At 33.0% G+C, this 57,671-nt stretch carries 51 protein-coding genes (2 of these 51 only partly in view); 26 read left to right on the top strand and 25 right to left on the bottom strand.

Annotated features, from left to right (window positions below):
• On the bottom strand, positions 1–161 hold the start of the coding sequence (locus Q0975_RS12580) for a carboxypeptidase-like regulatory domain-containing protein (protein ID WP_299437127.1). The gene continues 571 nt to the left of window position 1, outside the view; 161 of the gene's 732 nt are visible here — the first part of the coding sequence; its start codon is at positions 159–161; its stop codon lies beyond the left edge, outside the window.
• A gap of 347 nt (positions 162–508) precedes the next feature.
• Here Q0975_RS12580 and Q0975_RS12575 point away from each other — a divergent pair, with 347 nt between their 5' ends.
• Both Q0975_RS12575 and Q0975_RS12570 read left to right on the top strand, forming a co-directional pair.
• Positions 509–2,368, top strand: a complete 1,860-nt coding sequence (locus Q0975_RS12575; protein ID WP_299437125.1) for a DNA topoisomerase IV subunit B — start codon at positions 509–511, stop codon at positions 2,366–2,368.
• A gap of 28 nt (positions 2,369–2,396) precedes the next feature.
• Complete coding sequence (locus tag Q0975_RS12570; RefSeq protein WP_299437123.1) at positions 2,397–5,084, top strand: DNA gyrase/topoisomerase IV subunit A; 2,688 nt, start codon at positions 2,397–2,399, stop codon at positions 5,082–5,084.
• Positions 5,085–5,221: 137 nt separating this feature from the next.
• On the opposite strand, the gene Q0975_RS12565 is transcribed toward Q0975_RS12570, so the two are convergent.
• From Q0975_RS12565 to Q0975_RS12550, 4 genes are all read right to left on the bottom strand, one after another.
• Positions 5,222–5,800 carry an alkylphosphonate utilization protein gene (locus Q0975_RS12565; protein ID WP_299437121.1) on the bottom strand — a complete coding sequence of 193 codons (579 nt, stop codon included), beginning with the start codon at positions 5,798–5,800 and terminating at the stop codon, positions 5,222–5,224.
• Between the two features lie 68 nt (positions 5,801–5,868).
• Positions 5,869–6,675 carry a TerC family protein gene (locus tag Q0975_RS12560; RefSeq protein ID WP_299437119.1) on the bottom strand — a complete coding sequence of 269 codons (807 nt, stop codon included), beginning with the start codon at positions 6,673–6,675 and terminating at the stop codon, positions 5,869–5,871.
• Entirely contained in the window at positions 6,675–7,052 is a 378-nt protein-coding gene (locus Q0975_RS12555; RefSeq protein WP_299437117.1) for a DNA topoisomerase IV, read from the bottom strand. The genes Q0975_RS12560 and Q0975_RS12555 overlap by 1 nt, the downstream gene beginning before the upstream one ends.
• Positions 7,053–7,131: 79 nt before the next feature.
• Entirely contained in the window at positions 7,132–7,611 is a 480-nt protein-coding gene (locus Q0975_RS12550) for a helix-turn-helix transcriptional regulator (protein WP_299437115.1), read from the bottom strand.
• A gap of 385 nt (positions 7,612–7,996) precedes the next feature.
• On the opposite strand from Q0975_RS12550, the gene Q0975_RS12545 reads away from it, so the two are divergent.
• The 10 genes from Q0975_RS12545 (at position 7,997) to Q0975_RS12500 (ending at position 18,007) form a co-directional block, all read left to right on the top strand.
• Complete coding sequence (locus Q0975_RS12545; RefSeq protein ID WP_299437113.1) at positions 7,997–9,178, top strand: M14 family zinc carboxypeptidase; 1,182 nt, start codon at positions 7,997–7,999, stop codon at positions 9,176–9,178.
• A 74-nt stretch (positions 9,179–9,252) separates the two neighbouring features.
• A complete protein-coding gene (locus tag Q0975_RS12540; protein WP_118456411.1) occupies positions 9,253–9,732 on the top strand; it encodes a winged helix-turn-helix transcriptional regulator in 480 nt (159 codons plus the stop codon).
• Between the two features lie 101 nt (positions 9,733–9,833).
• Positions 9,834–12,416, top strand: coding sequence for a phosphoenolpyruvate carboxylase (locus Q0975_RS12535; RefSeq protein ID WP_299437111.1), 2,583 nt, complete (start codon positions 9,834–9,836; stop codon positions 12,414–12,416).
• Between the two features lie 359 nt (positions 12,417–12,775).
• Positions 12,776–13,726: an alpha/beta hydrolase gene (locus tag Q0975_RS12530; RefSeq protein ID WP_299437109.1), complete on the top strand. Its 951-nt coding sequence runs from the start codon at positions 12,776–12,778 to the stop codon at positions 13,724–13,726.
• Between the two features lie 16 nt (positions 13,727–13,742).
• Positions 13,743–14,246 (top strand): hypothetical protein, encoded by a 504-nt coding sequence (locus Q0975_RS12525; protein ID WP_299437107.1) that lies wholly within the window; start codon positions 13,743–13,745, stop codon positions 14,244–14,246.
• 288 nt (positions 14,247–14,534) lie between these two features.
• Positions 14,535–15,470 carry an AraC family transcriptional regulator gene (locus tag Q0975_RS12520; RefSeq protein WP_299437105.1) on the top strand — a complete coding sequence of 312 codons (936 nt, stop codon included), beginning with the start codon at positions 14,535–14,537 and terminating at the stop codon, positions 15,468–15,470.
• Between the two features lie 102 nt (positions 15,471–15,572).
• Positions 15,573–16,616, top strand: a complete 1,044-nt coding sequence (locus tag Q0975_RS12515) for a S41 family peptidase (RefSeq protein ID WP_299437103.1) — start codon at positions 15,573–15,575, stop codon at positions 16,614–16,616.
• 74 nt (positions 16,617–16,690) lie between these two features.
• Positions 16,691–17,026, top strand: a complete 336-nt coding sequence (locus Q0975_RS12510; RefSeq protein ID WP_299437101.1) for a DUF2834 domain-containing protein — start codon at positions 16,691–16,693, stop codon at positions 17,024–17,026.
• A 93-nt stretch (positions 17,027–17,119) separates the two neighbouring features.
• Positions 17,120–17,632 carry a DinB family protein gene (locus tag Q0975_RS12505; RefSeq protein ID WP_299437099.1) on the top strand — a complete coding sequence of 171 codons (513 nt, stop codon included), beginning with the start codon at positions 17,120–17,122 and terminating at the stop codon, positions 17,630–17,632.
• A gap of 6 nt (positions 17,633–17,638) precedes the next feature.
• On the top strand, positions 17,639–18,007 hold the full coding sequence (locus Q0975_RS12500) for a nuclear transport factor 2 family protein (RefSeq protein ID WP_299437098.1): 369 nt from the start codon (positions 17,639–17,641) through the stop codon (positions 18,005–18,007).
• A gap of 4 nt (positions 18,008–18,011) precedes the next feature.
• Here Q0975_RS12500 and Q0975_RS12495 read toward each other — a convergent pair whose 3' ends face one another.
• The 5 genes from Q0975_RS12495 to Q0975_RS12475 are packed head-to-tail and all read right to left on the bottom strand — an operon-like array spanning position 18,012 to position 21,719.
• The gene (locus Q0975_RS12495; RefSeq protein WP_299437097.1) at positions 18,012–18,791 is read right to left on the bottom strand and encodes a hypothetical protein; all 780 of its coding nucleotides are present in this window, start codon (positions 18,789–18,791) and stop codon (positions 18,012–18,014) included.
• A gap of 33 nt (positions 18,792–18,824) precedes the next feature.
• Positions 18,825–19,454 carry an esterase gene (locus tag Q0975_RS12490; RefSeq protein WP_299437095.1) on the bottom strand — a complete coding sequence of 210 codons (630 nt, stop codon included), beginning with the start codon at positions 19,452–19,454 and terminating at the stop codon, positions 18,825–18,827.
• A 13-nt stretch (positions 19,455–19,467) separates the two neighbouring features.
• Complete coding sequence (locus Q0975_RS12485) at positions 19,468–20,316, bottom strand: alpha/beta hydrolase (RefSeq protein WP_299437093.1); 849 nt, start codon at positions 20,314–20,316, stop codon at positions 19,468–19,470.
• 3 nt (positions 20,317–20,319) lie between these two features.
• Complete coding sequence (locus tag Q0975_RS12480) at positions 20,320–21,159, bottom strand: alpha/beta hydrolase (RefSeq protein ID WP_299437091.1); 840 nt, start codon at positions 21,157–21,159, stop codon at positions 20,320–20,322.
• Positions 21,156–21,719, bottom strand: coding sequence for a TetR/AcrR family transcriptional regulator (locus Q0975_RS12475; RefSeq protein WP_299437090.1), 564 nt, complete (start codon positions 21,717–21,719; stop codon positions 21,156–21,158). Before Q0975_RS12475 ends, Q0975_RS12480 begins: the two co-directional genes overlap by 4 nt.
• Positions 21,720–21,803: 84 nt before the next feature.
• Between Q0975_RS12475 and Q0975_RS12470 the strand changes: the two genes are divergently transcribed.
• The 5 genes from Q0975_RS12470 to Q0975_RS12450 all read left to right on the top strand — a co-directional run bounded on the left by Q0975_RS12470 (position 21,804) and on the right by Q0975_RS12450 (position 26,478).
• On the top strand, positions 21,804–22,229 hold the full coding sequence (locus tag Q0975_RS12470) for a hotdog fold thioesterase (RefSeq protein ID WP_299437088.1): 426 nt from the start codon (positions 21,804–21,806) through the stop codon (positions 22,227–22,229).
• A 1-nt stretch (position 22,230) separates the two neighbouring features.
• A complete protein-coding gene (locus tag Q0975_RS12465; RefSeq protein WP_299437086.1) occupies positions 22,231–23,310 on the top strand; it encodes a chorismate-binding protein in 1,080 nt (359 codons plus the stop codon).
• A gap of 55 nt (positions 23,311–23,365) precedes the next feature.
• Entirely contained in the window at positions 23,366–25,090 is a 1,725-nt protein-coding gene (menD, locus tag Q0975_RS12460; RefSeq protein ID WP_299437084.1) for a 2-succinyl-5-enolpyruvyl-6-hydroxy-3-cyclohexene-1-carboxylic-acid synthase, read from the top strand.
• A 103-nt stretch (positions 25,091–25,193) separates the two neighbouring features.
• Entirely contained in the window at positions 25,194–25,535 is a 342-nt protein-coding gene (locus Q0975_RS12455) for a DUF2853 family protein (protein ID WP_299437082.1), read from the top strand.
• A gap of 109 nt (positions 25,536–25,644) precedes the next feature.
• Positions 25,645–26,478, top strand: a complete 834-nt coding sequence (locus Q0975_RS12450; RefSeq protein ID WP_299437081.1) for a S1-like domain-containing RNA-binding protein — start codon at positions 25,645–25,647, stop codon at positions 26,476–26,478.
• Positions 26,479–26,528: 50 nt separating this feature from the next.
• Here the strand turns inward: Q0975_RS12450 and Q0975_RS12445 are convergent, their stop codons facing one another.
• Positions 26,529–26,975 (bottom strand): hypothetical protein, encoded by a 447-nt coding sequence (locus Q0975_RS12445; protein ID WP_299437080.1) that lies wholly within the window; start codon positions 26,973–26,975, stop codon positions 26,529–26,531.
• 204 nt (positions 26,976–27,179) lie between these two features.
• Here Q0975_RS12445 and Q0975_RS12440 point away from each other — a divergent pair, with 204 nt between their 5' ends.
• From Q0975_RS12440 to Q0975_RS12430, 3 genes are read left to right on the top strand one after another with little or no spacing between them, the layout of a single operon-like run.
• The gene (locus Q0975_RS12440; protein WP_299437079.1) at positions 27,180–28,022 is read left to right on the top strand and encodes a 1,4-dihydroxy-2-naphthoyl-CoA synthase; all 843 of its coding nucleotides are present in this window, start codon (positions 27,180–27,182) and stop codon (positions 28,020–28,022) included.
• Between the two features lie 31 nt (positions 28,023–28,053).
• Positions 28,054–28,866 carry a hypothetical protein gene (locus Q0975_RS12435; RefSeq protein ID WP_299437078.1) on the top strand — a complete coding sequence of 271 codons (813 nt, stop codon included), beginning with the start codon at positions 28,054–28,056 and terminating at the stop codon, positions 28,864–28,866.
• A gap of 30 nt (positions 28,867–28,896) precedes the next feature.
• Positions 28,897–29,511, top strand: coding sequence for a hypothetical protein (locus tag Q0975_RS12430; RefSeq protein ID WP_299437076.1), 615 nt, complete (start codon positions 28,897–28,899; stop codon positions 29,509–29,511).
• Between the two features lie 91 nt (positions 29,512–29,602).
• On the opposite strand, the gene Q0975_RS12425 is transcribed toward Q0975_RS12430, so the two are convergent.
• The gene (locus tag Q0975_RS12425; RefSeq protein WP_299437074.1) at positions 29,603–32,017 is read right to left on the bottom strand and encodes a thiamine pyrophosphate-dependent enzyme; all 2,415 of its coding nucleotides are present in this window, start codon (positions 32,015–32,017) and stop codon (positions 29,603–29,605) included.
• Positions 32,018–32,608: 591 nt separating this feature from the next.
• Between Q0975_RS12425 and Q0975_RS12420 the strand changes: the two genes are divergently transcribed.
• Positions 32,609–33,127 (top strand): hypothetical protein, encoded by a 519-nt coding sequence (locus Q0975_RS12420; RefSeq protein WP_299437072.1) that lies wholly within the window; start codon positions 32,609–32,611, stop codon positions 33,125–33,127.
• 64 nt (positions 33,128–33,191) lie between these two features.
• On the opposite strand, the gene Q0975_RS12415 is transcribed toward Q0975_RS12420, so the two are convergent.
• The 10 genes from Q0975_RS12415 to Q0975_RS12370 form a co-directional block, all read right to left on the bottom strand.
• Positions 33,192–35,975, bottom strand: coding sequence for a metalloprotease (locus Q0975_RS12415; RefSeq protein WP_299437070.1), 2,784 nt, complete (start codon positions 35,973–35,975; stop codon positions 33,192–33,194).
• A gap of 41 nt (positions 35,976–36,016) precedes the next feature.
• Complete coding sequence (locus Q0975_RS12410) at positions 36,017–37,267, bottom strand: T9SS type A sorting domain-containing protein (protein ID WP_299437068.1); 1,251 nt, start codon at positions 37,265–37,267, stop codon at positions 36,017–36,019.
• Between the two features lie 38 nt (positions 37,268–37,305).
• Complete coding sequence (locus Q0975_RS12405) at positions 37,306–37,995, bottom strand: TIGR00730 family Rossman fold protein (RefSeq protein WP_299437066.1); 690 nt, start codon at positions 37,993–37,995, stop codon at positions 37,306–37,308.
• Between the two features lie 73 nt (positions 37,996–38,068).
• On the bottom strand, positions 38,069–40,900 hold the full coding sequence (gene uvrA / locus Q0975_RS12400) for an excinuclease ABC subunit UvrA (protein WP_299437065.1): 2,832 nt from the start codon (positions 40,898–40,900) through the stop codon (positions 38,069–38,071).
• 337 nt (positions 40,901–41,237) lie between these two features.
• Positions 41,238–41,714 (bottom strand): nucleoside deaminase, encoded by a 477-nt coding sequence (locus Q0975_RS12395; protein ID WP_299437063.1) that lies wholly within the window; start codon positions 41,712–41,714, stop codon positions 41,238–41,240.
• Between the two features lie 112 nt (positions 41,715–41,826).
• Positions 41,827–42,777 carry an XdhC/CoxI family protein gene (locus tag Q0975_RS12390; protein WP_299437061.1) on the bottom strand — a complete coding sequence of 317 codons (951 nt, stop codon included), beginning with the start codon at positions 42,775–42,777 and terminating at the stop codon, positions 41,827–41,829.
• Positions 42,778–42,785: 8 nt separating this feature from the next.
• Positions 42,786–43,286: a hypothetical protein gene (locus tag Q0975_RS12385; protein ID WP_299437059.1), complete on the bottom strand. Its 501-nt coding sequence runs from the start codon at positions 43,284–43,286 to the stop codon at positions 42,786–42,788.
• Between the two features lie 5 nt (positions 43,287–43,291).
• Entirely contained in the window at positions 43,292–45,553 is a 2,262-nt protein-coding gene (locus Q0975_RS12380; RefSeq protein WP_299437057.1) for a molybdopterin cofactor-binding domain-containing protein, read from the bottom strand.
• The gene (locus Q0975_RS12375) at positions 45,550–46,956 is read right to left on the bottom strand and encodes an FAD binding domain-containing protein (protein WP_299437055.1); all 1,407 of its coding nucleotides are present in this window, start codon (positions 46,954–46,956) and stop codon (positions 45,550–45,552) included. The genes Q0975_RS12380 and Q0975_RS12375 overlap by 4 nt, the downstream gene beginning before the upstream one ends.
• Before the next feature lie 303 nt (positions 46,957–47,259).
• Complete coding sequence (locus Q0975_RS12370; RefSeq protein ID WP_299437054.1) at positions 47,260–48,489, bottom strand: M12 family metallopeptidase; 1,230 nt, start codon at positions 48,487–48,489, stop codon at positions 47,260–47,262.
• Between the two features lie 586 nt (positions 48,490–49,075).
• On the opposite strand from Q0975_RS12370, the gene Q0975_RS12365 reads away from it, so the two are divergent.
• The 4 genes from Q0975_RS12365 (at position 49,076) to Q0975_RS12350 (ending at position 53,960) form a co-directional block, all read left to right on the top strand.
• Positions 49,076–50,236: a N(5)-(carboxyethyl)ornithine synthase gene (locus tag Q0975_RS12365; protein ID WP_299437053.1), complete on the top strand. Its 1,161-nt coding sequence runs from the start codon at positions 49,076–49,078 to the stop codon at positions 50,234–50,236.
• 322 nt (positions 50,237–50,558) lie between these two features.
• Positions 50,559–51,626: a methyltransferase gene (locus Q0975_RS12360; protein WP_299437052.1), complete on the top strand. Its 1,068-nt coding sequence runs from the start codon at positions 50,559–50,561 to the stop codon at positions 51,624–51,626.
• Between the two features lie 366 nt (positions 51,627–51,992).
• Complete coding sequence (locus tag Q0975_RS12355) at positions 51,993–52,517, top strand: hypothetical protein (RefSeq protein ID WP_299437051.1); 525 nt, start codon at positions 51,993–51,995, stop codon at positions 52,515–52,517.
• Entirely contained in the window at positions 52,518–53,960 is a 1,443-nt protein-coding gene (locus Q0975_RS12350; RefSeq protein ID WP_299437050.1) for a DASS family sodium-coupled anion symporter, read from the top strand.
• Between the two features lie 210 nt (positions 53,961–54,170).
• On the opposite strand, the gene Q0975_RS12345 is transcribed toward Q0975_RS12350, so the two are convergent.
• From Q0975_RS12345 to aroB, 3 genes are all read right to left on the bottom strand, one after another.
• On the bottom strand, positions 54,171–54,887 hold the full coding sequence (locus Q0975_RS12345; RefSeq protein WP_299437048.1) for a hypothetical protein: 717 nt from the start codon (positions 54,885–54,887) through the stop codon (positions 54,171–54,173).
• 81 nt (positions 54,888–54,968) lie between these two features.
• Positions 54,969–55,484 carry a GNAT family N-acetyltransferase gene (locus Q0975_RS12340; RefSeq protein WP_299437046.1) on the bottom strand — a complete coding sequence of 172 codons (516 nt, stop codon included), beginning with the start codon at positions 55,482–55,484 and terminating at the stop codon, positions 54,969–54,971.
• 134 nt (positions 55,485–55,618) lie between these two features.
• Positions 55,619–56,689 (bottom strand): 3-dehydroquinate synthase, encoded by a 1,071-nt coding sequence (gene aroB, locus Q0975_RS12335; RefSeq protein WP_299437044.1) that lies wholly within the window; start codon positions 56,687–56,689, stop codon positions 55,619–55,621.
• Positions 56,690–56,854: 165 nt separating this feature from the next.
• Between aroB and Q0975_RS12330 the strand changes: the two genes are divergently transcribed.
• Positions 56,855–57,671, top strand: the 5' portion of a protein-coding gene (locus tag Q0975_RS12330) for a proline dehydrogenase family protein (protein ID WP_299437042.1). It continues 359 nt past the right edge of the window; only the first 817 of its 1,176 coding nucleotides appear in the window; the start codon lies at positions 56,855–56,857; its stop codon lies beyond the right edge, outside the window.

Genomic DNA, 57,671 nt, shown 5'->3' with positions numbered 1-57,671 from the left:
ACGGTCATATTTGTATTGTCAACAATATTCTGATCATCATCATAGAGTTCGACGGTTCCAATGATATCTGCAGATGGAATCAATACAGTGTTATCATCACTACTACAACTAATTAATAATGATAAGGAAAAAGCAAAAAATAAAATTGATCTTTTTTTCATAATGAATGTGTTTAAGTAAAGAGTTTGTCTAACATTAATCCTAATTTGAGGTAGGGATAATGTGTGATAAGTAAGTTTTTTCATACTGATTATGAGTTGTTTATGAGGTTTTACAAAAGTATTGAATTGTTTTCAAAAAGATATGTAAGGGTTTTCCCGTATTCTTCAGGTATTTTTCTTTTGAGGTTTTAAAAAATGAATAGCTTATACTTTTTAAAAATTCTTCAATTTGCTGTAAGTCAAATAATCAACAAAAACCAAGTTGTAATTGTTAATTACTTTGTAGTGCACCTATTTTAATTCCGTAAGTGAAACCTTATATTAGCAAGCATTCTACCCAAAATTTTATGAGTAAGGAAACTAAATATACCGAAGATAATATACGATCCCTCGATTGGAAAGAGCATATCCGTATGCGTCCTGGAATGTATATAGGTAAACTAGGAGATGGATCTTCTGCGGATGATGGAATTTATATTTTACTAAAAGAAGTACTAGACAATTCTATTGATGAATATGTGATGGGTGCTGGTAAAACTATTGAGATTTCTATACAAGGAGATAAAGTGATTGTTAGAGATTATGGTCGTGGAATTCCACTTGGTAAAGTTGTGGATGTAGTTTCCAAAATGAATACTGGTGGAAAATATGATTCCAGAGCTTTTAAGAAATCTGTAGGATTGAACGGAGTTGGTACAAAAGCGGTAAATGCTTTATCTAAATTTTTTAGAGTAGAATCTACTCGTGATGGAAAATCAGCATCTGCGGAATTCGAAAAAGGAAATCTTACCAATCAAGATAGTTTAGATGAAACTTCACGTAGAAGAGGTACTAAAGTCTCTTTTGTGCCTGATGACACTATTTTTAAACACTATAAGTATCGTACAGAGTATGTAGCTAAGATGCTTAAGAATTATGTGTATCTAAACCCTGGATTGACTATACTTTTTAATGGCGAAAAATATTTTTCAGAAAATGGATTGAAAGACTTACTTTCTGATAATATAAACGAGGGTGATCGATTATATCCAATTATACATCTCTTAGGAGAAGATATTGAAATTGCCATTACACATAGTAAAACACAGTATAGTGAAGAATACCATTCTTTTGTAAATGGTCAGAATACTACACAAGGAGGAACACATCAAGCAGCTTTTCGTGAGGCTATTGTAAAAACAATAAGAGAGTTTTATGGTAAAAACTATGAAGCTAGTGATATTCGTAAATCTATAGTATCTGCTATTAGTATTAAGGTTATGGAACCGGTTTTTGAAAGTCAGACCAAAACCAAATTAGGTTCTACAGATATGGGAGGTAATCTGCCTACCGTTAGAACATATATAAATGATTTTCTAAAGACAAAACTTGATAATTTTTTACACAAGAATTCTGATGTAGCGGAAGGTATACAACGTAAGATATTGCAAGCAGAACGCGAACGTAAGGATCTATCAGGTATAAGAAAACTAGCGCGTGAACGTGCTAAAAAGGCAAGTTTACATAATAAAAAATTAAGAGATTGTCGTGTGCATCTTACAGATAGTAAGAAGGATAGGAATCTGGAGAGTACTTTGTTTATTACAGAGGGGGATTCTGCAAGTGGTTCTATAACAAAATCAAGAGATGTAAATACACAAGCGGTTTTTAGCTTACGTGGTAAACCACTGAATTGCTATAACATGAGTAAGAAGATTGTGTATGAGAATGAAGAGTTTAATCTATTGCAAGCGGCACTTAATATAGAAGAGTCCTTGGAAGATCTTAGATATAATAACATTGTTATTGCTACAGATGCCGATGTAGATGGAATGCACATTAGACTTTTGTTGATTACATTCTTTCTGCAGTTTTTTCCAGAAGTTATTAAAGAAGGACATCTGTATATCTTGCAAACACCATTATTTAGAGTTAGAAATAAAAAAGAAACTATTTATTGCTATTCTGAACAAGAAAGAAGAGATGCTATTGCTAAACTATCTGGAAAACCAGAAATTACCCGATTTAAGGGATTAGGAGAAATTTCTCCAGATGAATTTGTGCATTTTATTGGAGATGATATTCGTTTAGACCCTGTAATGTTGGATAAAGAAAAACCTATTGAAGAATTATTGTCTTTTTATATGGGAAAAAACACACCTAATCGACAAGAGTTTATTATAGAAAATCTTAAAGTAGAGTTAGATACTATAGAAGAAGAATTATAAGGATACAAAAAGTGCCCCGGAAAAAGGTATGGATATAGAAAACGAAAACGAAGAACTACATAATGAGTTAACTCCTGAAGAGCATCAGCCTCAGGAAGTGATTACAAAGGTTACCGGAATGTATAAGGATTGGTTTCTGGATTACGCATCCTATGTAATCCTGGAACGAGCGGTGCCATCAATAGAAGATGGACTGAAGCCAGTTCAGCGTAGAATTCTACATTCTATGAAAGACTTAGATGATGGTAGATATAATAAAGTAGCTAATATTGTAGGGCATACCATGCAGTATCACCCGCACGGTGATGCTAGTATTGCAGATGCGATGGTGCAGATTGGACAAAAAGATCTGTTAATTGATATGCAAGGTAACTGGGGTAATATACTTACTGGTGATAGAGCGGCGGCTTCTAGGTATATAGAAGCAAGGTTGTCTAAGTTTGCATTAGATGTAGTATATAATCCTAAAGTAACAGATTGGCAATTATCATATGATGGAAGAAAAAAAGAGCCGATTAATTTACCTATAAAATTTCCATTATTATTAGCACAAGGAGCAGAAGGAATTGCGGTAGGACTTAGTACTAAAATTCTACCTCATAATTTTTTAGAATTGATTGATGCTTCTATTAAGCATTTGCAAGGTAAACGGTTTACAATTTTACCAGATTTTCCAACTGCAGGAATAGCAGACTTTACTAATTACAATGATGGTAATCGTGGAGGTAAAGTTAGGGTGCGTGCAAAAATCTCTCAATTAGACAAGAATACACTGGTTATAAGCGAGATACCTTTTTCTACTACAACTTCTAGTTTAATAGATTCTATTCTAAAAGCTAATGAAAAAGGTAAGATAAAAGTAAAGAAAATAGAGGATAATACGGCAGCAAAAGTAGAGATACTGGTGCATCTTCCTGGTGGTATTTCTCCGGATAAAACTATTGATGCGTTATATGCTTTTACTAACTGTGAAACATCAATTTCTCCGTTAGGTTGTGTAATTGAAGATAATAGTAGACCTAATTTTATTGGAGTCTCAGAAATGTTAAGGCGCTCTACAGATCACACCGTAGAATTGCTGAAAAAAGAATTAGAGATTCAGTTAAATGAATTGCAGGAACAATGGCACTTTGCATCATTGGAAAGAATTTTTATCGAAAACCGTATTTATCGCGAAATTGAGGAAGAAGAAACCTGGGAAGGAGTGATAAAGGCAATTGATAAAGGACTACAACCACATATAAAACATTTAAAACGAGCTGTTACCGAAGAAGACATTGTTCGTTTGACAGAAATTAGAATTAAAAGAATCTCAAAATTTGATATCGATAAGGCACAACAAAAGATTGAAGCTTTAGAAGAAGATATTGCTCAGGTAAAACATCATTTAGCACATCTTATTGAATATGCTGTATCCTATTTTAAAAGATTGAAAAGTACTTATGGTAAAGGATGGGAGCGAAAGACTGAAATAAGAATTTTTGACGACATAGAAGCCACCAAGGTAGTTATTAGAAACACTAAGCTATATGTAAATCGAGAAGAAGGATTTGTAGGAACATCACTTCGTAAAGATGAATATGTAACAGAATGTTCCGATATAGATGATATTATTTGTTTCACTGGAGATGGCAAGCTCATGATTACTAAAGTTGACGCTAAAACTTTTGTCGGTAAAAATATTATACATATTGCAATATTTAAAAAGAAAGATAAGCGTACGATTTATAATATGATTTATCAAGACGGTCGAGGAGGAGCAGCTTATGTAAAGCGATTTGCAGTAACCGGAGTAACAAGAGATAAGGAATACGATTTAACACAAGGAAAAAAAGGTTCTAAAGTTATTTATTTCACTGCTAATCCTAATGGAGAAGCAGAAGTGATTGCTATTTTCTTACGTCAAGCGGGAAGTGTTAAGAAATTGAAATTTGACCTTGATTTTTCTGACCTACTAATAAAAGGAAGAGGTGTAAAAGGAAATATTGTTACCAAATACAATATCAAGAAGGTAGAACTAAAGGAACAAGGAGTTTCTACTTTAAAGCCTCGTAAAATATGGTTCGATAACACAGTGCAACGACTCAATGTAGATGGAAGAGGAGAGTTACTCGGTGAGTTTAAAGGAGAAGATCGTTTATTGATAATTAATCAAAAAGGTATGGTAAAAGCTATTGTTCCTGAGATTACAGTGCATTTTGATTCTGATATGGTGGTGCTTGAGAAATGGAAGCCTATGAAGCCGATTTCAGCTATTTATTGGGATGGAGAAAAAGAAAAGTATTATGTTAAACGATTTTTAGTTGAAAATGCAGACCGAGAAGATGTGTTTATTTCGGATCATCAGAAATCATTTTTAGAAATTGTTTCTACAGATCACAGACCTGTTGCAGAAATAGTATACAATAAACTAAGAGGGAAAGATCAGAAACCAAATGATGAAATAAGTTTAGAGGATTTTATCTCTGTAAAAGGAATTAAGGCACAAGGAAATCAACTTACTACAGAGAAAGTAAGGCAGATAAATTTATTGGATTCATTACCGTATGATGAGCCTGAAGAGTTGCCTGCAGAAGAAATAGAGGTGATAGAAGAAGAGGCGGTGACTCCAAATTCGAAAAAAGAAGCTTCTGATAGTACTGGGGTGGGTAATAGAATTTCCTTAGATAAAGATACTGAGGAAGAGGATGATGGAGAGCAAACAAAATTGTTTTAAACAACTGATTGTAAGATGTTTAAAAAAGGTTTGTTTAAGCAAAGGTTTTAGTGTTTAGTTTTACTTCTCAATGTATAAAAAACAAAAAATCCTGAGTATTTACTCAGGATTTTTTGTTATATAAAATATAGATTACCCTAAGATTTTTTTACAAACTTCGTTAAAATCACGATATGCTGACCACTCACTTTACCCTCTATATGCTCAGGATTATCATGTACTAAAGAAATATTACGAACTGCTGTGCCTCTTTTAGCAGTGAAATTAGCACCTTTTACATTCAAATCTTTAATGAGTACAACATTATCTCCTGCTTGTAGTGTAGCTCCATTAGAATCCATATGTTTTATTGTAGTGCTTTCATCATCGCCTTCTCCTGTAGCTTTTGCCCAAACTAAGACATCTTCTTCGAGGTATAACATATCCAGAAGATCTTGCGGCCAACCCTCAGGCCTTAATCGAGTAAGCATTCTCCAGGCCATTACTTGCACACCAGGAATCTGACTCCACATACTATCATTAAGACATCGCCAGTGATTAGGATCCGTTGTTGATGGATCTTCAATTTGTCCTTTGCAGGTTTCACATATTAAAATACTAGAATCTAGCCCTACATTAGGAGATTCAGGAATATCATATACTGATAAGTTCTCGGCAGCAGTACATAGTTCACATACTGTTCCACTGCGATCTTGTAGTTCTTTTAATTTACTCATTTGTTTCGGTCAATAAGTGAGATCACTTTTATTGGTTTACGCAAAAATGCGATAATTTCTTTTAAATGCTAATTGTTTTGCCCGCTCAGTTTTCCTTTCTTTCGAAGTTTAAAATTGATAAACTCTACAAATAAAGAAAATGCAATCGTAAAATACAGGTATCCTTTTGGTATCGTTCCAACTTCCGAATCAAATATTTGAAGATGTGCTAAATGAGCAGCCTCGGCTATCAGCATAAATCCAATCAGAATCAAGAATGAAAGCCCTAGAATCTGAATAGAAGGGTGTTTGTTAACAAAACGACCTACAGGTGTAGCAAATAACATCATGATTAAAACAGAGATCACAACCGCTATAATCATTATAATTAGCGCGTCTGTTGGGTTGTCACTTAATCCATTGGTCATACCAACTGCTGTAAGTATAGAGTCAAAAGAGAACACTACGTTGATCAGCGTAATCTGTACAATTGCTTTGGATAGTGAACTAGAGCTCTTTTCTTTAATTTCTTTCTCTTCTTCTCCTTTTTCATCTACTTTTTCATGAATTTCATGAACACTTTTATAAAGTAGAAACATTCCCCCACCAAATAATATCAGGGACTGACCACTAATTCCAGCTTCGATCCAAGGTAGATTAATATGCCAGAAAGGAGCCTCCATAGCCACAAGTAAAGAAATACCAAAAAGCAATACAATTCGCATAACCATGGCTAAGAGTAAACCGATATTGGTTGCTTTTTTCTGTTCTTCATGAGGTAGCTTGCTTGAAGCAAGTGAAATGAATATGATGTTATCAATACCAAGAACGATTTCAAGAAAAGTCAATGTTAACAAGGCGATCCAGGCATCAGCAGTGGTGAAAATCTCTAACATTATTTTATTTTTTTAGCGGTTCCTCTTTGTTTGTTTTTTTTAGCACCTACTAGTCCATATTCAAAAGTATAGGTGTCTTTATCAGTAGTTAATATTTTCATATGAATCGCTTTTTCTTCAGCCATATTTTTTGGATGAAGTTTCTTTACGATATATTCACAATCATTGATCCAGCGAATACTTGCGGTATCACTTTTGCCTTGGAAATAATCTATTTCGATAGAATCATTGCGAACAAATGTCGTTTTTGCAAGCTCTCCGTTAAGATAGGTTTCAAACTCAAAAGTTCCAGTTTGAAAATCTGTACAATTGCGTTCTTGCTGATAACAACTTGTAAAGAATATAGAAACTAGTAAAGAAAAAGCAAATCGCTTCATAGGATAATAATAAGGATAAACGAAAATAAATCTATTTCAACAGATTTTACAGCAATGAGAAGAAAAATTGTCGAGTTTTTTAGTTCTTATAGATATCAAAAGTACCATCCATATAGAAAAATACAATTTGATTAATTTCTTTATTACTAGAAATGCTATTAATGATTTGTTTTTCTGCTTTGTTGGAGATATCCGAAATATTATTTTGAACGTCAGGTTCTGGTAGTGAGAATAAATCTTGTTCCGATTCTGTAACATCTGGAGTTTCGATAGGAGTAGGAGTTACTGGTGTAACTGGAGGAGGTGTTTCTTTTGGTTGATGTACTACTTCAGATTTTGGAAATGTACCTTGCCCATATAGTAACCAATATAATTCAGCTTCTGGATATGCTTCTGTTATTTTCATAACAAAATCAAGACTAGGTTTGTTTCTACCAGATAGAATATGGGAAATGGAAGAACGCCCCACGCCCATGGCATCTGCGAATCCGGAGGCAGAAACATGGTAAAATTTCATGATTTCCTGTATTCTTTTTCCAAAAGCGGTAGTGTTTACCATTGTAAACGAGTTTTGATTTATAAGTTGATTACAAAGGTAAACAATCTCGTAGAAACATAAGTTTACAATTGTAACTTACTTAAAGATCAAAATGATATTATGTGAATTAAAACTTTAAGTAATATTATTTTAAGTATTGAAAACAAGACAATTAAACCAAATTCAATAAAATATAAACTTATTTGCTAGTTATTAAATCACTTTTAAAGATAAGTCTTAAAAACCTGTTTAACATCTTAAACAATCATAATATTCAACTTGTTTACATATGTAAATAAATCTAATTTACAATTGTAAAACCTTCATCAGTTTACATATGTAAAAACTAAAACAATTGTTATGAATCTTCAGTAAACAGTAGTAATTTAGACGCTTTAATAAGCTTATGGATATTGATAAATTATCTCATTGGTTCAATATATATAAAGAACCTTCCTTATCAGGACGTTACATACATTTAGAACATATTACTCCTCTTTTAAATAGTCTTTCTAAAAAAGTTGAGATAGCACTTCTTGGTACTTCAGAAAATAATGCACCTATACACCTTATAAAACTCGGTAATGGGCCAAAGAAGTTATTATTTTGGTCACAAATGCATGGAAACGAAAGTACTACTACAAAGGCTGTGTTCGACTTTCTTAATATGCTTACCGATAGTTCTAATGAACTTTCTGAACGGATTTTAGCTTCCTGTACCTTATATATCATTCCTATATTAAGTCCAGATGGAGCAAAAGCATATACAAGACTTAACTATAATCAAGTTGATCTAAATAGAGATGCTCAAAATAAAACTCAAAAGGAAAGTGTTATACTTAGTGATGTAATTCGCGATATTAAACCGGATTATGCTTTCAATCTGCATGGGCAACGTACTATTTTTAGTGTAGGAGATACTAATATTCCTGCTACAGTCTCTTTTTTATCACCTGCTGGAGATAAAGAACGTACTATTACTCCTTGTCGTAAAGTAGCTATGGAAATCATCGCAGAAATGAATTCAGTGCTACAGCATCATATACCTAATGGTGTTGGGAGATACGATGATGGCTTTAATATTAATTGCGTAGGGGATACTTTATCAGATATGGGGATACCTACGATACTGTTTGAAGCAGGACATTATAAAGAGGATTATGATCGGGAAAAAACCAGATCGTATATATTTTATGCATTGATGACGGGAGTTAAGTATATATCAGATAAGAATGTGACTGGAGATCAATATGAAGAATACTTTGATATTCCGGAAAATGGAAAATGTTTTTTTGATATTATTATTAGAGATGTTGTGGTCGATAACAAAAATGTGGATATAGCTGTGCAGTATACTGAGGAATTATCCGAAAACCATATTAAATTCATACCAAAAATTGTTAAAATTGCGGATTTAAGAAAATTTTATGGACATAGAGAAATAGTTGGTAAAAAGAGGGTAATTAGCCGGTATATAAGCTCCGAAATCGATAGAGTACAGATAGTTCCGGAAATAGCTCTAGAGAGGGAGTTGTTAAAATTCCTGTTAAAAGATGAATTATTCTCAACAGAATTGAGAAAAAGTTGAAAAAAAATGTATGAAAACATTATTTTTCTATTATTTTTGCAATGTAATTAATCGGGAAAATTATTAGAATTACTATGGCAAAATTTAAATTAGACGAAGTAGATCACCAAATATTAGACATGTTGATTGAAAATACTCGTACACCTTTTACGGATATTGCAAAGAAATTACTTATTTCGGCTGGTACTGTTCATGTGCGTGTTAAGAAAATGGAAGAAGCTGGAATTATTGAAGGTTCTTCATTAACTTTAGACTACAAAAAATTAGGATATTCTTTTATCGCTTATGTGGGTATATACCTTCAGAATACATCACAAACCAAATTTGTATTGCAGAGAATTAAAGAAATACCTTTTGTAACCGTTGCACATATAACGACTGGTAAATTTAATATCTTTTGTAAAGTAAGAGCAAAAGATACTAATCATGCAAAAGATATCATTTTTCAATTAGATGATATTGATGGTGTGTACCGTACAGAAACTATGATTTCGTTAGAAGAAAGCATTAATGATAAGAAACGCTTGATGCATTCTATTTTTCAAGAGATGTAAAGGGCATTCTATTTAAACATATAAACCCTTTAGGAACCAATCTTAGAGGGTTTTTTATTGTAGCATTATTTTATTAATCAACCATATTCGTAACCACAATTATGGCAAGACAACCAAAAATAGAACGTTTTAACCACAACGTTCTTACTAAGTATCAGATATACAATAGTATATTTATTACATTACCTTTTGATGAGATCACCAACACAGGTGTTTTACTACCACTTTTTAATGAAGTATGTGAAAAAGGGTATGATCAAAAGAAAAATCCTTCGGAAATTGTAGAAAGCTTTTTTAAGTTATATCAAGATAATCCTTCAGATAAGGAAAAGCACAATCTTCTATTTAGATTTATACAATATATAGAACGTCAGGTAGTATTATTTGATGCTATAGAAGACGCCGCCTTTCCTATTGTTAATAATATGGATGGACGTGGTACTTTAAGAAGTATAAAGGAAGAAGCACAGGCAAAGGGGCAATTGGAAGAATTAAAAGATTATTTAAGAAGGTTTAAAATTAGACCTACCTTAACTGCGCATCCTACACAGTTTTATCCAGGAACCGTATTGGGAATTATTCATGATCTTGATACTGCTATCCGAGGTAATGACTCGCAAAGAATTAAAAAGTTGTTAGCACAGTTAGGTAAAACAGCTTTCTTCAAAAAAGAAAAACCAACACCGTATGATGAAGCGGTGAGTTTAATATGGTATCTGGAAAATGTGTTTTATCATTCCGTGGGAACAATCTATAATTATATCCAGCAGAATATTTTTCAGGGAGAAGATCTCGAAAACGATCTTATTAATTTAGGATTCTGGCCTGGAGGTGATAGGGATGGTAATCCTTTTGTAACAACAGAAACTACCCTGAAAGTAGCTAAGAGATTACGTAAAACCATCTTGATAAATTATTATAGAGATATACGTAAGCTTAAACGTAGAATTACTTTTGGTAATCTACAAGATAAATTAGGTGTTTTAGAACAAGCCTTGTATGAAAATTTCTATTATGCTAAAACGGCAGAACCTTTGTCTATAGAGACATTGATGACTGGGCTGTTGGAGGTAAGAGAAGAATTGATCAGTAAGCACCAGTCTTTGTTTTTAGAAGAATTACAAGATTTGATTAATAAAGTAAAGATTTTTGGATTCCATTTCGGAACCTTAGATATTCGTCAGGATTCCAGAGTGCATCATAATGTACTTACAGGGATTGTAAAGAAAACAAATGAGTTAGGTTTAGGTTTTTTTCCAGACAACTATGATTCTTTATCAGAAGAAGAGCAGATTAAAGTATTATCAAATGTAACAGGAAAACTTGATCCATCTGTATTAGACGATGACATGGCTAGAGCAACGATCGAGTCAATTTATGCCATACAAACCATACAACAGAATAACGGAGAACGTGGAGCTAATCGTTATATTATTAGTAATAACGGAAGTGTTCTTAATGTGATGGAAACTTTTGCTATGATAAGGTTAAGTGACTGGGAACAACCTACGGTGGATGTAATTCCGTTATTTGAGACGGTTCCGGATCTTCAGGTTTCGCATCAAGTGATGGAAACATTGTATAGTAATCCTGTGTATATGGAACATCTAAAACGTCGTGGAATGAAACAAACCATTATGCTTGGTTTCTCTGATGGAACGAAAGATGGTGGATACCTGATGGCAAATTGGGGTATTTTTAAAGCTAAAGAAGCGTTGACCGAAATATCAAGAAAATATGATATAAAGGTTATATTCTTTGATGGCCGTGGAGGACCACCAGCTAGAGGAGGAGGAAATACAAATCAGTTCTATGCATCACTTGGTCCTACCGTAGAAGATGAACAAATCCAAATAACAGTACAAGGACAAACGATCAGTTCTAATTTCGGGACCTTAGATTCTTGTCAATATAATTTAGAACAGTTATTAGGTGCTGGTGTAGAAAATCAATTGACCGATAATGAAGCAAATCTTTTTTCTAAAGAAAATAAAGATACAATGCAGGAATTAGCGGATGTCAGTTATGAAACGTATGTAGATTTTAAAAATCATCCTAAGTTTTTACCATATTTGGAGCATATGAGTACGCTTAAGTACTACGGAAAAGCCAATATTGGTAGTCGTCCTTCTAAACGTAGTAAAAGTAGTACCTTAGATTTTGGAGATTTGAGAGCGATACCTTTTGTTGGTAGCTGGAGTCAATTAAAACAGAATGTCCCTGGTTTTTACGGAGTAGGAACTGCATTAAAAACCTATGAAGATCGCGGAGAGTTTGATAAAATCATTGCACTATACAAAGGATCTGCGTTCTTTAGAGCATTAGTAGGTAATAGTATGATGAGTTTGACCAAATCGTTTTTTCAGTTAACTGCGTATATGAAAGATGATGAAGAATACGGAGCTTTTTGGAATATTATCCATGATGAGTATGAACTAACCAAACGTCTTTTACTAAAATTAACAGGCTACTCAGAATTAATGGAAAATGAACCAGCGGGTAAAGCTTCTATTGATATCAGAGAAAATATCGTATTACCTTTGCTTACAATTCAACAATATGCACTGAAGAAAATTCAAGATATTAATAGAACCGGTAAAGACATAGAAGATCTGGAAATCTATGAAAAAATGGTAACTCGTTCGTTATTTGGTAATATTAATGCCAGTCGTAACTCTGCGTAAGAAGAGCATATAAAATTCACTTAAAACCACAGCTGTTCTTCGGTTGTGGTTTTTTGTTTAGTGAATTTTATATTTCTTTAATAAAACATTGAAATTGTTTTAGAATAAACGTTTGTATAAATGAAGCATATACTTCCACCTGGTTTGTTTTTTCTGTTTGATTAATATTTAATAATAGTTATAAGATTACAGCTAATTAGTGATTTATTAAAGGTTCTTGTATATTTATGATGATACAGTGGTTTTACACTAAAAATGTATAAAACCTTTAGAGAAATGTCTGATGCTAGGTAAATAATTATGTGGCTATGACAATATGTTAAACATCAGATTCCATTTTTAAGTTGCTACAGAATACCATGAAATTGATAATTAAGACTATTAAACTATTGTTTTTTTGCATTGGATTCCTAACAATTGTTATTATTGTTCTCTATGGTTACCGGGATATTCCTTTGGAAGATTTAAAAGCTAAATATGCTCGAGCACCCTCTTCATTTATTTCTGTAGATGGAATGAATGTACATTTTCGTGATGAAGGAGATCGAAAAAATTCAATTCCAATCGTTCTGATTCATGGTACAGGTTCTAGTCTGCACACTTTTAATGATTGGACAATTCAATTAAAGCAAGATTTTCGGGTAGTAAGAATGGATCTACCTGGATATGGACTTACGGGCCCTTTTCCAGATCGAAGTTATTCAATTGATAATTATGTAGATTTTCTAAAGCATTTTTTAACTTCCCTCGGAGTAAAAAAATGTGTGATTGGAGGAAACTCCCTAGGAGGAGGTATTGCTTGGAGTTTTACTTCTAAATACCCTGAAATGGTTGATAAATTGATACTAATTAATGCATCAGGCTATCCATCCAAAGCAAAAAGTGTTCCGGTAGCTTTTAAGATTGCTAAAATCCCTGTTGTCAAAAATATCTTCACGTTTATCACACCAAGGTTTGTGGCAAAATCAAGTTTAGAAAATGTGTTTGCTGATAAAACCAAGGTAACCGATAAACTTATTGACCGTTATTTTGAGCTTACCTTAAGAGAAGGTAATCGACAAGCCTTTATAGATAAGTTAGAGCGGAAAAAGAATACAATTACCTATAAAAGCATTAAATTAATTAAGCAAAGGACTCTAGTATTGTGGGGTGATCAAGATAAATTAATTCCTGTTGACAAGGCATATCAATTCCATAATGATTTACCTAACGATACCTTATTCATTATGAAGGACGTAGGACATGTTCCAATGGAAGAAAGTCCGAGTTTAAGTGCAGAAGCAGTGATTACGTTTTTGAAAAACAAATGATATTAGCATATTTTTGATGACTGAATTTAATCCGCCAATTTCTATACGAGACACTGAAGAATTAATAGCAATTGTTAATTCGGGTAAGGGTCACTGGCAAAAAGAAGCAATAGATCAGGCAAGAAATGAATTAATAAAAAGAAATGTTTCTCAAGATGAACAGGAAAAAGTAGTACCTAATTGGAATAAATTGGATGAAGAATATTTTCAGGAATTAGGTGAGACATTTGAGGAAAATCAAGACAAAAGTTATTCAATACTAAAAAAGGTGAGTATTTTCGTTTTTGCACCACTAATTATTTTTAATAGTTTGGCAGAGGATACAGGTCTTTTGAGTTTATTTAAAGAAAACTCTAAATTAAGATTTAAGCAACGATTAATTTTACTTTTAACGGGTACAATGTTTTGGTTAATTGTTGGAGTATGGAGTATAGATAACTCAGAAGAAGAACGTCTAAAATTAACTCCCGAAGAGGAAATTGAATTCTTGGAATGGAAGAAAAAACATAGGTATGAATAAAATTTTATCATAATCTATATGGCTAAAGAATGTTTATGTTTGTCGGATTTATATATTTGTTTCTTATTATACAACTTATAAAGCTTTCATAAACATTATTCATTACTAATAAGTAATACAATAGACTATATCGTTTTAAATATCATAGTTCTTTTTGGAGCAATACAAGGCTTTACATTGTGTCTTTATTTACTTTCTAAAAGAAAAGATAATAAGAGAGCATTTAATTATTATATGTTGTTTTTGTTTTCTTTATCCTTTTACAATCTAACATATGCCTTATTGTATATGAATATTTATAGGATTGGCTTTATACCTTTAACCTCTTTTCCATTTCCCTATAAATACCTAATTGCAGTTGGATTTTATTTTTATGTAAAAAGCTTAATCCAAAAGAAAGAAAATGGCGTTTCTTCTATAGAATACCTCTTGTTTCTCCCAGCCGTTTTATATGGAGTATTGAGATTGTATTGGTATGTGATAATTCTTAGCGGTGTTGATGAGGATATATTCTTAAAAGTTTATGAAGCTGGTTTTTTCTTGTACAATGAGTTTGCATACCTAATTTTTAATTTATTGGTCATGATTAGTATTCTAAAGTTTATACAGAAGAATAAAGGCCAGATTAAAGGTTCGGTGTCAACACGTAAAAATTGGGAATGGTTGTCTACATTTTCCTGGGTGTTTATTTTGGTAATTGTTCTTAATTTATTGCATCAAATAGTAGCACATGCTTTGGGACTCGAGCATAGTAGAGCGTTTTATTATATAATACTAGTGTTAAATTCTATTTACATATACTGGATAGGTTTCATTGGTTTTACCAAATCCAATCTATTGTTTAAAACTTTCAATCTCAAAGATCAATCGGAAGAGGAGATTGATAGTTTATTAAAAAATAGAATAGAACACTATATGATAAAAGAAGAAGTTTTTACCAATCAAAATTTTAAAGTTTCGGATTTAGCTTCTTTGTTATCAATTCCTGAAAAAGAGTTGTCCTTATATATCCATGATACCTATCATATGTCTTTTACAGATTTTGTAAATACTTATAGAGTAGAAAAGGTAAAATTATTGCTAGTGTCTTCAGAACAAGAAAAATTTACATTATTAGCAATTGCGGAGAAATCAGGCTTCAGTTCAAAATCTTCATTTAATGCAGTGTTTAAAAAGTTAACCGGTGTAACTCCTACTCAGTTTAAATCGAATTCTAAAAATTAATATGTCCAGTATTTATTTTCTGGACATTGTCAATCGGTTTTGAGGTTTTTTTTTCTTTAAAAGCCTATAGTTTTGAAACATAAAATTTTTAAAACTAAACTCATGAATAGATTTTTTTTAGTAGCAATTATTAGTGTTTCTGTATTTTCTTCAAAAGTGTACAGTCAGCAAAAAGTAGTATCTGTACAAGACAGCATTACTGTCTTTTATGATCATTTTTTTGAAGAATTAGAGACAAATTACTTGTATCGAAAAAACGTTAATTGGAGTCAGGTAAAATCTTATATAAAAGAAGAAGCCTTAAAGAGTAATACATTTGAGCAGTCGTTAGAAGTATGCTCAAAGGTTTTTGATACGATTAAAGGAAATCATTTATTGTTGTTTTCGGAAAAAGGACTTTACCAAAGTAACCTCAAAAGACAAATTACACAAGAAGATTTGCATAAAAGCTTATTGGAGGCATATGCTAAGGAACCCAAATTTGAGGTAAAACTAATTAGTGATCAATACGGCTATATTTTTATTCCAGGGATGCTATTATTAAATGCAACACAAGAGGAATTAAACGAGAGAGCCCAAAAAATATATGACGCTATCATAAAATTGGACAATGCTAAAAAAATAGATGGATGGATTATTGATTTACGATTAAACATAGGAGGAAACTCTAATGTGATGTTAGCGGGGTTATATCACTTAATAGGTGATAATACGGTATCATTGTATTTGGATGCAAATAAAAATGTAACAAACCGTTCAGGATTGCTTAATGGAGTTTATTATGAAAATCAAAAAATACAAGCAGAGGTAAAGACAGGTGCTAAACCAAAAACTAATATTCCGGTAGCGTTAATTACTGGTGTTATGACAGCTAGTGCTGGAGAATTTGTTGCATTGGGTTTTAGGGGAAGAAAAAATACCGTGATTATAGGCGAAGAAAGTTATGGATTGACTACAGCCAATGATTTGTTTGAATTACCGTTTAAAACAAAAGCAGCAATTACACTGAGCTATGCTACAGATAGATCCGCTCTGTTTACCCAAAGTATTAAACCAGAAATAGAGATCATTAAAGAGGCTAATTTTCAGGATTTGACTAAAGATAAAAATATTATCGAAGCTATGAAGTTTATAGATACCAAGTAATAAAAGTATCTAATTAGAGGATTTGTTTTAGTAAATATGTTTTAAATTAGATACACTTTAAAAAAATCATACTTATGAAACTCAAATATGCATTTTTGTTTTTAGCCATTGTGGGATTGTGTTATACTTGGTATTTTAATATTCAATTTTATTTAAATGCAGAAGATACTTCTCTCTTAAATTATATTGCACAAACAAAAACTACATTTCCGGCTAAATCTTTTAATGCAGATTTATTGGTGGTAGTGTTTACTTTTTTTGTTTGGTATATCCCAGAGGCGATTAAACTAAAAATGAAGCACTGGTGGATATTTATTCCATTAACATTTATGGTGGCTATTGCATTTGCATTTCCGTTGTTTTTATATTTTAGAGCACGTAAATTAGAGAAACAAAAAGCGATTGAGTAGTAATTATAGACGTAGATAATAAAGAACTGTTAATACAATTATAGAATGCAATAAGAATTAGTACATTTCTACTCTATTTCTAAATGATTATTTATGCAATCTTTACTTACGCCAGAAGAATATAATCCTTACTATGGTACTTATATAGATAAAGCCGAAAGCACTACTATTGTAGATGCTTTACAGCTAGGTAAACAAAGCTTTATTAACTTTGTTAATTCAATTTCTAATGAAAAATTGACTTATGCATATGCAGAAGAAAAATGGACAGTTGCAGAAGTATTACAACATATCATCGATACAGAACGTATTTTTTCTTACCGCGCACTTCGCTTTGCAAGAAACGATAAAAGCTCATTGATGGGGTTTGATCAAGATGAATATGTTCCTAATTCTAATGCGAATAATTATAGTAAACAGGAACTTATAGAAGATTTTGAAGCAACAAGAAACAGTTCAATTGCTTTGTTTAAGAGGTTTACAGAGGATATGCTAACCCAAATAGGAGAGGCGAGTGGTAGTCCAATGAGTACAAGAGCAGCAGGTTATATACTTTCTGGTCACCAAAAACATCATTTGGATATCATTAAAGAAAGATATTTGTAATAGACAATGACTAAAGAAGAGGTAGCTAAGAAATATCTTTCTTTTTTGGAAAGAGGAGAAATAGATAATGTGATTAATCTATTTGTGGATGAAGGTATTGTAGTATCTCCTCTTTATGGTGTTTTGCCTGCTACAGAATTTTATAAATCTTTATCAGAGGATACAACTTCTTCAAAACTTCTTTTTGACGGATTGTTTTTTGAGAAAAACACAAACAGAATTTCCTTACTTTTTGACTATGTGTGGACATTAAAAAATGGCAAAGTTGTCGAATTTAAAGTGGTGGATATTTTAGAACTTACTCCTGAGAATAAAATCAAAAAATTGACCATTATTTATGATACTGTTAATACCAGAAGTTTGATTGGTAAGTAAAGTATTATAATACCTCAGAGTTTTTATTTGTTCTTAAAACAGTATCAAAATAATTAGAAAAATTGAAAGTATTTACTCCGCTTTTTCCAAAAGTCTGACCGATAAAATTTTTAATCATACCTTCCTTTGTTACGCTATGTATATGAAGTGCTTTGGAGTGATTATAGAATGTTTTGGATTCAGAAATGTCAAATGAATGAAATGCATCAATTGCGAAAATGGTAATTCCTAATTCCTTAGCTACCTCTGCATCTAATTCTGAAACAGATGTAATGTTCCTTTTATCATCCCGTTTTTCTTTAGGGTGTCCATGAAGTTGGGCTAGAAGCATCAATCCTTCCCTAACTCTTGGAGCGCTGTTTGGGCCAACTCCATAAGTATTAATAATGATTTGTTTGTTAGTTTTGAGTTCTGGTTCCCAGTCCCTTAATGCAAATATTTTTCCGTTATTTACATTTAAAACAATGAATACTTGATTCTCCAACCCTTCATTCATAGTATCATCAGCCATAACCTGAATCTCTTTTTGTATCTGATTTTCATCAAAAGTAATTACATAACTGTTTTTATGTAATTCTCGAATTCCTGGAGCAGAATTGGTTCCTCCTTTTTCTTCAATAACGTAATTCCACTCTCTTATATCGATAACTCTTAGGTTATTTGTTTCTGACCCATCTGACCCTAGTTGTTCTCCAGTAACTCTATCTATATAATAGTCAGCAAAAGAAAAAGCTGTAGAAAATGAAAATAAGCCAATAAAAAAAAGTAGCGTGCTTTTTGTCATTGAAATAAGTTTAAATTTAAATCTCTTTTAAATTTAAACAATATTTTTTAAAGTATCAATGTTTAGTTCATGACCACCAGAATGGGTGTTGAATTCTATTTGAGGTAAAATCCCTTTTACTCTTACTTTTTCGGCATGTACTTTGTCAATTTCGAAATAAGGGTCTTTTTCTCCTAAAATGTGAGTAACTTTAGTTCTTTCGGTTAAAAATGTAAAATCTTCTTTTCCTAATTCCTTTGGAAATCCTCCAGAAATCATCACAAATGCATCAGGCTGTATTTTTCTGCTAGCAATCCATCTACTTGCTATACTTACTCCTTGCGAGTATCCTAGTACAACAAATTTAACCGTAGAAGGCAAATTCTCTGCTTCGACTACAGAATCTATATAATTAAGAACATTTTTAGTTTCAGTTTGTGTATTTTCTTTGGTAAGCCAACTAGAACCAACTTTCTTATAATCATTGTTTTTATAGTATTTAGAAGGCGCTTGCGGTGCAATAATATAGTTCTCTTTTGGATCTAGGCTTTGGAACAATCTGATGAAATATCTACTTAAGTAACCAATTCCGTGAAAGACTAACCAAACTGTTTTCGTTTCAGAAGTTAACTCATTTAAGATGTCATATGTATTTGTGGATTGGTAAACAACCTCCTTTTGCATAATTAATTACTTTTTATAATTGGAACCATTCATCTATTATAGGCCACAAGATATCTTGATTTTTCTTTCTAAAAAAATCAAAATGACCAATTGTTTTTAGGTTATAATCAGATGGTTTTAAGTGTTTTCTAATTGTTTTAGCATTACTATATACTCTATTGCTTAAGATATCTACTGATTTCTTGGGCGCAAAAAGATCATCATCAATGCTAATTAGTAACATGGGTTCCTTTATGTCTTGATAATAGGTTTCAGAATTACCTTTGGTAAAATGCAGCATAGAATCTGGGTGCAAAAGGAAAGTAGCCCAATCTTTTGCGGCTTTTGTAGTTAAAGGCTTTCCTAATCCAAACCAACTAGAAGGGTAGTATCCTAAAACGGATGTAGTAATTGGAACGAAAAATTTAAAATTGAGATATATCAATGCGCGCATTCTAGGGGTAAAGTGTTTGTAAAACCCAAACTGAGATCCGATAGTAAGATATTTGTCATAATATTGAAAAGCGTTACTAAACCCTACGCTATTTCCACCGTAGCTATGACCTATCATATATTGTGAGTTGTTAGGGAACTCTTCTTTAACATGTTTAGAAACGGCCTTGAAATCCATTGCCCATGAAAAGAAACCATGTTCCTTTAAAGATTGAATGCTCTTGGATGTTGAAGATCCAATACTCCGATAATCAAAGGTAAAGACATTACATCCTTTTTCTGTCAGATATGTAGCTATGTTGAAATAAAATTTTTGAGGAACAGCTACAGCAGGAGCAAATACAATGGTTTTGTTGTTTGATGATTTCGGAACAAATTCATGAACAGAAATAGGATATCCATCGGTGGATTGAATAGTGTATGACTCCATTAACTAAGATTTTAAAATTGTTTTTTGCTTTAAGTATAGCTCGGTTTGATAGTCGAAAAAAGAAACTATTTTATTGAAATAATCATGTCGAGATTTTGATTTTGGAATCTGAGCATGTGCTGCATTAGAAATAATATGCAATTCTGAAGCTATAGGTATTGCTTTGTTGAAATGATATCCAGCATCATCTTTAATAAGTTCATCTTTATCGAGATATATAAAAAGAACTTTCTGAAGGCTATGAGCTTCTTTAATCCTGTCGATCATTCGGATTTTCTTTCGTAGTTTGGGTGCCAGAGTATTTATGAATTTTAATGCAAAATTGGCAAAAGGATATTGTACCCAGAAATCATCCAAGGTGTTAGCGGCACTTTCTACAATGGCAAAATCATACTGATGTTTTTCTGCAAAAGCAATAGTAGCCCATTGTCCCCCTAATGAGATTCCTAAATAACCCAATGCTGTATTCGGAAATATATCTCTGGCAGTGTTTCCAGCAACAATGATGTCTTCATAATAATTAAAATTACCAACTTCACTTTCTCCAAAACCGTTGATATCAAAAATGAATACATTGTATCCATGGTTTCTTAGTATATCGGTATATCCGTTTTTCAGGAAGTAACCTTTAGCTTCTTTTCCCATAGGATGCCCTAATACTATAGTGGCTTTAGAATGATCCTTTTTTGAAGATGCATACATTCCTTTTAGTAAGGCACCGGATTTACTTTTAAATGATATTGAGTCCCATTCCTTAATTTGTTCTTTTGATAATGGGTTTTTCCATGGTATCATAAAACGTCCAAAAAAAGGTTTTTTTGCAATCTTATAATATGTTTTCATTTCTTTAATATTATTTTTTCCATTCTGGAAACTGCATTGTTGATATATTTATGGTCGTTATAGATACGCATTAATAAAATGCCGCCTTCAAGATCTTGAACCATCTGTTCCGCTAGTGATAATGATTCTTCTTTAGAATAGTTAGGTTCTAGCAAAATCTGTAAACCAGAGATGAAATCTTCAAAAAAATGCTTTATTTCATCTTTATAAATAGGATCAAGATGGGCAGTTTCTAACGCTGTATTTGCCATAATACAGCCACTATTCGCGTTTTTAAACATTTTATTAATAAGCCCATGAACTTTTTTAAGCTTTTGTTCAATTGTAAGTGTGTTGTTTTCAATCACTTTAAATAGATTGTGCTTGAAATAACTATTTACGGTCGCTAAAACTTCTTTGATTAATTGCTCTTTATTATTAAAGTAGTAGTAAAAATGTGATTTTTGAATTTCACAAGCTTTAGCCAACTCACTCATGCTGCTTTTGCAGATACCTCGTTCTCTCAGTACTGGAATGACTTTACTGAGAACTTCTTCTTTGGATGTTTTCGTTTTAGGCATTTTATTGAACGTTCGTTAAAATAATACATAAATATAGTTAGAATTATTTAATGTCATTGTTTATTTTTACTTAAAATTAAATTTATGAAATTAACTGAAGAAGAAATATTGGAACAATGTGCTAAAATGTGCAAGAATACACTGATGGAGACATTAGATATTTCTTTTTGTGAGGTAGGTGCTGATTATTTAGTAGCAAAGATGCCTGTAACTCCTAGGGTTCATCAACCAGATGGCGTATTGCATGGTGGTGCTATGGTTGCTCTAGCGGAAAGTGTTGGTAGTGCTGCCTCACATATTTTTTTGGACACTAAAGAATTTTATATTAGAGGTTTGGAGATTTCTGCTAATCATGTAAAAAGCATTAAAGAAGGATATGTATATGCCAGAGCAGAGATTGTACATAAGGGTAGGACTACTCAACTTTGGGATATTAAATTACGTAATGAAGAAGGTAACTTGATCTCTATTGTAAAATTAACGACCATAGCATTGGCTAAATCAAAATAATATGGATATTTCAGCTTTATACCTGAAAATCCAATCGCAATTGGATCAACAATTACCATTTGTTGTGTATAGAAAATCTGGAGAAAAAAATCTACACAGTTTTCTTCAAAACGACAATCATTTACATGAACTAGATTCATACAATACTTCTGGTTTTGTTTTTGCGCCATTTGATAGTGAGGATAAAGCAATCGTAATACCTATAGATAAAAGTGCTTACTACAGTGCTGTAGTTCCTGAGAATGCTTTAGATACTATTAATCCTACTAAATTAAAGCTTGCTGATCAAAATCAAACTGAGAAAGAGAAGCACATGAAGTTGGTTTGCAGTGGGATTGAAGCTATTGGAGAAGGATCTTTTAGGAAAGTAGTTTTATCTAGAAAGGAAGAAGTTCTTTTTGAGCATAAAGATCCTTTAGATGCTTTTCAACTCTTAATAAACAATTATCCTAATGCTTTTGTGTATTGTTGGTATCATCCGGATATAGGGATTTGGCTTGGAGCAACACCAGAGACTTTAATCACTATAAAAGATGATACGTTTTTTACTATGGCTTTAGCGGGTACACAACCGTATATTGATTCATTAGAAGTCGATTGGGGTGAGAAGGAGATAGAAGAGCAGGTTATGGTTACTGATTTTGTTTTAAATGAACTTTTGTCTAAAGTAAATACTATCGAAAAATCTAAGACGTATACCTATAAAGCTGGTACATTACTACATCTTAGAACAGATATTAAAGGTACCTTAAAAAACGAAAGCTCTAATATCGAAGATATCATTAAGGTATTGCATCCTACACCCGCAGTATGTGGTCTGCCTAAGAGAGAAGCTAGATGTTTTATATTAGAAAATGAACAGTATGATCGAAAGTATTATACAGGTTTTTTGGGTGAGTTAAATATAACTCAAAGCGGAAAATCGGAATCCAATCTATATGTCAATCTTAGATGTATGGAAATAGTACAGAATAAAGCAATAGTTTATATAGGTGGAGGAATCACTAAAGATTCTATTCCAGAAAAAGAATGGGAAGAAACTGTGAGAAAAACAGAAACAATGAAAAAGGTTTTACATTAAAATAGTTCTAAAAGGTTGGCTTTAATTACGGCTATATTGTAATTTAGCGCTTCGAATGAAGAAACGTTTATATTCTAAAATTCCTTTGTCACAGACTATTGTTGCTTTATGCGAAGCAAAGGGAATTCATCATATTGTTATATCTCCAGGATCCAGAAATGCACCTTTAACTATTGGTTTTACTGAAAACCCCGATATGCAATGTTATAGTATTGTGGATGAGCGATGTGCAGCTTTTTTTGCACTGGGAATCGCACAACAGATTAAGAAGCCTGTAGCATTGGTGTGTACATCAGGAAGCGCATTGTTAAACTATTATCCAGCAATATCTGAAGCTTTTTATAGTGATATTCCTTTAGTAGTATTGAGTGCAGATCGACCTATTGAACGCATAGATATTGGCGACGGACAAACGATACGTCAGAAAAATGTATTTGAAAACCATATTTTATATTCAGCGAATTTATATTCTGAAATTGTACCCGAAACACAGGTTGACGATCTTAAGGTAAAACAGAAACAACACGAAGCACAAAAACATAACGAAAGAGAGATTAATCTCGCTCTGAATGTTTCAATAGAAAAAAATGGTCCAGTTCATATCAATGTCCCTTTTTATGAACCACTATATGATATCATTGAGGAGCCAACTATTTCTCCAAAGAATATTCCGGTAGAGTATATCGAACATCGTATTTCTGATACCTTACGATCTAATATGGTATCCGAATGGAATAAAGCAACTCGTAAAATAGTATTGATTGGTGTTAATTCACCAGATAGTATTGATCAGAGATGGATTGATCACTTTGCTAAGGATCCTTCTGTTTTGGTTTTGACTGAAACAACATCTAATATTCATCATGCGTCTCATATTAACTGTATTGATCAGTTAATCACTTCTTTGAGTAAAGAGGAGTTTAGAGCTTTGCAACCAGAAATTTTATTGACTTTTGGTGGAATGGTTGTTTCTAAACGAATCAAGGCTTTTTTTAGGAATTACCAACCAGCAGTTCATTGGCATGTAGATGAGAAGAAAGCATATGATACTTATTTCTGTTTAACCGAGCATATAAAAATGGATCCGAATTCGTTTTTTTCCGATTTCCTGCCAAATGCTGAGATAGTAAAAAACACTTATAAATCTTCTTGGATTTCTATAAGGGATCAAAGAAGAGTAGGACATGCCGAATACTTAGAGAATGTAGATTTTACGGACCTTAAAGTATTTGAAACTATATTTGACCTCATTCCAGATCATCAGATAATTCAGTTAAGTAATAGTTCTACTGTGAGATATGCACAGTTGTTTTCGCTTAATGCTACATTCAAGGTATATTGTAATAGAGGCACAAGTGGTATAGACGGTAGCGTATCTACTGCAATTGGTGCGGCTGTTGCTTATGGAGTTCCTACAACCCTTATTACAGGTGATCTAAGTTTTTTTTATGATAGTAATGGATTGTGGAATGATGTTATCCCTCGTAATTTTAAGATCATCTTAATTAATAATAGTGGAGGAGGGATTTTTAGAATCTTGCCTGGCAAATCAGAAAGTGATAATTTTAGTACTTATTTCGAAACAAAGCATAATTTAACTGCAGAACAATTATGTAGTATGTTTCAGGTAAAATATACTTCTGTTACTGAAATAAATGGATTGGTAAATGGTATGAAAAACCTTTATAGTAGTAATGATGCTCCACAATTATTAGAAATTTTTACACCAAGAAAAGTAAATGATAGTGTTTTAATCGGTTATTTTAAGCACTTTGTCTAAAAATGCCTATATAATATAATTTATAAATGAATTATTCATTTATAAATAAGTTATATTTGAGATAACATAATAAATTAACTAAAACCTAAAACATTATCACCTTATGAGTAAAAGAGACGAATTAATAACTAAGTACGCAGCTGATATCAAAGATAAAATCGGTCAAACAGCAGATATGGACTTTTTAACAAAAGTTACAATTGGTTGTGGACCTTCTATTTATAATAAAGATGCTGCCACGGTATCGGGAAGTGATCAAGCAGAATTAGATACGGTAAAGAAGAATTTCTTAATCAAGAAGTTAGGTCTTTCTGATGGACCAAAATTAGATGAAGCTATAGCTTCTGTAATGGATGCATATGGTAAGTCTAACCGTAATAAGTATAGAGCAGTAGTTTATTACCTTTTGGCAAAACATTTCGGAAAAGAATCTGTTTACAAATAGAATAGCAGATATTAAAAATAATAATAAGGTGTTCTTTAAAGGACACCTTTTTTGTTTTAATATTATTAATAGGAAAATTAAAGAATTATCTTTGCGCAAAAAATAAAACATGCTGAAGCTTGGTGAATATAATACACTAGAAATTGTAAGAGAGAGAGAACAAGGAGTTTATCTCAGTGATGATGATGGAAATGAAGTGTTGTTGCCTAATAAATATGTCCCAGATGAATTTATGATTAGGGATGAGGTTAAGGTGTTTTTATATTTAGATCATGAGGAACGTATTGTGGCTACAACTTTAGAGCCGTATGCTACTATTAATTCTTTTGGATATCTAAAATGCACAACAGTTTCTGAGATAGGTGCTTTTATGGATTGGGGATTAGAAAAAGAACTTTTTATTCCTTTTAGAGAGCAGGCTTCTAAAATGAGAGTGGATAGCTGGTATCTTGTTTATGTATATTTAGATAAAGAGACAAACAGATTGGTAGGGTCAAGTAAGACGAATGCTTTTCTAGATAACTCTTTAGTATTATTATCCTCTTTTGATGAAGTGGACTTGATTGCATCTCATCCTTCTCCATTTGGCTGGAATATGATTGTAAACCAAAAACATTTGGGATTGGTCTATGAAGATGAGATCTTTCAAAAGATAACTCCAGGAGATCAGCTAAAAGGTTTTGTGAAAAAAGTACGCCCAGATGGTAAGATTGACCTTACCTTACAGAAACATGGGTACAGGGCAATAGAGCCTAATGCACAGCAAATTCTTGATGAACTAAAATCAAGTGGAGGTTTTATTGACCTTAATGATAAATCTGACCCTAACGATATTAAGGATGTTTTTCAGTTGAGTAAAAAAAGCTTCAAAAAAGCTATTGGTTCTTTGTATAAGGCTAAAAAGATCGTAATAGAAAAAGATGGTATTCGTTTAGCAGAATAATCTAATTTCTTCAATAAGGAATCTAAATCATTTTATGTAGCTGCGTAACTTTAATATGTTAAAGGAACTCCGGTTACTGGGCAATAAATTCCGGTATATGAACTGGCATCTCTATAAGCATTGTTTTTAATACCACCATTGCTGGTATTGCTGCTATTATATCCTCCGTTGCCTGTAATTGATACTCTAAAATTATTTTGAACACTGGTCGTGGTTGGTAATGCAACAGAATAATCAGATTGTATGAATTTATTTTCTGGAAGTAGAAGAACAGGTGCATCATTTTTTAAATGCTGTCTGCGCAAGTCTACTGCTAGATTAATCTCCATTAAATAATAATTACCAGTAGCAATTCTTTGACTTATATAAGATAGAGAAGGAGTAATCTCTCTATGTTCAAGCGTATACATATCGGTATTTTCTGATATTTTCACATTTAATTCTTCCCATTCTACAGCGAATGTTGGTTTTTCCTGTCCAAAAGAAGTAAAGCTCATACAAACTAAAATTAATCCAAAGAAGATTCTCATAATAATTTTTACTTTATGAATTTTGATTAAAAATATCAAAAATCGTGCTAAACCAGTGTTAATTTAAATGAAATATTCAAAATATTAATTTTTTAACTAGATTTAACTCCATAATTGATATAGGTCGATACGATATATTGTATTATTTTTGATAGTACTAAAAAAAATATAATGAGTTCAATAAACTGGAAAACTGCAAAAGAATATCAAGATATAACTTATAAGAAATCTAATGGAGTAGCTAGAATAGCATTTAACAGACCTAATGTGCGGAATGCTTTTAGACCTCAAACTACTAGTGAATTATATGACGCTTTTTATGATGCGCAAGAAGATACTTCTATAGGAGTGGTATTGCTTTCTGGAGAAGGGCCATCTACTAAAGATGGCGTTTATAGTTTTTGTAGCGGAGGTGATCAAAAAGCAAGGGGGCATCAAGGATATGTTGGACAAGATGGGATGCATAGACTAAATATATTAGAGGTGCAAAGATTGATACGGTTTATGCCGAAAGTTGTTATTGCAGTTGTTCCTGGATGGGCTGTAGGAGGAGGGCATAGTTTACATGTAGTGTGTGATCTTACACTTGCGAGTAAGGAACATGCTATTTTTAAACAAACAGATGCGGATGTAACTAGTTTTGATGGAGGATATGGTTCTGCGTATTTAGCCAAAATGGTTGGACAGAAAAAAGCTCGTGAGATTTTCTTTTTAGGTAGAGATTATTCTGCACAAGATGCTTATGAAATGGGTATGGTAAATGCAGTAATACCGCACGAAGAACTAGAGGAAACGGCATATCAATGGGCTCAAGAAATTCTTGAGAAATCTCCAACATCTATAAAAATGCTTAAATTTTCTATGAACCTTACTGATGATGGTATGGTTGGACAACAAGTTTTTGCAGGTGAAGCTACTCGATTGGCTTATATGACAGAGGAAGCTAAGGAAGGTAGAAATGCGTTTTTAGAAAAGAGAAAGCCCAATTTTAAAGATATTAAATGGATACCATAAGATGATAGAATCTTCAAATTTTGATTAAATAATGAAAAGTAAAGAAGACGAATTATTATCCGTACAATATAGGATTGAAAAATCCGGAATGAAACAGCAGAAGCTGGAGAATCGTCTTGCTTCAATTTCAAAAGAATTGAAAAGAAGTAAAAGGAATAGTTTTGTTTTTATGATATTTTTTCTGGTAGTTGTGATCGGAATGTCTGGAGGTATGTATTATTTAAGTCAAAACGATTTTGTTTTCTCTGATGATCAGGATGTTGATTCCAAAACTGATATTGATCAAATACAGAGAGTTAATGATTCATTAAAAGAAGAGTTAACAAAGCTAAAATCTGATATTGCTACTTATAAAACTAATTTAGTTTCTGAAAAGGATAGTCTTGAAGAGGTGTCAATTGATAGTTCAGGTAATGTTATCAATCGTAATAATCAAATGACAATAGCTGATGATGTTAAGAAATTAAAATTTGAAAGAAAGCATTGTTATGTAAAAAGAGCATTTAGAACAAATGGAGTGATTTTTATCGAAGTTGATTTTATAGAATATTTCAAAGGAAAGAAAGCTGTAGAAAAGGCTAAGGAGAATGGTGAAGCTGAATATGATATTGATAAAAATGGTGATACATTATATTTCTTGTACGATAATTATTATGTATCGAACGCTAGCGCAAAACTAAGAAGATTAGAACTAAACGATAAAGTTCGTGTTCAGGATATAAATCAAATATCGAAAGGCTTTCCGTTAAAAGCTTTTCAAAAAATTATTAATAATAATCCCATTATGGTTTTAGAAATAAATGATGGAATTGTATATAAAATAACAAAACAGAAATTACCATAAGCCTATAAGTCTCTTTTAATACCCCACAAAATGCCAGATATTAAAAATGAAGATCTCTTATCGTTGCATTATCAGATAGAAAAAGCTGAGGTAGAACAACAGAAGTTAGAAGATCTTCTAAACGATAAATCAGTAGAACTCAAAAAAAACAGAGCATCTAAAATGATGTTGAAAATGCTTTGTTCTGTTTTGTTAATAATTACAATTGCATTAATAATTTATGCAATATTTTGGGTTGAGGATAGTGATAGTTCGGTTGCTATTGACAATAAAGAATTCTCATCTTTTCAATCAGAAATTAATGGACTTAAAAACCAGTTAAACGAATTGAAAAATGATCAATCTGATATTAAAAATATCAAAGACCTTTATTTGTATAGAAGTTTAATTAATAAGGATACTGTATATTCTGTACAAATTCAGTCGTTTACAAAAGATAAGGTTTCTTTCGTTTCAGAAAAATTCACAAACACTCTTTTTTATAATGACACTTATTATTATAAGCTTAGTTTAGGGATTTTTGAGACCCTCGAAGAAGCTCAAAAATTTAGAAAAATCCTACTTCAATCTGGGATTATTGATAAAAATATATTTGTGATCTCTTATAAAGAAGGAGAGCGTATACGAATAGAAAATCCCTTTTAAACCCCTCATCACTGAGGGGATTATAAGTCTTGAGAAATGAAATACTTCTAAAAGAAACAAGATTTTACAATTTTGCTTAGAAGTTTCCGGTTTATCTTAGTTTAGGGTATTCGATAGGATTAACTTCGTTCATTAAGCTATAAACTTTTTCAAAAATATCTTCAGTAGATGGTTTACTAAAATAATCTCCATCAGTACCAAATGCTGGACGATGTGGCTTTGCACTAAGTGTTTGTGGCTCACTATCCAGATATTGATAAATATTTTGTTCGTCAATAAGTTTATGTAATATATACCCAGTAGCTCCACCAGGAACATCCTCATCGATAATAAGGATTCTATTCGTTTTGGCAACACTTTTTACAATGTCTTGAGTAAGATCAAATGGAATCAAAGATTGTACATCAATTACCTCTGCATTAATTCCTACTGATAGCAATTCTTTTGCAGCTTGTTCTACTAACCTTAAAGTCGATCCATAGGAAACAAGTGTTATGTCATTTCCTTCTTTTACCGTTTCAACCACACCTAGTGGTGTTCTTATTTCGGATAGGTTTGATGGCATTTTTTCTTTAAGACGATATCCATTTAGGCATTCTACAACTACAGCCGGTTCATCACTATCTAGTAAAGTATTGTAAAACCCTGCAGCTTTTGTCATGTCTCTAGGTACAAGAATATGGATACCTCTTAATAAATGAATTAAACCACCCATTTGAGATCCTGAATGCCAAATACCTTCTAAACGATGCCCTCTTGTTCTAACAATTAAAGGAGCCTTTTGTTTTGCAAATGTTCTATATCTCAAAGTAGCAAGATCATCACTTAATCCCTGGATACAATATAAAATATAATCTAGGTATTGTATTTCTGCAATGGGTCTAAGACCTCTCATAGCCATACCAATTCCTTGACCGATAATGGTAGCTTCTCTAATACCAGCATCGGATACTCTTATATCTCCAAATTTTTGTTGTAATCCTTCAAGTCCTTGGTTAACATCACCTATTTTACCACTATCTTCTCCAAAGATTAAAGATTCAGGAATTCTGCTGAATATTTGATCAAAATTATCTCTAAGAATTACTCGACCGTCTACGATTTCAGCATTAGAAGCATATTCTGGTTTCACTTCCTTAATTTGAACTGCATTACTATCGAATTCATTGTATAGATGATCACTATACTTAGGTTGGATTTCTGCTATATAATTATTAATCCAGTTTTGAAGTTCAGTTTTTTCTGAAAAACTTTCCTTAACGATATAACGCAATGTTCTTCTTGTTGCTTCAAGAATATCCTTGCGTATTGGCTCATCTTTATCAGCTAAAGTCTTTACAAGAGGAGAAATGAAATTTTTATTTGTACTGTTGGTCTCAACAGCTCTTAATCGAATTAAAGCTTCTTTTTGTTCTTCCTTAATTTCTGATATATATGCGTTCCAGGCGCTATTTTTACCTTGTTTAACTATTTTTTTACAAGATTTTTCTATTTCAAGTAATTCGTCAGAAGTAGCTACATTGTGTTCAATGATCCATTCTTTGAATTTCTTATTACAATCATGTTCACGTTCCCAATTTAATCGTTCTTCACTTTTATATCTCTCGTGTGATCCCGATGTAGAGTGACCTTGTGGTTGAGTTAATTCTTTTACATGAACAATAACAGGAATATGCTGTTCTCTGGCTAAGTCTTCTGCTGTCTCATAAGCTTCTACTAAAGCGGGGTAATCCCAACCGTTTACCACTATGATTTCGTATCCATCGTGTTTTTCATCACGTCTGAATCCTTCTAAGACTAAAGATATATTTTCTTTTGTAGTTTGGTGTTTTGCGTGAACAGAAATACCATATTCATCATCCCAAACGCTAATAACCATAGGTACTTGTAAAACGCCTCCTGCATTTACAGTTTCCCAAAAAAGTCCTTCACTAGTACTTGCATTACCAATAGTTCCCCAGGCTACCTCATTTCCGTTAATCGAAAAATTAGTATGTCCTTCTACGCTTTTCTCATTACGATACACCTTGGATGCTTGTGCTAAACCTAGTAATCTAGGCATTTGACCAGCGGTAGGCGAGATGTCGGAGCTTGAGTTCTTTTGTTCGGTTAAGTTTTTCCAGGACCCATCTTCATTAAGACTATGAGTAGCAAAGTGACCACCCATCTGTCTACCCGCAGCAAAAGGTTCTTTTTTGATATCAGTATGTGCATATAGACCAGCAAAGAATTGCTCTACTGTATATTGATCAATAGCCATCATGAATGTTTGATCTCTATAATATCCTGATCTAAAGTCACCATTACGAAAAACCCTAGCCATTGCTAATTGAGGTAATTCCTTACCACCGCCAAAAATTCCGAATTTAGACTTACCCGTAAGTACTTCTCGTCTTCCTAACAAACTACACTCTCTACTAGTTATAGCAATTTTATAATCTCTAAGTATTTGATTTCTATATTCTTCAAATGAAATATTAGGTGTAATGGTTGTTTCAGGCTGCATGTGAACGATGTTTTACGGTGCGCAAATTTAGCTAAAATTCACGGCATTTCCAAGGCAAGAAGTATTAAATTTGTTAAGGATAATTCATTTAAAATCGTTTTTCTTTAGTGAATTCTTTATTTAGCTGGTTATTTTAAGACTTGATTAACAAATATTCAAAATTTTCACATTTAAATTTTTATTAAATAATGTTACTATAAACTAGCCGTATTTTTGATTTTTCTGAAATATCATATAAAGTGTGTTTTTGCTACTGTGACGTATAAATTATACTTAACTGCCTTTTTTTACTTGCGAATCAAAAAAAAAATATAAATTAGAACTGATATTAAAAATAGACTATCAGTGTCATTAAATTGGCGTCATTAGGTTGTGATGGATCCTTAGTAATGTAATATAGAATTTTTGAAAAGTATAAAGCTAACAGATATATTGTTCTACTGCACTTTTGCAGTTGTTATAATAATTGCTGTTTTTTTTGATAGAAAATATCTAGCATATGCATTACCACTAACCATAGTTTCTATAGGGATTATATATTTCAAACGGGAGATAAACAAGAGTTTTTGGTATATACTTAGTTTAATTTCCATGATTATTTGCGATACGCTTATTTACACTGATTTTGTTCAAAATTTTGCTGCCATATGTATCTTGACATCTATATACTTTATATCGTGTACATTGGCATTGAGGAAGTATTTATTGATTAAAAATATCAAACGTAATACTTTTTTATCCATACCTATTTTAGTTAGTTCGGGATTAGTTGCGTATTTGATATATGCCATTTCTCAATTATTGATCGATGTGGTTAAAAAGGCGATTCCAGAGGTGGTTTTTTGTTTAATTGGCTCTACTTTATACCTATTAGTGTCTTATCTTATATATGTACAAGATATGTCTAAAGAAGGTTTGAAATTAATTGTAGTGGCTTTTTTGTGCATATTTATAGTGTCTTTATTACCAATAAATGAGCTGTTTTATTCAAGTAAAATATTTACCGTGTTTATTAATATTGCTCATGTATTGAGTCTTTATCTCTTAATGAGATTTTTAGTGGAAACTACTCCTAAAAAAGAAATGTCTTCTTCAGAAAAATATCTTTAATAAAGAAATTTGAAGTGAAACATTGAAAAAGAAAGTGATTTATATAAAAATTATTAGATAAGCACTAATACCATTCTCTTGTGAAAAGACTAATAAGAGTTTGCGGACTTAGTGTTATAATAAATCTTATTTTTTCGTTATAATTCGGTTGATCGATTTCAAAACCATTATTAGAAACTACCGGGAAGAAAAGTTCAAAATAATCGGCAACGAGGCTTACTCGCACACCTGCATCGTAAACGAATTTTGGTGATATTCCTTTATTTTTAACAAACCCTACATCTCCATAGGCATAAATCCAGTTCCAGATATTAGTATTGGCATTAAGTGTAGTGATCCATTGGTTGGCAAATGGATATTCTAATTGAGATTTAAACCCTCCTTCGGCAATAATGATTTGTTGACTCACCAAACCTGTTTCTTCGCTACGTCCTAAGTAACTAAAATCAAAAAGATAATCCGTAGGTCTATCTAAGGCAAAACTAAAAAAATCACCATCTTTCTGAGTGTCATTATATATAAAAGCTCCCGCAAACAAACGTAGATTTATTTGCCTGTTATTAAGGAACACATTTCTGTAGTTGATAGTGGTAGATAATTTACTGAAGTTCTTGGCGATTTGATAATCAAATATATACGAAGTGAAATCTAATAGGTTGAAATCTGAATATCGATATCTAACATTAAAAACACTATAATCAGGAGTTTCTACAGGATTAATATCATCACGCTCTCTAAATACATTTATACTTCTTATGGATAATCGCTGTCTTTCGTTTGATCTTAAATCTTGTGGTCGCCAATAAAAGTCCACAGAAGGGGAGAAGCGTCTGAATAATAGATCTGGAGCATAACTAAACATGCTACCACTAAACGCGTATTTGATCTGATAAAGATCATAATCCGCAACCTGATCTCTGTATTGAAAAAAAGCAGAGCCAAGTAGTTTTTTCGAAAGAAAACCATAACTAGGAGTAATTCTATAATCAAAATCTCTTCTTATGAATGTTTTATTATAGAATTTCGAACCAATAGTTACACCATCATATACATTATTAAATTCGAATTCAGGAATATAAAATACCTGACTACGTGTAGGATCCTCAACATCCTGTAAAAATCTAAATTGTATTGGTTTATTAAATATTCCTTTTAGATTTCGGTGGTTGTTTCTTCGATTTACCTCTGGAATATTTTGATCATAATCTAATACTAGCTTATCAATATCTTCGTTGGCAATTTTTACTTTTTTCTTTCCGGTGATATTGGTAACCCAGGTTTTGGAAACCAATTGCCCATCTCTCAATCCTGCTAATGAAACAGGCATGTCATTATTTCTTTTATTCTTTATGGTGACTTCTAGAGAATCGCCCTTCTTTTTAATTGATTTAATTTTAAAATCTAATTTTTCATTAGTAGGAACGTAATCTTCAAAAAACCAATCTATATTTTTTGGAGTCAGGTTATTAAGGATTTTTTCGAATTCCGTAGAATTTGTAAGTTTTAATGTGTTATTCGCATAATATTCTTTAACCGCTTCTGCTAGAACATTATCATCCTCTAAGTAATCTTCTAAATATTTAAAACCAATTCCTGCTTTATACGCATTGGCAATATTTTTATTGAATTTCACAAGTTTATCCTGCGGTTCAGTAAGTGGTTGATCCAGAAATAACCTGGCCATATTTTTATATCCCAAGAAATACTGATCGTTAAAATCTAAATCTGCCGCATGAAACCAGCGAATACCAATAATTTTACTTAGGTTTCCTATGATTTTCATATCTGGGTAATACTGTTCAGTATACGCCATCATTAAATAAATATGTATAGCGTCTTTTATCCAGGCATCATATCTGGGATTAATAAGTAATGTCTTTTCCAGATAACTTTCAGTAATAGATTTTAACTGTTTAATTTCGTACTGAAATCCATCAGGAAATGGACGTAATATATCAGGTAATTGATTTAAGCCATATACAGGATTGTTTTTATAATCATTTTCTGAGACTAATATTTTATCAAAAGGATAGGGGCCTAATCGATTTTCTAAAAATTTAATGATTCTTTTTGTTGCCACACTTTTCATCTCTGGCATTAAATCATTGTCTTCTATATTACTGATCAGCTTTACCCCATTCATTTGGAAATCATAAAATGAATTATTTCTTTCCAAGTAAAGGTTTGCCTCATTTCTGTTTTTTCCTAAAAGTTGTATGGTCTTAGTTTGATCGTCTGAATTAAATAAATCTTCTTGATCAAATTCGCTGGTAAGATTATAGTAGGACGGTAGTTTTATGTTTATTTTATAATCTGCCAAAGGCGCATATAAATCATCAAGGTTTTTATGACTATATATGTTCCATTTTGTATCATATACAGCAGGAACTATATACCAGTATTTTAAACTGAAATCTCCATTTTTGCGATAACCGTAGCGGGTAAACTTTTCACTTGGGAGCTTTACTTTATAGGTTAAATAAAAAGTAAAACTATCTCCAGGAAGTAATTGTTGATCAATTTTTAATCGTATTATATCAGGAGTTTGGTCATAACGTTCCCAAGCTAATTTTTTAGAAGTCGTATTTGTTATAGATTCGATTGCTGTTGCTCCACGCTCATAATCCTTTGCAAAATAGAATCTTTTTAAGAAATCCTCAGAAAAGCGTTCTCCTAAAGGAGTTGTCTTATTAGAAAAACTATTTGCCCAATCGTGCAGAAAAATTTCTTGTAATGTGTCTTTTGACGAGTTGGTATACCTAATCTCTTGTTGTATCGAGAGCACCTTATTTTCAGTATCCAGAATTCCATCAATAGCAATATTGTGCTGAGCTGATACAGCTTGCAATACAAAAAGAGTTAAAATAATATGTGATATTCTGGAAATGCTCAACTTCTCTTTAAAAATTTAATCGTTTTACTATAGATACTCGTTGGCACAAGATAGTATATTCCATTATTTAATTCAGAAACAGAGATATTTGTAACACTGTTTCCTTCTGCAGAAAATGATTTTATTTCTTGTCCCAAAGTATCATAAATTTTGAAATCAATTGGCGCTGAGTTATTATTAATTTGTATTGATAATTGATCATCAATTATAGTACCACTGTTTAATTGTATCGTTTTTGTAGTTTCTACAAACTCCGGAGTACTCAAAAATTGTTGATCAACTTGCAATTCCATAACCACTGGTAGGTGGTCGCTCATATTGTATAAAGCATCTCTTAATCCACTATCAAATGATCCTGTACAGTCAACATCGTCAATTCGCTGATTATAACAATTGCCGTTATTACCATAAGAATCGTATGTGTTAGGGATATAACTTAATTCAGAACTATTCATCATATTTTCTGATATTAAGATAAAATCAAACCGATCATCCAGTCCGCCACCACTTCCAAATTCACCAAAATCATCACTATTGATTCGCGTACTTTGGGTATGAATATTTGTAAAAGTATCATTACTGGACCATTCACCAGGAGCATCAATTGGATCCACCATAACAATTTTATTATCTCGATCCAGTAATTCTCGATAAGCGGGTTCGTTAGAAGAGTATACGTTTAAATCTCCTGCAAAAATCACATATGCGTTTTCATCTAAGTTCACTAAGTTGTCTGTAAATACTTTTACCATATCGAAACGCTTGTCCTCATTATCAGCACCTCTACTAGCTTTAAGATGTGTGATGAAAATTTCTATTCTGATTGGGTTATTAACCTGATTGTCTGAGATTAATTCCAAGGTATACCAATTAATATCCCTAAGCGCATTTATTAGTCTTTGACTTTGTACTAAGGTAAACTTTTGATTGTTGTAATATAATAATTGATGTAGTTCTACATCAGAGTTAGAAAAATTAAATAAAAAGGGAGCGCTTGAATAATTGTTATTATCGTCGTTTAAGGAGTTATTCAATATTTCATCACCACCAGCTTCGGTTTCCAATTCACATATCATAAAAATATCAGGTTCATAACTATCGATAATGGTTTCTAATATTTCTTCTCTATTGTCTGGAGGTGCTGTAGGATAATTTAATACGTTATAAAACATAGTCTTAATAGTAGCTTGCCCAAATGAAATTTGAGCACTACAAAACACTATAACGATTATTAATATTCTTTTCATTGTTGAGCTTGTTGAGTTTGTGCGAAAAGATATGTTTCTTAGAAATTTGGACTTAAATTATATTCTCCGTAGAACTTATCTAATATGTCCAATACTTCTTCTGGCGTATCTACTACGTGTATCAAATCCATATCTCCTGCACTAATATTACCAAATTTACTTAATAAAGTACTTTTAACCCAGCCCATTAGTCCACCCCAGAACTCAGTACTTACTAAAATAATAGGAAATACTGCAATTTTTTTGGTTTGTATTAAAGTGATCGCTTCAAATAGCTCATCTAATGTTCCGAATCCTCCTGGCATTACTACAAATCCCTGAGAGTATTTTACGAACATTACTTTACGAACAAAGAAGTAATCAAAATCTAAGCTTTTATCACTATCGATATATGGATTGTCATGTTGTTCGAATGGTAGTTCTATATTAAGTCCAACTGATGTTCCGCCACCTAAATGTGCTCCTTTATTACCAGCTTCCATAATACCAGGACCACCTCCCGTAATAACTCCATATCCATGCTCCACAATTTTTTGAGCTACATCTACGGTTAGTTGGTAGTACTTGTCATCAGTTTTGGTTCTGGCAGATCCAAAAATGGATACGCAAGGTCCAATTTTGCTCATTCTTTCAAATCCATTCACAAATTCTCCCATGATCTTAAAAATAGCCCAAGAATCATTTGTTTTTATTTCATTCCATCCCTTGTGGTGTTGTTCTTTTCTCATAAATTATCTTTTATAGCTTTCAGTGAATAACTGATGTAGCTTTTTATTAATTGTTTATATTTTGATATTATAACTATGCTAATTCCTTTTTCAAAAACTTAGCGGTATAGCTTTTTTTATTTTTAATAATTTCTTCAGGAGTTCCTTTTGCTACAACCTCGCCTCCATTTCTTCCTCCTTCATATCCAATGTCGATAATATAATCTGCCATTTTTACAACATCCAGATTATGTTCTATAATTAACACAGTGTTTCCTTTGTTCACTAATTCATTCAATACCTCCATTAATACCCTGATATCTTCAAAATGAAGACCCGTTGTAGGCTCGTCTAATATATAAAAAGTATTTCCAGTATCTCTTTTAGATAATTCTGTAGCTAATTTAATTCGTTGTGCCTCGCCACCAGATAATGTAGTGGATTGCTGCCCTAAGGTAATGTATCCTAAGCCAACACTTCTGATTGTTTTTAGTTTTCTGAATATTTTGGGAATTTGATCAAAAAAATCACAGGACTCATTGATGGTCATTTCTAATACATCAGAAATAGATTTTCCTTTATATCTTATTTCTAAAGTTTCTCTATTAAATCTTTTTCCTTGGCACGTTTCACATTCCACGTAAACATCTGGTAAAAAATTCATTTCGATGACACGTAAACCACCTCCTTTACATGTTTCACATCTTCCTCCAGTGACATTAAAGCTAAAACGTCCCGGTTTATATCCACGAATCATAGCTTCGGGAGTTTTAGAGAATAATGTTCTAATTTCAGAAAAAACTCCGGTATACGTAGCAGGATTAGATCTTGGTGTACGTCCAATAGGAGATTGATTAATATCAATTACTTTATCTGCATGTTCTAGACCTTTTATTTTTTTGTATGGCATTGGTTTTTTAACACCATTAAAATAATATGCATTTAAAATAGGGTATAGGGTTTCGTTTATTAGTGTTGATTTACCACTACCAGAAACTCCAGTAACAGCTACCATCTTACCTAAAGGAATATCTATTGATACATTTTTTAAGTTATTTCCGGTAGCACCTGTTAAAGAAATCTTCTTACCATTTCCTTTTCTTCTTTTTGCAGGAACTTCTATTTGTCTTTTACCACTTAAATAATCAGCGGTTAATGTTGCATGGGTTCTTAAATCTTCAGGAGTACCTTCACTGATAATTTCACCTCCGTGTTTTCCTGCTCTAGGACCAATATCAATCACATGATCTGCTCGTTCAATCATATCCTTATCATGTTCTACCACGATAACCGAATTTCCTATATCTCTTAGTTGAACAAGTGAATTAATTAGTTTTTCATTATCTCGCTGGTGCAGTCCAATACTTGGTTCATCCAAAATATATAGTACACCAACTAATTGTGAGCCAATCTGAGTAGCTAAACGAATACGCTGTGCTTCTCCTCCAGAAAGTGATTTGCTACTTCTGTTTAGAGATAGATAAGTTAATCCAACATCAATTAAGAATTGTAGTCTGGTATTGATTTCTTTAAGAATTTCTCCTGAAATCTGTTTTTGTTTTTCATTAAGTGTATCAGGAAGGTCTTTGAACCATGTAGCCAGTTCACTGATATCCATATTTGCTAGATCAGCTATATTTTTTTCTCCAACTTTAAAGTATAAAGATTCTTTACGAAGCCTGGATCCATCGCATGTTGGACATTCAATATTATCCATAAAATCCTTTGCCCATCTGCGCAAAGATGTAGAATCATTATTGGTATAAGTAGTATCAATAAAAGTGGCGATACCTTCAAAGTCAATTTTATATTCTCTGGTAACGCCTAGTGTTTTACTATTAATACTGAATTTTTCTTTTCCTCCATAAAGAATGACTTCCATCGCTTCTTCAGGGATTTTTTTAATAGGATCACTTAGTTTAAAATCATATCGTTGAGCGATTAACTCTAGTTGTTTAAAAATCCAGTTGTTCTTTTGTGGACCTTGAGGCACTAAACCACCACTTTTAATGGATTTAGAATCATCAGGAATGATTTTTTTGATATTAACCTCATAGAGATTTCCAATTCCATTACATTTTGGACAAGCACCTTTTGGAGAGTTAAATGAAAAGTTATTAGGCTCTGGGTTTGGATATGAAATCCCACTTGAGGGGCACATTAAATTCCGACTAAAGAATCGTGCTTCTGTTGATCCTTGCTCAATAACCATAAGTACATCATCACCATGATACATAGCGGTATTGATAGTTTCCATCAAACGTTTAGAATTGTCCTTGTCATCTGCGACCGCTATACGATCTATAACAATCTCTATATCGTGATTTTTATAACGATCTAGTTTCATGCCCTTGGTGATATCTTTGATTTCACCATCTGTACGAACTTTTACAAAACCTTGTTTAGCAATTTGCTCAAAAAGCTCTCGATAATGTCCTTTTCTAGAGCGAACAACAGGAGCAAGTATATTGATTTTTTTTCCGTTAAAATCTTTGAGGATTAGTTCTTTAATTTGTTCATCACTATAGCTTACCATTTTTTCACCAGTGTTATAGCTATAGGCATCACTACCACGTGCAAATAGAAGTCTTAGGAAATCATATATTTCGGTAATAGTTCCTACGGTACTTCTAGGGCTTTTGCTAGTTGTTTTTTGTTCAATAGCAATTACAGGAGATAGGCCATCTATTTTATCAACATCTGGTCGTTCTAGACTACCTAGAAACTGCCTGGCATATGCAGAAAATGTTTCGATATATCTACGTTGTCCTTCTGCATAAATTGTGTCAAAAGCTAGTGATGATTTACCAGAACCAGAAAGCCCGGTAATTACTACTAATTTTTCACGAGGTATTGTTACGTCAATGTTCTTAAGATTATGAACTCTTGCACCTAAAACCTCAATATTATCATCTGATATTGCCATAAATTTTTAACCAAGATTGCAAATGTAGTTATTTGATAGTTCTTAGTAAAATGGGGTTGGCTTTTACAATTGTTAAATACCTGTTATAATTTGAAGAGTGTGCTTCGAGAGCCTCAGCCCACAAAACGAACTCGAAAAGTCATTACACAGAAGGATTAGGCACTCGAATCCTAATTTCATATGAGTTGGACTTCGACTCCGCTCAGTCCGCATATGCTCAGTTTACTGATACACTCCGCTGATGCTGAATTTACCGAAGTATAGTCCTCAGATCACGAACCCTGAGGCTCTCGAAAGGTAATTCTAGATGAATAGAAGTAAAGCAATTAATCTTAAATCAATACTCTGTTCTGTCAGATTTTGAATCCCATTTCTTAAAAACTTTTAACGCTTCATCTCTCAATACGTTCGTGAACTCTATTTGTCTATTAGAAATACCTACTGCAATTTCATCATAAATTAATTGGTCATCAAATTCAATGTCAGCAGCATCTTCGCGAGTACATCCGTAAAACACCTTTTTTGGTCTAGCCCAATAGATAGCTCCCAAACACATTGGGCAAGGCTCACAAGAAGTATAAATAATACAATCTTCTAACTGAAAAGTATCTAATTTTTTGCAAGCTGTGCGGATCGCATCTACTTCTGCATGTGCGGTAGGATCATTCTGTGAGGTAACCTTGTTACATCCTTCTGCTATTATTTCACCATTTTTTACAATCACTGCTCCAAATGGACCTCCTGTATTGGTATCCATACCATTTTCTGCAAGTTCGATTGCACGTCTCATAAATTTCTTATCCTCCTCAGTCATGTGTCTTAATTTTGTATTATAGTTTGATTAAATAGTAAGATTTTTTGACCATTTAATCATGAATAAATATTGAGTGGAAATGTAATTTTTTTAGATTAAGAAACAAAATATATTATTGGTTCATATTTTTGATCTTAATAACTTCAGCAGCAATGCTTACTGCAATCTCATGAGGCGTCTGGCTTTTTATTGCAAGTCCAATAGGTGCGTGAACTATGTTTAATTCGGACATTTCAATACCTTCTTTTTGTAAAACCTCCCACATTGTTTTTAGTTTTGCAGTGCTACCAAGTACACCTATGTATGCAAAGCTTTTTCTAATAAGTTTATTTAGTACTAATTTATCATCGATATATCTGTTGGTCATAATAGCTACATAATTGCCTGAACCTTCAGAAACGTAATTTGCTATTTCATTGAAATCTACTATTAATTTCTGGTGGGCGCTAGTGTTTAATTCAAGTGTATTTAGGTGTTCTCGATTATCAAAAACTACTACATGAAATCCAAGAGTAACAAACAGTTCAGAAACTGCTACGCTAACATGACCTCCGCCAACAATGTATAATGTATCTGTAAAACCTATATGTTCTTTAAAAAACCAATCTAGAGGTGATGTTATCCGGTATTCGAATTTATTGGCTAGTTGTTCTTTAGAAAAACCGATTGAAGTAGGTGTTGCGACAAACGTTCCTTTTACATTGTTTTGCAAACAATCTAGAATATCTTCAATAATAGAAATGTGTTGAGCATTTAATGGGTGAAAGACTACAGTCTGTTCTCCAGAACAAATCATTCCAGAGCCATTTTGTTTATGGCCTTGATGTATTTGTTTTTTCAAAAAGATTTTCAAATCACCAGTGTGTAGTAATTCCTTAGCTTCTTCAACTAGCGAAAATTCCATAACACCGCCACCAATAGAACCAAAAATAAAACCATCTTCAGCGACCAGCATTTTGAATCCTTTTCTACCAGGAGAACTGCCAATATTTTCTATAACAGTTAGTAGATATACGTTTTGGGTATCTTGTAATTTTGATAAAAGATGTTGCCAGAATTTCATACGTTTTGTTAATTGAAAATCACTTCGCTTAATGCATAATAAATAGCCATCAAAGCAGAGAAGATAGCACTAGCCAAAAATCGCCAATGTAGGTTTACTTTATTTTGAATTAAATAATTAGCCACAAACGATATAGGGATGTTGACTAAAAATGATAATCCTGCTATTTCCAGTAAATTTAAGTTGATTTGATTAAAATTACCAGAAAAAAGTTTGATGAATAACAAATGACGCGCAATCCATAACGGATTAAAATAGAGTATTGCTAATACTGTTTTAACAAGTGTTTTTTTTATTCCTTGTGTGTCCTTTGTTTTACGCTCAATCCAAGCAAAATAGTTTGGAATTTCTAAGGCATATAATGTTGCTCCCAATAACATCATTCCTAATAATCGATATATAGAGAATTCTCCTAGTAATAAGGAGGCAATCAAATCTCCAGAACTATAGATGATAGCTCCTCTTAAGATATTAGACGTAGTGTATTGCAACTTTATGGGCTTCCTCAAAATTATTACTTTTCGTATAATCCCATTAATACCTTTTCTGGGGTAAATGGTGAATCAAACTTTGGTTTATAATTTTTATTGAAAGTTTTTACAGCTTGTTGGATGGCAAAATATGTACCAATTCCATACATTAATGGAGGTTCGCCAACAGCTTTAGATTTTTGGATCGCCATATCATTTCCTTCCGTTTTTGCAGGTATGGTTTCGATTACCTTTGGTGCCGAAAATATGTCAGGCACTTTATATGTCGATAAAGCATTTGATAGTAATCGTCCATTGTTGTTATATGCAATTTCTTCCATAGTCATCCAGCCAATTCCTTGTGCGAGTGCACCTTCCACTTGTCCGATATCTATTCCGAGATTCATGCTTTTTCCGAAATCATGTACAATTTTTACAGCATCTATTTCATAAGTTCCTCTTACACAATCAACGGTAACTAGTGTAATTGCAGTCCCATATACATGATATGCAAAAGGATGTCCTTTTTCTTTTGTTTTATCAAAATGAATTATGGGTGTTGCATAATGTGCATTTTCAGTTAAGGCAATTCTTTCTGACATGGCCTGAGCTACAGTCGCTTCCCAACTTATATTTGATTTTTTACCATCTACGAAAATATAATCCTCTTTAAAAGAAATTTTGGATACATCTGTTGCAATCATTTTAGCTGCTACTTTGCTCAATCGTTCGATTAATGCGATACAAGCCTTGTATACAGCTTTTCCATTCAAATCTGCTGTAGCACTTGCCGCAGAAGGCGAAGTATTGGCTACACGAGTTGTATTGGTTGTTTCTAATTTTAATTTGGAAGCAGAAATACCCAAGGTACTTTGAGCAACTTGTAACATTTTTGTATTCACGCTTTGCCCCATTTCTACTGCTCCTGTACTCACGCCAACGCTACCGTCCTGATAGATATGAATCAATGCTCTTGCATGATTCATCATCGTGTTCGTAAATGAAATTCCGAAAGTAACGGGCATTAAAGAGATTCCTTTTTTGAAATGAGCATTATCTGTATTGAAGTCAGCGACTTCTTGTTCTAGTACATCAAGGTCAAATTTTTCTTTTGCCGTAAACCAAGTGTTTTGAGCTTCAACTTTTGTTGCGATTTGACCATAAGAGAATTCATCATTTTCGGCCAATAAATTAGCTTCCTGAATTTTTCGTCTATCAACTCCTATTGCATCTGCTGCTTTGGCAATAGCAGATTCAATAACAAACATTCCTTGGGGACCACCAAAACCTCTAAATGCTGTATTGGGTGGTAGGTTCGTTTTACAACTATACACTGTTGTGCTGACATTAGGAACAAAATAACTGTTAGTTGCATGAAATAATGTTCTTTCAGCAATTGCAGGCGATAAATCTGCTGCAGCACCAGAGTTTTGTAAAAACTCGGCTTCAAAAGCTATTATCTTTAAACTCTTATCGAGTCCAATTTTGAAAAAAGAAGAATACGGATGACGTTTTCCGGTCATACGCATATCATCGTGGCGGTTTAGAATATATTTTACAGGTTTGTTTAGATGTTGCACAGCAACTGCTGCCATAACAGACCAAGGCGTTGCTTGATCCTCTTTTCCACCAAAACCTCCACCTAATCGGATAACATCTATTTCTATTTTGTGCATGGGTATTCCCAAAACTTTAGCAGCAGTTTTTTGTACTGCTGTTGGGCCTTGTGTAGAGGATGTGATCTTGATACTTCCATTTTCTTGCGGAACAGCATAGCAGCCTTGTGTTTCTAGATACAGGTGCTCCTGACCATTAGAAAAGGTTTCGCCTTCGATTACATAATCACAACCCGAAAAAGCAGCATTCGTATCTCCTAGTGTAAAGGAACGCGGTGCATTGATAAAGCTTTGTTTTTCTTTAGCTTCCTTTGCTGTTGTAATTACAGGTAACTCTTCAATTTCTATCTCAATAAGCAGACGCGCTTTTTTTGCAATGGCTTCAGATGTTGCTACAATAAATGCAATAGGTTGTCCCCAGAAATGAACTTCATCTTCTGCCCATAAAGGTTCATCAGGAATAATTCCACCGATTTGGTTTTCGCCCAAAACGTCTTTGTATGTAAATATTTTTACAACGCCCTCTACTTGTTCCGCCTTCGTATAATCTACGTGTTTTATTTTTCCGTGCGCTTTTGGTGAATCAAATACCAATCCATACAAAGTATCTTGCCTGGTAATCAAATCATCTACAAATAGAGATTCTCCGCGGACATGCGTAAAACTGTCAATATTTTTCATCGTCTTCATGATACAGTCAGTTTTTGAAGTTGAACTTTTGCTGGGAATAATTCAATAAAATGTGCAAAGAATAATTGTTGTGCTAATAATCGCTTATAATCTGATGATCCTCGTACATCACTGATTGGTGCAATTTCTGACTGTAAAATTGACGCTGCTTCTTTAATGGTTTCTGAATTAATTTTTTTTCCAATCAAGAAATTACTAGTGTCGAATAGATACTTTGGGATAGGAGCAACGCCGCCCATAGAAAAATGTGCAGCTTTGATCACATTATTTTCTATGGTTATTTTAGCAGCAGTATTTACACTGGCTATATCTAAATGTGTTCGTTTACTTACCTTTTCAAAATTATAAGCGTCTTGATTTTCTAGGATGTCAAAAGAAATACTTTTTAGAATTTCTCCCTTTTGTAAATCATAAGTTTTATATCCTTTATAAAACTCATTAAAAGGTATTTGTCTTTCAGCGTTGGTTTCGTTCTGTATCGTTAAGGTAGTATTGAGTGCCAAAAAGAAAATTGTCATATCCCCGATAGGAGAAGCATTGACAAAGTTTCCTCCTAAAGTACCCATATTGCGTATAGGTTCAGAAGAAACTAGTTTAAGAAATGACTTTAGCTTTGGAAATAGCAGTTGTAATTTCTCATTTTCTACTAGTTCAGTCACGGTAGTGTTAACACCTATTGTGCACATGGAATCTGTACATTGAATCCCTTTCAGAGTTTTATCATCAGCTATTAACTGAACTTGTTCTTCTGCAAGTTGATCGGCATTATGAACGTATAGATCTGTTCCATTAGCAACTATTCTTCCTTCGCCAGTAACTACTTGTGGTGCTAGATCTTTTAATTTTTGTGGAATGGATTCAAAATAATTAGGAATAAACTCCTCTTTGATTAACCATGCGATGGTATCATTAGTATCTTTTTCTCGTAGTTTCTCTTCTATTAGCAGCCCTGCTTTCTCAATGGATTTATATCCGGTGCATCTACAAATATTACCGCTTATAGCATCATTACAAGAATCTAAACTACCTTCGCCGTTCTGCATAGCATACCCAGTCATAGAAACTACAAAACCTGGAGTACAAAATCCACACTGTGTAGCGTATTGATCGGTCATAGCTTGTTGTACTGTATTCAACGTTTCCGGTAAATTAATTCCTTCTACCGTTACAATGTGTTTTCCGTTGGCATTACCCAGAGGTGAAATGCAGGACGTAATATTTTGATAGGAGAGGTTATTGTCAGTTAGTTTTCCAACCAAAACTGTACAAGCACCGCAATCTCCTTCACGACAACCAATTTTTGTTCCTTTTAATTGCTTGTGTTCTCTTATAAAGTCTAGAAGTGTTATTCCTGCATTAGCAGATGTTCGAATAACCTCATTATTTAAAATAAATTGAATCATATGTAGAAAGCAAGGTACTAAAAAGTTATAATTGTCAATGAATGAAGTGCTATATTTCTTATTTGAATTCTGAACTCATTACGAACCCTGAGGTTCTCGAAGGGTGAGTCGGGTTTCGAGAGCCTCAACCCTCGGATATCGAACCCTGAGCCGTCGTACTGAGCTTGTCGAAGTGGGAGCCGAAAGGTGAACTGGGCTTCGAGAGCCTCAGCCCTCGGGTAGAAATGAGTTCGAATATTTAAAGAAAAAAATGCTGCTTAGTTTGATTAAGACAGCATTTTTAATTGTAAGTGACTATTTTATCTACCTTCTGGAAAATATAGGACCACAATAATCAAATAAGTTACAAGATCTCGTGTATTGAGGACCATCTGGCTCTCCATAATCATAATATTGATCCATAGTAACCAGTGTTGTAATTAAATACGAGCTTTGTCCCGGAGATAAAGTTACTGTATGATTAGTAATAGTCGTTTGTTGACCACTAGGATGTGTTTGTACATTTGAAACCGTTTCTACAATTTCATATCTAACCGTTAGTGGAGATGTAAGATTAGAACTAAAATTCAAGTAAAATTCTTCTTCTCGATATTGTGTGTCTTGAGAGGCTTCATAGTCTATAAGAATTCTATCAAAGGACTTATTATTTAAACGTCTTTCATCTATTTGAAAGCCATGAATTATAGCAACAGTTGCAGCATCTCCAGCGGAAAAAAACCTCATTCTATCCCAAGTCCCTCCATTTAATCTAGTCAGTGTATTTCCTGTACAGTTATCACATAGAAAAGCAGTATTACCATACAACATAGCTGACGTAAAATCAAAGGTTCCTTCCACAACCTGGTTTTGAGGTATTTGAAATTGACTAAGTCGTGATGGATCTATATTGTTTTCGTTTACAATGATAAAATTATTTCTATCGGCTCTAACATGTTCATGAAATAATCCCAAAGCGTGACCTATTTCATGTACAGAAGTTCCTGTACGATCAAAACTATTAGGATTTATATTAATCACCTGTAGACCTCCTTGTCTCCCTAAAGCAGAGTTACCTCCAATATCAGGGTCATTAGTAATATCTCTAAATTCTATAAAACTATCAGCTGTTTGACCAGAAGACAATTCAACAAAGTTGATGCACGATAATCGATTTCTTATCCTATTCATTGCAGCACGTACGTTCGCGGTACTGGAAAAGTTAGGATGAAATCTATAAGGAACATATAGGTTATTCCATCTTTTAGAAAGGTTACTAATTGCTACCGATTTATTATAATTGGGAATAGATAAGGATTTTATTTGATCTTTATTCAAAAGCATATCTCCCCAAGAGTAAAAATTTTCATCATATTTCAATAATGCAATTTTCCCGCCATCTTTAGCTGGAATATATATAATATCTTTAGTAGAAGATTCTGTATCAGCATCTCTTTCTAAAAGCGCATTTGTATCTTGTAAAAGATTTTCTTCCAGGTCATTATCACAAGACCAAAATGCGATTATTACTAATAATAAAGTTGTGATTTTTTTCATGATTTAAGTTTTATAATATTATTACCAATATGTTCTATTGCAAAAAGAATCTTACCCTCATTTTGTAATGTTTTTTTACAAAAAAAATCGGCTTTGGTTACGCGGCTGCTGAGCGTGTCGAAGTACAGCCCTCGGTATTCGAACCCTGAGCTGTCACACTGAGCTTGTCGAAGTGGTAGTCGAAGGATGATTCCAAACGAACCCGAAGTGTACTTGTATTAGGATTCCGAATACAGGGAAATTTCCTCCATTGTGTTTACTAGTATACACTGTTATGTATGCTTTCTGTTTTATAGTAAACTCAAAGAATAACGGCTATTACTAGATAATACTGAGACATTGTGCGTGTAATAGGGTTTTAATAAAGTATCTTTGAGATAGTATTATTTATCTCTTGATATTAATTATCTCTTCGCACTACTTCAGCGAATGGTTGAGGCTTTGTTTAAAAGCTCTTATTTTGATTAATGAAACTCTAGTGGCCAACTTAATGCCTGATTGCTAGTAAGTAACTATTTAATAGTGATTTTAATCTTACGCTTTGCTAACGTCATTACTCTGCAACTCGTTTCAATTCAAAAAAAATATGGCTTTGTTAAAAATGGGGGTTATCGGAACTTCAAAAAAAGAAGATGAAAAGCGTGTCCCTATTCATCCAGAACATCTAAAAAGACTTCCAGAAGATATTCGAAGACAACTAATTTTTGAGAAAGGGTATGGCGCACCTTTTAATATGAAAGATCATGAGATTAGTGATTTAACTGGTGGAATAGCTACGCGAGATGAAATATTACGTGATATTGGTTCTGCTATTATTGCCAAACCTATTTTGTCTGATTTAGAAGATTTAAAAGATGGTGGTACTATTTGGGGATATCCTCATTGTGCGCAACAAAAGCAAATTACACAAACGGCAATCGATAAAAAGTTAACCTTAATTGCTTTTGAGGATATGTATGTATGGAACCCTAATGGACAAATGGGAAGACATACTTTTTATAAAAATAATGAAATGGCAGGATATAGTGCCGTTATACATGCCTTGCAATTAAAGGGGATTGATGGTCATTATGGAAATCAACGGAAGGTGATTATTTTTAGTTTTGGCGCTGTAAGTAGAGGTGCGATTTATGCGTTAAAAGCACATGGTTTTAGAGATATTACGATCTGTATTCAGAGACCTGATCATGAGGTTAGAGAAGAAGTTTTAGATGTACACTATACAAGAATCAGAAAAGGAAATGAAAACGAGCCTCGATTGATTGTTGTAGAGCACGATGGATCAGAACGACCATTATCAAATTTAATCAATGAATCCGAAATCATAATTAATGGTACCTATCAGGATACAGATAATCCGATTGATTATGTAATAGAAGAAGAAAAATCGATGCTTAAACTAGGTACATTAATTATAGATGTGAGTTGTGATGAAGGTATGGGATTTTATTTTGCAAAGCCTACAACTTTTAAGAACCCAATGATATCAATTGATGGAGTGGATTATTATGCAGTAGATCATACACCGAGTTATTTTTGGGAAAGTGCATCAAGATCCATTTCTGCCGCATTAATTGTACATCTCCCTTCTGTAATATCTGGTCGTGAAAGTTGGAATGAAAATAAAACCATTAAAAATGCTATAAATGTTGATAAAGGTGTTATTGTAAAAGATACGATTCTTAGGTTCCAAAATCGTAATAAGGAGTATCCACATAGGGTATTACCAGTTCTTAGTATTATATGATTATAAAATAACTACAGAATTACCCGTTATGCATTTTGATTTTTCTATTCAAAATTCGTCTATTCCAGTGCTTCGACTGAAAGAAGAAGTGTACTTCGACAAGCTCAGCAGAGCTATCGAGAATAGGATTTTGGATCCAAAAAGCTATTCTCGATACCCTCCAGAGGCGGGCAGGCATTTTGTCTTAATTGCATTTTGGAAAATCACTCGAATTGACGCTTTTCTTTAACATTTTTTTCATAATGAACAACAGGAGATTACAAAACAATTATAGAATTACACAATACATAAGATGTTGTCTCTTAGAAAGTAATAACAATAAATGACTACAGATATTAAAATAAACAGACCAGAACCTATTGTATCTGGAGCGGAATTAGAGTTGTTTAATCGCGGCACAAATGTTAGGCATACGATTAAAGCATTAGAAGCTGGTACACCGATACTGATAACGGCGTTTTATAGCAATGGGTTGGACCTTCTTAAGGAGTTGCAAATACATCTTAAAAGAAAGTTTCCCGGTACGTCTTTTAAGGAGCAACGCGAGTACCGCTTAGCATATCATACGTTATCGAATCTTATTTTAATAGAAATTGTAGCTCATACATTGATCGTAAAAAAATCACCGTCTATAGGTTGGTTAAAAAAACTGTATCCTGAAACTAGTGATTTCTTATTGCCTTTTCCTCAAGTTCAAGGTTTAAATAGTGCTTGGCAATGGTTCCAAAATGGAATTTCTATTCCTGTATTACGAAATAAAATACATCCGTATTACGGTACTTATTTCCCTACACGTTTTGATCATTTAATACTTTTTGACAATTGGTTGAAACGCTATAAAGGACCCAAAAAATCAGCAATAGATGTGGGTATTGGGAGTGGCGTACTTTCTTTCCAAATGGTAAAATATGGTTTTCAGAAAGTTTTTGGTACAGATACAAATCCCAATGCAATTGTTGGACTTACAGAGTTTATGGGAGACACAAAATTGTCTAGAAAGATAGCGTTAAGTTTTGGACATCTTTTTGGCGCTTGGGAAAAGCAGACAGAATTGATTGTTTTTAATCCACCGTGGTTACCCGAATCTCACAATCATGATAGTAATGACCAGGCTATTTATTATAATAAAAATCTTTTTCCTGATTTTTTTTCGGAAGCAAAAAAAAGACTACTACCAGAAGGAAAGCTCGTCATCATATTTTCTAATTTAGCTCAAATAACTAAGGTGACAAAAGACCATCCAATAGAAAAGGAGCTAGCCAAAGGTGGAAGATTTCAATTAGAAAAATGTTATAAAAAGACAGTGAAAACTGCTTCTGAAAAAACGAAACGAGATCAACACTGGCGTTCTTCTGAAGCCGTTGAACTTTGGGTGTTAACTAATAATTAAGTTTCGAACAATCGAACCTTGATGTTCTCGAAAGGTGATTACAGAATAATTGCACTTCGACTACGCTCAGTGCACGAGTAAAGGGAATACCGAGTTTACCGAAAGGTGAAGCTCTCTAACCCTGAGAATAACCGGACTTCGAGAGCCTCAGTCCTCGGCTGATGTTTTTTCCTGAACCCTGAGAATATTTGCATTTCGACTCCGCTCAGTGCACGAGTTACGAGAATACTGAACCCTGAGCGTAGCCGAAGGGTGAGAATTATAGGGAATTTTTATCAACTATGTTTAGGGTTATAATAGATTTTCCAATGTATCATATGGATTAAACCATCATACTTTTATATTTTAGCTTAAAAACAAATACCGATGATATTAGGAATAGGCTCCAGAATTAAACACCCAACATACGGATTAGGTGTAGTGACCAATGTGACAGCAAAAATGTATTGGGTAACTTTTATAGAAAACGGATTAGAAACCATTGATGTAGATGAGGATTTTGAAGTGATTGATGGAGTAGAGGATGAAGTGGATACGGTAAGTTTCTATGAAGTAGAAAAAACGTTTAGAGAATTATTAAAACGCTATAGTGATATCTCCGAAATTGTTCCTATTGCTGATAAATGGAAAGGCGGTAAGATTATACTAGAACCAGGTGATACGAATCTAACTTCTAAAGAAATTCCAATAGACACCTTTTTTCATAAAATCGTGATGGTTAGAGATCGCATTCGTGTGATGGAACAAAAGATTAATAGCTCTAAAGTAATAGATGATCAGGATAAGATTGATCTTCAACAATATATTACACGTATGTATGGGAGTTTGACTACATTCAATGTGCTGTTCAGTAATAAGTCACAACAATTCACAGGAAGTAGCAAAAAATAAATGACGACATATCCACTAATCAAAAAAATCGGACTGATTGCTGGTCCAATATTGTTTCTAATATTGATTAATCTTCCTGTTACATTGGTTTCAGAAATTGCGGATAAGGTAATTTCGGTGGCTATCTGGATGATTGTTTGGTGGATTACAGAAGCGGTTTCTATATCAGTAACCGCCTTGATTCCGTTGATATTATTTCCGCTGGTCGGTGTTTTAGACCTAAAAACAGTGTCTCAGAGCTATGGGAGTCCTATTGTTTTTCTGTTTTTTGGTGGATTTGTCATGGCGTTGGCTTTAGAGAAAGTAAATCTTCACAAAAGAATAGCTTTATCTATCATTAAGATTACGGGAACCAGTCCTGATCGAGTAATTCTTGGGTTTATGATTGCCACGGCTTTTATGAGTATGTGGATCAGTAATACTGCCTGTACAGTGGTGATGTTACCTATTGCATTGTCTGTGATACAGCTCTTGGTGAATGATGAAGATGGTTTTACTAAAAATGATCGAAATTTTGCATTGAGTATTATGTTGGGTATTGCTTTTTCTGCTAATGTTGGTGGGGTGGCAACTATTATAGGAACACCTCCAAATTCGGTATTAGTAGGTTTCCTAGAGAATGAATATCAAATAGAAATCTCTTTCCTTAACTGGATGCTATTGGCATTTCCTTTTTCTGTTTTGATGATTGGGATTATTTATTTTGTGATTGTAAAATGGATATATCCAAATAGGATTACCAATTTTACAGCATCTAAAGACGTAATAGACCAAGAACTAAAAAAACTCGGAAAAATAAAACGCACAGAGCGAAGAGTGCTTACGATTTTTTGTGTAGTTATATTTTTATGGATTTCCAGAACTACTATTAATGGATTTTTTCCAGATCTTAAGTTATCAGATACTGGTATTAGTATGATGGGAGCTTTTGCATTGTTTGTAATTCCATTTAAATTAAGTAAAGGTGAGTTTACTTTGATTTGGAAGGATACTCAGAAACTACCTTGGGGAATCCTTATTCTTTTTGGCGGTGGATTGGCATTAGCAAGTGGTTTATCACACGCAGGTTTGATAGAATTGGTTGCTAATACGATTGCAGCTAATCAAGGGTTAAGCTTATTAGTAATTGCATTATTACTAATTGTTTTTATGCTCTTTATGACAGAACTAATGAGTAATGTAGCCTTAGTAGCAATTTTTGTTCCTGTTGTTGCAGGAATAGCTTTAGGACTTGATATACCTATGCTTCATTTATTAATTCCAGTAACGATGGCAGCGAGTTGTGCATTTATGTTGCCAATGGCAACACCACCTAATGCTATTGTATTTGCTAGTGGTCATGTAAAAGTATCTGAAATGGTAAAAGCAGGATTGATTCTTAATATCATTTCGGTGATATTACTGGTATTGCTATTTAAGTTTTATGTGTCGTTGTTATTTTGAGATAGAATATTCAACTAAATAATATGAATTTATTATTATTCAGTGTTTTGTAATACGTGTAAGTTCCTTCTCCTTGGGGAGAAGACTAGGATGAGGGGCCTTTATATCAAAACCTACTCTCTCATAGGGAAAATAACGTTAAAAAAATATGTTTTAATATGCTATATACTGACCACTTTGTGCTCACTACTAAATCTTGACACTAAATTTCTACTCATTCCATGCTCTCAGATTACTTATCGGAATTCCAATACCTAGTGCTTTATGTTGTTGAGATAAATACGCGCCACTTTCTGTAGTAGTCCAATCACCCCAACTAGCTTCGATACCACCAAATGGAATTAGAGAAACCCACATTTGATAGCTAGTAGGAAGGTAGTTTTGATCTACTTTCCATAAATATGAATCTCCAGGTGTTGTGCCACCAGAACTGTAAGTTACAAGTAGGGCTTTAGTACCATTTTCGAGATCAACTAATTTTCTGGTGACTCCTTCATCAAATAGTTTATGTGGAGCGACAATCCAAAAAGAATCATTATTAAAATAGGACATAGCTTTTTCTAGTAGTTTGTCTTTTTCCGTACTTTCTAAAGGAATGTTGTTTTGCACTATAGCGTTGTTTTTAGGGTTTTGAAGATCTAGATTAGCGGTGTAATCTTCCCATTTTACTTCAACTTTTCCTGATTTTTTATTCCATAGATAATGGTTTTTATTTCTAAAAGTCCATTGTATATAATCGGTATTCACATACTTGTCGTGTTGTACTGCTTTTTGGATTTGTAAGGCAAAATTATCAGCTTCTGGTCCTGGTGTTCCTTCTGGCATTTTTTTATGTAAAGAGAAATATAGTATTGCTATAAGGAAGATGACAATAACCAATAGACTGGTAAAGAATATTTTGAGGAGTTTAAAGAGTCGTTTTTTCAAGATATAGTGCTTTAATTGGTATCAAAGATATCATAAAAATTCAAGTAGAAATGATAAACAAGAAGCAGTAGTGTAAATACTCTAGTTGTTTAATTGTATTTCAAACAGACAAGCAGGAGCCTTGTGGTAATGATCTGGCAATCCTTCGGTATTTTTTAAGTCAAACATTCCTAAGAAACTAAAACCAGCATTTGTGTAATGTTCGATTAGTTTTGTATTGTTTCCTAGAGTGTCTAGTCTTATATACTCTTTAGTATTATCATTAGCATATGTTTTAGCCCATTCGACAATAATCTTTACAAAACTATTTCCTCTAAAATTTGGGTTTGTTGCGATACGATGGATGTAAACCGCAGCATCACTATTTTTTTTCTCCCAAATTTGCTCATCGCTAAAAGTAGTTGCCCATACACAAGCAATTTGATCATCAATTATCAATTTCCATTGACGATTTTCTGCAATTTCGTTAGTTACAAGACTCCTTTCAAACTCTGGCCAAACGATTACTCCTTCTTTTGATTTCTGATACTCTGAAGCTATTTTATAAAGACGAAATATTTCGTCAATGTCGTTTATGGTACAGTTTTTAATATTCATCTTACTATTATTTTAGATGCACAAATTTTATAATATTAGAGCATTCATACAATCCGAAACTTGCTAATATTGTGTAATTACTGATAATATTAAATAGTATAGTATTACAAGGAATCTGTCAAAAACTACTTTTCTTAAAGTGAAGCGTAATACTCGAAAGCATCAATAATTATCTCATTGTCTACGGTACAGTTATATTTTGCCTCACCAATTGTATTCAGTAATACAAAATAGATATTTCCTTTTTCATTCTTTTTGTCATGAATAAGCAACTCCATGATCTCTTTATAATCGTTAGGATCAATATCCACTTTTGGGAAGGTAGCTAATATTACTTGACTAATAATTATGAGTTCTTCTTCTTTTAAGGATAATTGTGCCGCAGAAATAAACCCTTCTAGGATCATTCCGATGGCGATCGCCTCCCCATGTAATAATTCCGGTTTCTCTGGATGTGTTAGATAAAAAGATTCGATAGCATGCCCTAAAGTATGACCAAAATTCAGATATTTTCTGATGTTTTGTTCTGTAGGGTCTTCAAAAACGATTTTATTTTTAATAACTACAGAGTCATAAATCAATTGATCCAGATCATCTGTGGTAAGTTTAGAAAGGTCGCTCATTTTTTCCCAATACCCTTTATCTTGTATCAATCCGTGTTTCAGCATTTCTGCAAAACCACTACACATTTGATTAACAGGCAACGTTCCTAAAAACTCAGTGTCAACCAATACCATTTCAGATTCGCTAATAACACCTACCATGTTTTTTAGATTACCAAGATCTACACCTGTTTTTCCACCTACAGAAGCATCTACCATGGCTAATAATGAAGTAGGAACATTAATATAGCTAATACCACGCTTATAGGTACAAGCAATAAAACCTCCAAGATCGGTTACTACACCACCACCTAAGTTTATAAGTAGACTTTTTCTATCTGCGCCATATTCTGCCAATACACTCCAGATACTACTACAGGTATCGATGTTTTTATTGATTTCTCCTGGTTCTATTTCGAGAACCTCAATCTCATATTCCTTTTCTATTTTACTCATAAAATGAGCATAACAGTTCTCATAGGTATTGCTATCTACCAGAATAAAAATTTTAGAGTGGTTTGCTTTTTCTAAATAAGCATTAAGAGCGGTATAACATTCGTCGTTAAAATATACGATAGAATCTTTAGAAACTATGGGCTTCATAAAAGGTGTTTTAATAGGCTGTGAAATTAAGCAGAATTTGTAATAAAATAAACTTCCAAGTTCTATATTTGCAGATATCTTAAAACAAATAGTTGGTAAGTGATAATACCATTGTTATTTTAAGAAATTTACACATATTGTTACGAATTTATAAAATGATGGTCAATGAAGGAACATACTTTGTTTGATAATACTGAAATTGCTTTTGCTTTAAAAAGTGATTCTGAACTAGAGAGAGCTTATTTTCTTTTTAAAATGATTGCCAATGAACCGCTAGTTCGAATTGGTACTGCGGTTACTAATTTCGCATTAAAAGCACATTTACCCGTTAAAGGATTAATTAGAGCAACCGTTTTTGATCATTTTTGTGGCGGGGTTGATGAAGAAGATTGCTTACCGGTCGTAGAAAAAATGTATACAAAAGGTAGAGTTTCTTCTGTATTAGATTATTCTGTAGAAGGTAAAGAAGAAGAAGAACAGTTTGATCATGTATTAGATAAAACAATGCAAATCCTAGATTTTGTCGATCAAAAAGAAGCGATTCCGTTTGGAGTTTTTAAACCTACTGGTTTAGGACGTTTTTTGGTTTGGCAAAAGAAAACCGAGGGTACTGAATTATCTGTAGAAGAAGAAAAGGAATGGAGTAGAATAGAGGAACGTTTTGATCAAGTATGTAAGAAAGCATATGAATGTGATGTTCCTTTGTTAATAGATGGTGAAGAAAGCTGGATGCAGGATGCTGCTGATGAATTGGTTGCCAAAATGATGGCGAAGTATAACAAAGAAAAAGCAATTATTTATAATACATTGCAATTATATAGACACGATAGATTTGAATACTTAAAAAAGTTGCAACAGGAAGCTAAAGCATCTGGATTTAAGATTGGGATGAAGATTGTACGCGGTGCTTATATGGAAAAAGAAAATGATCGTGCAGCAGAGAAAGGATATCCAACTCCGATATGTGAAAGTAAAGAGGCCA

The sequence above is a fragment of the uncultured Aquimarina sp. genome, assembly GCF_947500065.1.
In the GTDB taxonomy this organism is placed as follows: Bacteria; Bacteroidota; Bacteroidia; order Flavobacteriales; family Flavobacteriaceae; genus Aquimarina.
Note: the sequence above shows the minus strand (reverse complement) of the source record. Positions and strands in the feature narration are given on the sequence as shown.

Bases quoted from the DNA above. Each gene is read 5' to 3' on its own strand.
- Q0975_RS12575 (WP_299437125.1), top strand. From the start codon at position 509: ATGAGTAAGGAAACTAAATATACCGAAGATAATATACGATCCCTCGAT.
- Q0975_RS12570 (WP_299437123.1), top strand. From the start codon at position 2,397: ATGGATATAGAAAACGAAAACGAAGAACTACATAATGAGTTAACTCCT.
- Q0975_RS12565 (WP_299437121.1), bottom strand. From the start codon at position 5,800: ATGAGTAAATTAAAAGAACTACAAGATCGCAGTGGAACAGTATGTGAA.
- Q0975_RS12560 (WP_299437119.1), bottom strand. From the start codon at position 6,675: ATGTTAGAGATTTTCACCACTGCTGATGCCTGGATCGCCTTGTTAACA.
- Q0975_RS12555 (WP_299437117.1), bottom strand. From the start codon at position 7,052: ATGAAGCGATTTGCTTTTTCTTTACTAGTTTCTATATTCTTTACAAGT.
- Q0975_RS12550 (WP_299437115.1), bottom strand. From the start codon at position 7,611: ATGGTAAACACTACCGCTTTTGGAAAAAGAATACAGGAAATCATGAAA.
- Q0975_RS12545 (WP_299437113.1), top strand. From the start codon at position 7,997: ATGGATATTGATAAATTATCTCATTGGTTCAATATATATAAAGAACCT.
- Q0975_RS12540 (WP_118456411.1), top strand. From the start codon at position 9,253: ATGGCAAAATTTAAATTAGACGAAGTAGATCACCAAATATTAGACATG.
- Q0975_RS12535 (WP_299437111.1), top strand. From the start codon at position 9,834: ATGGCAAGACAACCAAAAATAGAACGTTTTAACCACAACGTTCTTACT.
- Q0975_RS12530 (WP_299437109.1), top strand. From the start codon at position 12,776: ATGAAATTGATAATTAAGACTATTAAACTATTGTTTTTTTGCATTGGA.
- Q0975_RS12525 (WP_299437107.1), top strand. From the start codon at position 13,743: ATGACTGAATTTAATCCGCCAATTTCTATACGAGACACTGAAGAATTA.
- Q0975_RS12520 (WP_299437105.1), top strand. From the start codon at position 14,535: ATGAATATTTATAGGATTGGCTTTATACCTTTAACCTCTTTTCCATTT.
- Q0975_RS12515 (WP_299437103.1), top strand. From the start codon at position 15,573: ATGAATAGATTTTTTTTAGTAGCAATTATTAGTGTTTCTGTATTTTCT.
- Q0975_RS12510 (WP_299437101.1), top strand. From the start codon at position 16,691: ATGAAACTCAAATATGCATTTTTGTTTTTAGCCATTGTGGGATTGTGT.
- Q0975_RS12505 (WP_299437099.1), top strand. From the start codon at position 17,120: ATGCAATCTTTACTTACGCCAGAAGAATATAATCCTTACTATGGTACT.
- Q0975_RS12500 (WP_299437098.1), top strand. From the start codon at position 17,639: ATGACTAAAGAAGAGGTAGCTAAGAAATATCTTTCTTTTTTGGAAAGA.
- Q0975_RS12495 (WP_299437097.1), bottom strand. From the start codon at position 18,791: ATGACAAAAAGCACGCTACTTTTTTTTATTGGCTTATTTTCATTTTCT.
- Q0975_RS12490 (WP_299437095.1), bottom strand. From the start codon at position 19,454: ATGCAAAAGGAGGTTGTTTACCAATCCACAAATACATATGACATCTTA.
- Q0975_RS12485 (WP_299437093.1), bottom strand. From the start codon at position 20,316: ATGGAGTCATACACTATTCAATCCACCGATGGATATCCTATTTCTGTT.
- Q0975_RS12480 (WP_299437091.1), bottom strand. From the start codon at position 21,159: ATGAAAACATATTATAAGATTGCAAAAAAACCTTTTTTTGGACGTTTT.
- Q0975_RS12475 (WP_299437090.1), bottom strand. From the start codon at position 21,719: ATGCCTAAAACGAAAACATCCAAAGAAGAAGTTCTCAGTAAAGTCATT.
- Q0975_RS12470 (WP_299437088.1), top strand. From the start codon at position 21,804: ATGAAATTAACTGAAGAAGAAATATTGGAACAATGTGCTAAAATGTGC.
- Q0975_RS12465 (WP_299437086.1), top strand. From the start codon at position 22,231: ATGGATATTTCAGCTTTATACCTGAAAATCCAATCGCAATTGGATCAA.
- menD (WP_299437084.1), top strand. From the start codon at position 23,366: ATGAAGAAACGTTTATATTCTAAAATTCCTTTGTCACAGACTATTGTT.
- Q0975_RS12455 (WP_299437082.1), top strand. From the start codon at position 25,194: ATGAGTAAAAGAGACGAATTAATAACTAAGTACGCAGCTGATATCAAA.
- Q0975_RS12450 (WP_299437081.1), top strand. From the start codon at position 25,645: ATGCTGAAGCTTGGTGAATATAATACACTAGAAATTGTAAGAGAGAGA.
- Q0975_RS12445 (WP_299437080.1), bottom strand. From the start codon at position 26,975: ATGAGCTTTACTTCTTTTGGACAGGAAAAACCAACATTCGCTGTAGAA.
- Q0975_RS12440 (WP_299437079.1), top strand. From the start codon at position 27,180: ATGAGTTCAATAAACTGGAAAACTGCAAAAGAATATCAAGATATAACT.
- Q0975_RS12435 (WP_299437078.1), top strand. From the start codon at position 28,054: ATGAAAAGTAAAGAAGACGAATTATTATCCGTACAATATAGGATTGAA.
- Q0975_RS12430 (WP_299437076.1), top strand. From the start codon at position 28,897: ATGCCAGATATTAAAAATGAAGATCTCTTATCGTTGCATTATCAGATA.
- Q0975_RS12425 (WP_299437074.1), bottom strand. From the start codon at position 32,017: ATGCAGCCTGAAACAACCATTACACCTAATATTTCATTTGAAGAATAT.
- Q0975_RS12420 (WP_299437072.1), top strand. From the start codon at position 32,609: ATGATTATTTGCGATACGCTTATTTACACTGATTTTGTTCAAAATTTT.
- Q0975_RS12410 (WP_299437068.1), bottom strand. From the start codon at position 37,267: ATGAAAAGAATATTAATAATCGTTATAGTGTTTTGTAGTGCTCAAATT.
- Q0975_RS12405 (WP_299437066.1), bottom strand. From the start codon at position 37,995: ATGAGAAAAGAACAACACCACAAGGGATGGAATGAAATAAAAACAAAT.
- uvrA (WP_299437065.1), bottom strand. From the start codon at position 40,900: ATGGCAATATCAGATGATAATATTGAGGTTTTAGGTGCAAGAGTTCAT.
- Q0975_RS12395 (WP_299437063.1), bottom strand. From the start codon at position 41,714: ATGACTGAGGAGGATAAGAAATTTATGAGACGTGCAATCGAACTTGCA.
- Q0975_RS12390 (WP_299437061.1), bottom strand. From the start codon at position 42,777: ATGAAATTCTGGCAACATCTTTTATCAAAATTACAAGATACCCAAAAC.
- Q0975_RS12380 (WP_299437057.1), bottom strand. From the start codon at position 45,553: ATGAAGACGATGAAAAATATTGACAGTTTTACGCATGTCCGCGGAGAA.
- Q0975_RS12375 (WP_299437055.1), bottom strand. From the start codon at position 46,956: ATGATTCAATTTATTTTAAATAATGAGGTTATTCGAACATCTGCTAAT.
- Q0975_RS12370 (WP_299437054.1), bottom strand. From the start codon at position 48,489: ATGAAAAAAATCACAACTTTATTATTAGTAATAATCGCATTTTGGTCT.
- Q0975_RS12365 (WP_299437053.1), top strand. From the start codon at position 49,076: ATGGCTTTGTTAAAAATGGGGGTTATCGGAACTTCAAAAAAAGAAGAT.
- Q0975_RS12360 (WP_299437052.1), top strand. From the start codon at position 50,559: ATGACTACAGATATTAAAATAAACAGACCAGAACCTATTGTATCTGGA.
- Q0975_RS12355 (WP_299437051.1), top strand. From the start codon at position 51,993: ATGATATTAGGAATAGGCTCCAGAATTAAACACCCAACATACGGATTA.
- Q0975_RS12350 (WP_299437050.1), top strand. From the start codon at position 52,518: ATGACGACATATCCACTAATCAAAAAAATCGGACTGATTGCTGGTCCA.
- Q0975_RS12340 (WP_299437046.1), bottom strand. From the start codon at position 55,484: ATGAATATTAAAAACTGTACCATAAACGACATTGACGAAATATTTCGT.
- aroB (WP_299437044.1), bottom strand. From the start codon at position 56,689: ATGAAGCCCATAGTTTCTAAAGATTCTATCGTATATTTTAACGACGAA.